This window comes from Stenotrophomonas sp. 05L413 (genome assembly GCF_056397945.1).
Genome location: NZ_JBFTOL010000005.1, coordinates 171245 through 228915, shown reverse-complemented (window position 1 = coordinate 228915; position 57671 = coordinate 171245). Strand labels below are relative to the sequence as shown.

Annotated in this window: 39 protein-coding genes (2 of these 39 running past the window's edge); 13 read left to right on the top strand and 26 right to left on the bottom strand. The window is 67.2% G+C overall.

Going from position 1 to position 57671, the window contains the following annotated elements; translation table 11 throughout:
• On the top strand, positions 1–373 hold the 3' portion of the coding sequence (locus AC1DIQ_RS12970; protein WP_461770848.1) for a heme biosynthesis protein HemY. The gene continues 950 nt to the left of window position 1, outside the view; 373 of the gene's 1323 nt are visible here — the last part of the coding sequence; its start codon lies beyond the left edge, outside the window; it ends in the stop codon at positions 371–373.
• A gap of 176 nt (positions 374–549) precedes the next feature.
• Here AC1DIQ_RS12970 and AC1DIQ_RS12965 read toward each other — a convergent pair whose 3' ends face one another.
• Entirely contained in the window at positions 550–1845 is a 1296-nt protein-coding gene (locus AC1DIQ_RS12965) for an acetyl-CoA C-acetyltransferase (protein ID WP_313219853.1), read from the bottom strand.
• Positions 1846–1937: 92 nt separating this feature from the next.
• Here AC1DIQ_RS12965 and AC1DIQ_RS12960 point away from each other — a divergent pair, with 92 nt between their 5' ends.
• Positions 1938–2825 (top strand): hypothetical protein, encoded by an 888-nt coding sequence (locus AC1DIQ_RS12960; RefSeq protein WP_478050178.1) that lies wholly within the window; start codon positions 1938–1940, stop codon positions 2823–2825.
• A gap of 103 nt (positions 2826–2928) precedes the next feature.
• Here AC1DIQ_RS12960 and AC1DIQ_RS12955 read toward each other — a convergent pair whose 3' ends face one another.
• The 6 genes from AC1DIQ_RS12955 to AC1DIQ_RS12930 all read right to left on the bottom strand — a co-directional run bounded on the left by AC1DIQ_RS12955 (position 2929) and on the right by AC1DIQ_RS12930 (position 8787).
• On the bottom strand, positions 2929–3564 hold the full coding sequence (locus AC1DIQ_RS12955; protein ID WP_121044480.1) for a superoxide dismutase family protein: 636 nt from the start codon (positions 3562–3564) through the stop codon (positions 2929–2931).
• A 53-nt stretch (positions 3565–3617) separates the two neighbouring features.
• On the bottom strand, positions 3618–4184 hold the full coding sequence (locus tag AC1DIQ_RS12950) for a superoxide dismutase family protein (RefSeq protein ID WP_259260601.1): 567 nt from the start codon (positions 4182–4184) through the stop codon (positions 3618–3620).
• Positions 4185–4277: 93 nt separating this feature from the next.
• Positions 4278–5729, bottom strand: coding sequence for a nitrogen regulation protein NR(I) (ntrC, locus tag AC1DIQ_RS12945; protein WP_121044485.1), 1452 nt, complete (start codon positions 5727–5729; stop codon positions 4278–4280).
• Positions 5722–6780 (bottom strand): two-component system sensor histidine kinase NtrB, encoded by a 1059-nt coding sequence (locus tag AC1DIQ_RS12940; RefSeq protein WP_293980974.1) that lies wholly within the window; start codon positions 6778–6780, stop codon positions 5722–5724. The genes ntrC and AC1DIQ_RS12940 overlap by 8 nt, the downstream gene beginning before the upstream one ends.
• A gap of 91 nt (positions 6781–6871) precedes the next feature.
• Positions 6872–7999 carry a murein transglycosylase A gene (mltA, locus tag AC1DIQ_RS12935; protein WP_478050241.1) on the bottom strand — a complete coding sequence of 376 codons (1128 nt, stop codon included), beginning with the start codon at positions 7997–7999 and terminating at the stop codon, positions 6872–6874.
• Between the two features lie 41 nt (positions 8000–8040).
• Positions 8041–8787 (bottom strand): N-acetylmuramoyl-L-alanine amidase, encoded by a 747-nt coding sequence (locus AC1DIQ_RS12930; RefSeq protein ID WP_121044537.1) that lies wholly within the window; start codon positions 8785–8787, stop codon positions 8041–8043.
• Between the two features lie 297 nt (positions 8788–9084).
• On the opposite strand from AC1DIQ_RS12930, the gene AC1DIQ_RS12925 reads away from it, so the two are divergent.
• Positions 9085–10536: a hypothetical protein gene (locus AC1DIQ_RS12925; protein WP_478050177.1), complete on the top strand. Its 1452-nt coding sequence runs from the start codon at positions 9085–9087 to the stop codon at positions 10534–10536.
• Positions 10537–11080: 544 nt separating this feature from the next.
• Here the strand turns inward: AC1DIQ_RS12925 and AC1DIQ_RS12920 are convergent.
• From AC1DIQ_RS12920 to glnA, 7 genes are all read right to left on the bottom strand, one after another.
• Positions 11081–11542: a PoNe immunity protein domain-containing protein gene (locus AC1DIQ_RS12920; protein WP_121044499.1), complete on the bottom strand. Its 462-nt coding sequence runs from the start codon at positions 11540–11542 to the stop codon at positions 11081–11083.
• An 877-nt stretch (positions 11543–12419) separates the two neighbouring features.
• Positions 12420–13250, bottom strand: a complete 831-nt coding sequence (locus AC1DIQ_RS12915) for a hypothetical protein (RefSeq protein WP_478050176.1) — start codon at positions 13248–13250, stop codon at positions 12420–12422.
• A 93-nt stretch (positions 13251–13343) separates the two neighbouring features.
• The gene (locus AC1DIQ_RS12910; RefSeq protein ID WP_478050175.1) at positions 13344–28796 is read right to left on the bottom strand and encodes a hemagglutinin repeat-containing protein; all 15453 of its coding nucleotides are present in this window, start codon (positions 28794–28796) and stop codon (positions 13344–13346) included.
• A gap of 69 nt (positions 28797–28865) precedes the next feature.
• Positions 28866–30524, bottom strand: coding sequence for a ShlB/FhaC/HecB family hemolysin secretion/activation protein (locus AC1DIQ_RS12905; RefSeq protein ID WP_478050240.1), 1659 nt, complete (start codon positions 30522–30524; stop codon positions 28866–28868).
• 327 nt (positions 30525–30851) lie between these two features.
• The gene (locus AC1DIQ_RS12900; RefSeq protein ID WP_121044007.1) at positions 30852–32282 is read right to left on the bottom strand and encodes an ammonium transporter; all 1431 of its coding nucleotides are present in this window, start codon (positions 32280–32282) and stop codon (positions 30852–30854) included.
• Between the two features lie 18 nt (positions 32283–32300).
• Positions 32301–32639: a P-II family nitrogen regulator gene (locus AC1DIQ_RS12895; protein ID WP_019184907.1), complete on the bottom strand. Its 339-nt coding sequence runs from the start codon at positions 32637–32639 to the stop codon at positions 32301–32303.
• A 313-nt stretch (positions 32640–32952) separates the two neighbouring features.
• Positions 32953–34362 (bottom strand): type I glutamate--ammonia ligase, encoded by a 1410-nt coding sequence (gene glnA / locus AC1DIQ_RS12890; protein ID WP_121044004.1) that lies wholly within the window; start codon positions 34360–34362, stop codon positions 32953–32955.
• Between the two features lie 277 nt (positions 34363–34639).
• On the opposite strand from glnA, the gene AC1DIQ_RS12885 reads away from it, so the two are divergent.
• Positions 34640–35434, top strand: coding sequence for an undecaprenyl-diphosphate phosphatase (locus AC1DIQ_RS12885; protein WP_121044001.1), 795 nt, complete (start codon positions 34640–34642; stop codon positions 35432–35434).
• A gap of 71 nt (positions 35435–35505) precedes the next feature.
• A complete protein-coding gene (locus tag AC1DIQ_RS12880) occupies positions 35506–36330 on the top strand; it encodes a DUF4377 domain-containing protein (RefSeq protein ID WP_461769775.1) in 825 nt (274 codons plus the stop codon).
• A 135-nt stretch (positions 36331–36465) separates the two neighbouring features.
• Here AC1DIQ_RS12880 and AC1DIQ_RS12875 read toward each other — a convergent pair whose 3' ends face one another.
• From AC1DIQ_RS12875 to AC1DIQ_RS12835, 9 genes are all read right to left on the bottom strand, one after another.
• Positions 36466–37077, bottom strand: coding sequence for a YbhB/YbcL family Raf kinase inhibitor-like protein (locus AC1DIQ_RS12875; RefSeq protein WP_478050174.1), 612 nt, complete (start codon positions 37075–37077; stop codon positions 36466–36468).
• Positions 37078–37087: 10 nt separating this feature from the next.
• Positions 37088–39157, bottom strand: a complete 2070-nt coding sequence (locus tag AC1DIQ_RS12870; protein WP_478050173.1) for a tetratricopeptide repeat protein — start codon at positions 39155–39157, stop codon at positions 37088–37090.
• A 61-nt stretch (positions 39158–39218) separates the two neighbouring features.
• Positions 39219–40214: a YheT family hydrolase gene (locus AC1DIQ_RS12865; protein ID WP_183073831.1), complete on the bottom strand. Its 996-nt coding sequence runs from the start codon at positions 40212–40214 to the stop codon at positions 39219–39221.
• A 56-nt stretch (positions 40215–40270) separates the two neighbouring features.
• Positions 40271–41062: a lysophospholipid acyltransferase family protein gene (locus AC1DIQ_RS12860; protein ID WP_478050172.1), complete on the bottom strand. Its 792-nt coding sequence runs from the start codon at positions 41060–41062 to the stop codon at positions 40271–40273.
• Between the two features lie 181 nt (positions 41063–41243).
• Positions 41244–41681, bottom strand: coding sequence for a hotdog fold thioesterase (locus tag AC1DIQ_RS12855; protein WP_121043984.1), 438 nt, complete (start codon positions 41679–41681; stop codon positions 41244–41246).
• A gap of 25 nt (positions 41682–41706) precedes the next feature.
• A complete protein-coding gene (locus AC1DIQ_RS12850) occupies positions 41707–43740 on the bottom strand; it encodes a phospholipase D family protein (protein ID WP_121043982.1) in 2034 nt (677 codons plus the stop codon).
• On the bottom strand, positions 43737–44294 hold the full coding sequence (locus tag AC1DIQ_RS12845) for a YceI family protein (RefSeq protein ID WP_259462215.1): 558 nt from the start codon (positions 44292–44294) through the stop codon (positions 43737–43739). The genes AC1DIQ_RS12850 and AC1DIQ_RS12845 overlap by 4 nt, the downstream gene beginning before the upstream one ends.
• A gap of 42 nt (positions 44295–44336) precedes the next feature.
• Positions 44337–44813 (bottom strand): SixA phosphatase family protein, encoded by a 477-nt coding sequence (locus AC1DIQ_RS12840; RefSeq protein ID WP_121043976.1) that lies wholly within the window; start codon positions 44811–44813, stop codon positions 44337–44339.
• 13 nt (positions 44814–44826) lie between these two features.
• Positions 44827–45459: a ParA family protein gene (locus AC1DIQ_RS12835; protein ID WP_121043973.1), complete on the bottom strand. Its 633-nt coding sequence runs from the start codon at positions 45457–45459 to the stop codon at positions 44827–44829.
• 132 nt (positions 45460–45591) lie between these two features.
• Here AC1DIQ_RS12835 and AC1DIQ_RS12830 point away from each other — a divergent pair, with 132 nt between their 5' ends.
• Positions 45592–47076 carry an AAA family ATPase gene (locus AC1DIQ_RS12830; RefSeq protein WP_152153833.1) on the top strand — a complete coding sequence of 495 codons (1485 nt, stop codon included), beginning with the start codon at positions 45592–45594 and terminating at the stop codon, positions 47074–47076.
• A gap of 10 nt (positions 47077–47086) precedes the next feature.
• Here AC1DIQ_RS12830 and AC1DIQ_RS12825 read toward each other — a convergent pair whose 3' ends face one another.
• The 3 genes from AC1DIQ_RS12825 to AC1DIQ_RS12815 all read right to left on the bottom strand — a co-directional run bounded on the left by AC1DIQ_RS12825 (position 47087) and on the right by AC1DIQ_RS12815 (position 49472).
• Positions 47087–48004 carry an AEC family transporter gene (locus AC1DIQ_RS12825; protein WP_461769772.1) on the bottom strand — a complete coding sequence of 306 codons (918 nt, stop codon included), beginning with the start codon at positions 48002–48004 and terminating at the stop codon, positions 47087–47089.
• 113 nt (positions 48005–48117) lie between these two features.
• Entirely contained in the window at positions 48118–48756 is a 639-nt protein-coding gene (locus AC1DIQ_RS12820; RefSeq protein WP_121043964.1) for a tetratricopeptide repeat protein, read from the bottom strand.
• Positions 48757–48848: 92 nt separating this feature from the next.
• On the bottom strand, positions 48849–49472 hold the full coding sequence (locus tag AC1DIQ_RS12815) for a DUF938 domain-containing protein (RefSeq protein WP_478050171.1): 624 nt from the start codon (positions 49470–49472) through the stop codon (positions 48849–48851).
• A 144-nt stretch (positions 49473–49616) separates the two neighbouring features.
• On the opposite strand from AC1DIQ_RS12815, the gene AC1DIQ_RS12810 reads away from it, so the two are divergent.
• The 7 genes from AC1DIQ_RS12810 to AC1DIQ_RS12780 form a co-directional block, all read left to right on the top strand.
• On the top strand, positions 49617–51245 hold the full coding sequence (locus AC1DIQ_RS12810; RefSeq protein WP_478050170.1) for a TldD/PmbA family protein: 1629 nt from the start codon (positions 49617–49619) through the stop codon (positions 51243–51245).
• Between the two features lie 132 nt (positions 51246–51377).
• Positions 51378–53012 (top strand): TldD/PmbA family protein, encoded by a 1635-nt coding sequence (locus AC1DIQ_RS12805; protein WP_121043958.1) that lies wholly within the window; start codon positions 51378–51380, stop codon positions 53010–53012.
• 20 nt (positions 53013–53032) lie between these two features.
• Positions 53033–54367 (top strand): TldD/PmbA family protein, encoded by a 1335-nt coding sequence (locus AC1DIQ_RS12800; protein ID WP_121043955.1) that lies wholly within the window; start codon positions 53033–53035, stop codon positions 54365–54367.
• 67 nt (positions 54368–54434) lie between these two features.
• Complete coding sequence (locus AC1DIQ_RS12795) at positions 54435–55136, top strand: DUF4159 domain-containing protein (RefSeq protein ID WP_121043952.1); 702 nt, start codon at positions 54435–54437, stop codon at positions 55134–55136.
• Positions 55137–55197: 61 nt separating this feature from the next.
• Complete coding sequence (locus tag AC1DIQ_RS12790) at positions 55198–56181, top strand: AAA family ATPase (protein WP_478050169.1); 984 nt, start codon at positions 55198–55200, stop codon at positions 56179–56181.
• Between the two features lie 10 nt (positions 56182–56191).
• Positions 56192–57088, top strand: a complete 897-nt coding sequence (locus AC1DIQ_RS12785) for a DUF58 domain-containing protein (RefSeq protein WP_478050168.1) — start codon at positions 56192–56194, stop codon at positions 57086–57088.
• Positions 57085–57671, top strand: partial view of a BatA domain-containing protein gene (locus AC1DIQ_RS12780; protein ID WP_478050167.1) — the 5' portion only. Its footprint extends 532 nt past the window's final position; only the first 587 of its 1119 coding nucleotides appear in the window; its start codon is at positions 57085–57087; its stop codon lies beyond the right edge, outside the window. The genes AC1DIQ_RS12785 and AC1DIQ_RS12780 overlap by 4 nt, the downstream gene beginning before the upstream one ends.

Here is a 57671-nt window from a genome sequence, read left to right as displayed (position 1 = left end):
GCCCGCCAGCCCCGCATTGCTGCTGGCGCTGGGCCGCATTGCCGCCCGTCAGCGCCAGCACACGCTGGCCGAGGATTACCTGCACCGCGCGATTGCCGCCGGCGCCGGCCCGGCCGCGTGGGAAGCGTTGGGCGAGGTGTTCCTGGATCGCGGCGAGACCGCGCTGGCCTCGCAGTGCTTCGCCAATGCCCTGCGCCAGCAGCGTGGGGATGACAGCGTGGCGCTGGCCCGTGCATCGACCACCACGCCACTGGACCCGATCGTGCCCGAACGCGCCACCATCGAAGAGCAATCGCTGATGGGCGAACCGGCCCCGGTGCAGGATCGCCTGCACGTGGAACGCGACGAGTTCGGCAATCCACGTCTGCCGTAACGTGCGACGCGGCACCCGGTAGTGCCGGCCGCTGGCCGGCAATGCGGAGTCCCGGAGAGGATTTGAGGAGCCGGCCAGCGGCCGGCACTACCAGAGCCGAAGGGTGCACACCTCCGCCAGATACAAAAAAGAAGGCCGCCCTTGGGCGGCCTTCTTCGTTCACTGCCGCAGGGCGATCAGCGCTCGACGATCGCCACCACGCCCATGCCACCGGCGGTGCAGATCGAGACCAGCGCGCGGCCGCCGCCGCGCTCGGCCAGCTGCTTGGCCGCCGTGGCGATCACGCGGGCACCGGTGGCGGCGAACGGGTGGCCGGTGGCCAGCGAGGAGCCCAGCGGATTGATCTTGGCCGGGTCGATCTTGCCCAGCGGCGCATCCAGGCCGAGGCGGTTGCGGCAGTAGTCTTCGCTTTCCCACGCGCGCAGCGTGCACAGCACCTGCGCGGCGAACGCTTCGTGGATTTCGTAGAGGTCGAAATCCTGCAGGGTCAGGCCGTTGCGCTTGAGCATCTCCGGCACGGCGATGGTCGGTGCCATCAGCAGGCCTTCGCCGTGCACGAAATCCACCGCGGCCACCTGCGAATCACGCAGGTAGGCCAGCGGCTCATGGCCGTGCGCGCGCGCCCATTCTTCGCTGGCCAGCAGCACCGCCGAGGCACCATCGGTGAGCGGGGTGGAGTTGGCGGCGGTCAGCGTGCCGCGCCCGGAGACCTTGTCGAAGGCCGGCTTCAGCGTGGCCAGCTTTTCCAGCGAAGTGTCGGCGCGCAGGATGTTGTCGCGCTCCACGCCGCGGAACGGCGCGATCAGATCGGTGAAGAACCCGCGCTCATAGGCGGCGGCCAGCTTCTTGTGCGAGGACACAGCCCACTCGTCCTGCGAGTCGCGGGAGATGTTCCACTCCTTGGCCATGTCTTCGCAGTGGTCGCCCATGCTTTTGCCGGTGCGCGGCTCGGCCACGCCCGGGAATTCCGGCTTGAGTTCGCTCAGCTTGAAGCCGCGGGTCAGCGCCTTGAGCTTGTCGCCGGTGCTCTTGGCGCGGTTGGCCGCCAGCAGACGCGCGCGCAGCTTCTTGCCGTAGACGATCGGCACATCGGAGGTGGTATCCGAGCCGCCGCCGATGCCCGAATCGATCTGGCCCAGCGCGATCTTGTTGGCCACCGCGATGATCGTATCCAGCGAGGTGCCGCAGGCGCGCTGCATGGTGATGCCCGGGGTCAGCGGGGACAGGCCCGAGGACAGCGTGGCTTCGCGGCCGAGGTTCCAGTCGCTGGAGTGCTTGATCACCGCGCCCATCGCCACTTCGCCCAACTGCTGGCCGTGCAGGCCGAAGCGTTCGACCAGCGCACCGAGGGTGCGCACCGACATGCCGAGGTTGCCGACGTCCGAATAAGCCGTGTTCTGGCGACAGAACGGAATGCGGACGCCGCCGAGGATGGCGACGGGACGGGCGTTGGGCATGGAGATACCTGGCATGGGAGGGGTGTCTGCAACATGGCCTGCACGAAGGAGCAGGCATAATGGGGTCAAGTGTAGCTGCCGCCCTGTGATGGGCCAACCGTGAAACCATGAGCAAACCCGACCACGGCATGAATGCCATTGGCGTACTGGCATTGGAACTGGCCGGCGGCGACGCCCCGCGCCATGCCGCGCTGTCCTCCGAACAGGCTGGTGAACTGGCCGAACGCGTCGGCCGCGATCTGGCCAAGCTGGTGCCCGGCGTCAGCGGGCTGGACTTCGTGTTCGCCGGCGCCCATTTCGATCCGGCGGAAATCCTGCGCCCGGGCTGGCCGGTGCACCGGCGCCTGGAAGAACTGCAGATGCGCGCCCCGGGCCGCAACCAGGGCCCGCGCGTGCTGGCCTTTGGTGCCGGCGCCGACGGCGATGTCCCGCTGCCGTTCCAGGCCGATGCCAGCCTCACCGGCGGCGGCCTGCGGGTCGTCCCGTTCCTGCTGACCGGCACCGAAGTCGTCCAGACCCAGGCCGTGGCCGAGGCGCTGGAAGAGCTGCTGCTGGCCCAGGGCATGGCGCAGGCCGATACCGCGCTGCAGGCGCAGAACGCCTTCGGCGCGCAGATCGAGCACGCCCGCTATTTCACGGTGAATGACCTCGCCGCGATGATGTCCATGCAGTACGACAACCAGGGCCTGGCGATTCTGTGGCCGCTGATCGAAACCGCGCTGATGGCACCGCACGTGGAAGAGTGGCTGGATGCCGCGCCGGAGCCGCTGCTTCGATACGCTGATGGCGAAGTGCGTATGGCGCTGTTCGATCCCGCCGGCTGGTGCGCGTACTACAGCCACGGCACCGGCGACTGTGATCGCCTGCAGGGCATCTACGACCAGTACCTGATCCGCCAGCGGCAGATGGCCGCCGTGCTGGAAGCGCACGGCCTGCCGGTGCTGTTCGTGCATTGCGAGGCCGGGCAGGACGCGCGCGAATTGCTGGCGCGTTAATAGGGACGGAGGTAGTTAAGCCGGCGGCTTAACTACCTCCGTCCCCGTTATTTAGAAAAAACGCCGGCGTTCGCCGGCGTTTTTTCGTCAAACACGGCCCGGATTACGGGGCCGCTTTGATCACCGCGCACGCCAGGCGTGCACCGGCATTGCCGGTCGGCTGGGTCTTGTAGTCATCCGCGTCGGCATGGACGATCAGCCCGCGGCCGATGATGTCGAAGCCATCGCCCTTGCCGATGTTGACGTTGGTCGAGACCGGGGCATCGACCACGGCGTTGCCCTGGGCGTCGGCCTTGATGTTGGGCATGTCGCCACCGTGATGCGGCTCGCTGGCGACGCTGCCATGGTCTTCCTGGCCCGGATTGAAGTGGCCACCGGCGCTGGCGCCGTCCGGCGCACTGCAGTCGCCCTTCTCATGGATGTGGAAGCCATGCTCGCTGTTTGGCTTCAGGCCGCTGACCTGGCCCTTCACGTGGACCTTGCCGTCGACGACGCTGAAGGTCACGGTGCCTTTGACGTCATTGCCCTGGGTGGCAGCAAGGTCGGCACTGGCGGTGTGGTTGGCATGGGCTTCGCTGGTCATTGCCGGCGGTGCCTCGGGGGTCGCTTCAGCGGTTGGCTGGGACGCCGTGGCTTCGGCAGCCGGGGTGGCTTCCGGGGTGGTGTCGGCCGGCTTGTTGCAGGCGGTCAGGCCGAGCGCGGCGATGGCAGCGAACAGCGTGGTGTGGATCAGGCGCATGTGGATCTCCTTGCGGGTAGCGTTGGAAGAAACGACGTCGTGGGACTGCGCGATCAGCGCACGACCCGGATGACGCCGCAGGCAATTCGGGCACCGGCGTTGCCGGCCGGCTGGCTGCGGTAATCGTCGGCGTTGGCGTGCACGATCAGCGCACGTCCGGCGATATCGGTGGCTGCGCCGCCGCCAAGGGTAACCGCTGGCAGGCGGATGTCCACGTTGACGCGGCCCTGCGCATCGGCGCGCAGGTTGTCCATGTCACCGGCGTGATGCGCACCGGCACTGTTGCGGCCATGCGGTTGCCCGGCAGGATTGAAATGCGCACCGGCGCTGCTGGCATCCACTGCACTGCAGTCGCCGCGCTCATGCACGTGGAACCCGGCCACCTGCAGCGGCTGCAGACCACCGATGACACCGGTGATGTGCACGCCACGGGCGTCCGGCACCAGCGCCAGGCGTCCACTGACCAGACTGGCCGAGGCCGGCGACAGATTGGATTCGGCCATCTGCGCGGTGCTGACCACCGGTACGACGGGGGCGACCGGGCGCGGCGGCGGTGTGCTGCCGCAGGCGGCCAGACCGACCGCGATCACCGCAGCGAGGACGACTTGGGAACTGCGCATGGGAAGACTCCTTGGTTGCAAACTAACCGCGTGCTCGTCCACGGGCCATGAAAGCGGCCCGGACATGGCGCACACGCGGTGTGGACATGCGGCTCATCCGCCGCGACGGCGGCCGGCGCCGAGCTTGCGGGTGAGGGTGTTGCGGCCCATGCCCAGCCGCGCGGCGGCCTCGGCACGGCGGCCATGGGTGATCTGCAGGGCCGCTTCGAGCAGCGCCTGGTCGACCCGGTCGCGCACCTGCGCGTGCAGGCCTTCGGCACCTTCGGCCAGACGCTGGCGCGCCCACGCCGAAAGCAGCGTTTCCCACTGCCCCGGATCACCGGCACTGCGCGAGCGCGGCGCACCCGCACCGCGGTGCAGTGCGCTGTCCACATCGGCCACGCCGATGCTGTCGGCCGCCGCCAGCGCGGCCATGCGCCAGCAGACGTTCTCCAGCTCGCGCACGTTGCCGGGCCAATCGTGTTCGCGCAGCGCCTGCAACGCAGCAGCAGTCAGTCGTTTGGGCGGCGTATCGAGTTTGTGTGCGGCCGCGGCCAGGAAGGTCTCGGCCAGCTGCGCGACATCGTCGCGACGCTCGCGCAGCGGCGGCAACCGCAGCCGCACCACATCCAGCCGGTGCAGCAGATCGGCGCGGAAGCGCCCCTGCGCCACCAGCGTTTCCAGATCCTGATGGGTCGCAGCGATCACGCGCACATCGACGCGGATCAGCTCGCGCCCGCCCACGCGGAAGAATTCGCCCTCGGCCAGCACGCGCAGCAGGCGCGTCTGCAGCGGCAACGGCATGTCGCCGATTTCATCCAGGAACAAGGTGCCGCCATTGGCCTGCTCGAAGCGGCCGATATGGCGACGCTGTGCACCGGTGAACGCGCCCGCCTCATGGCCGAACAGTTCGCTTTCCAGCAGTTCGGAGGGAATCGCCGCGGTATTGAGCGCGACGAACGGGCCCTGCACGCGCGGCGACTCGTGGTGCAGCGCATGCGCGACCAGTTCCTTGCCGGTGCCGGTTTCGCCGTTGATCAGCACCGACAGCGGTGCCTGCGCCAAGCGCCCGATGGCGCGGAACAGCGCGCGCATCGCCGGCGTATCGCCGACCAACTGCGGGCGCTGATCCGGCGGCGTCGCGCTGGCGGTCTCGCTCGGCTCGGCCAGGGTGACATCCGGGGCCGGCAGGACGCGCTGCGCCAGCGCGACCGCGTCATCCAGATCGAATGGCTTGGACAGGAACTCCTGTGCACCGCCGCGGAAGGCACCGGCCGTGCTCGCCACATCGGTATAGGCCGACATCACGATCACCGGCAACTGCGGATGCGCCGCCTTGAGCTTGTCCAGCAGGACCAGACCATCATCGCCGGGCATGCGGACATCGGTGAACAGCAGATCCGGCGGCGCCTGTTCGGCCAGCATCGCCAGCGCGGCAGCCGCTCCGTCGAACCCTTCGACGCGGTAGCCGGCCTCGCGCAGCGCGGTGCACAGCACGAAGCGCACCGCGCGGTCATCGTCGACCACCCAGACGCGCTGGGCGGTGGTGTCGACCTGGTCAGCCATGGGCGGCAGTGTCCTCGGCGGGGGTGCCCTGCCCGATCGGCAGCAGCACAGTGAATACGGTATGGCCCGGGCGGGAGCGGTAAGTCAGGGTGCCGCGGTGCTCGCGCGCGACCTGCTGGGCCAGCGCCAGGCCCAGCCCGGTGCCCTCGGCGCGGCCACTGACCAGCGGCAGGAACAGATGCTCGGCCAGGTCTTCGGGCACGCCACGGCCGTCATCGGCGATTTCCAGCCGCAGCGCCAGCGGATGCAGCTGATCGGTGATGCGTACGCCGTGCTCCACACGCGTGCGCAGGGTGACGGTGCCCGCACCTGCCTGGATCGCATTGCGGACCAGGTTCCACACCGCCTGGGTGAGCCGGTCCGCATCGCCATCGAACTCGGGAATGCTGGGGTCGTAATCGCGCTGGATCCGGACCGCCCAGCCACCCTCGCTCTCGGCCAGGCGCAGTACGCGTTCCAGCGAGGCATGAATGTTGAGCGGTGCATGTGGCGCGGCCGGCGCGGGTGACAGCAATTGCTCGAGCAGGCCGTTCAGGCGTTCGATCTCCGAGCCGATCAGCTCGATCAGTTCACGCTCGTCCGGATCGCGTTGCGCGTTGCGGCGTGCCAGCAGCTGGGCCGCACCCTTCAGGCCGGCCAGCGGATTGCGCAGCTCGTGGGCCAGGCCCTTGAGCGCGGCACTGAGCGCGCTGGGCAGCGCCTGGGTGGGGTCCAACCCCGGGAATTCATCGACCGGATGCGCCTCCAGCAGCCAGCCGCCCTCGTCCCAGCGGCTGAGCCACCCCTCGGCAAAACGGGGTGCATCGCCAGGCAGCGCCAAGGCCAGCCGGTGCAGGCGCAGGGTGTCGCGCTCATCGCGGGCCAGGAAGTGAGCCAAGGCGTCGCCCTGGGCCTCCAGCGAGGCCAGCGGCTGGCCCAGCAGGCGGCGCACGCTCACACCCAGCCAGCGGGCGAAGGCCGGATTGCAGCCCACCACACGGCCGCTGGCGTCGGCCCAGGCAACCGGAGTGCCGAGGGCGTCGAGGGCGGGGGGCAGGAGCGCGGTGGTCATTGCACCAATGTAGTGCAAAACGGCAGGCGTGTTGATCTTGTGCTGCGCGCAGCGGCGCGCTGGCAAACGCCCGGGCAGCGTGCACCCGCCGTCAGTTGGCGGGGTCGGGCGCCTTCGGCAACGCCACACCCTTCGGCCACAGCATCCAGATCGTGCCCTTCTGCTTCATGTGCCCGGCCAGCTCGCCGGCGACATCGCCAGTGCCCCAGAACAGGTCCGCGCGCACTTCGCCGGTGATGGCACCGCCGGTGTCCTGCGCGGCGACCGGGCGCACCAGCGCGGTACCGTCCGGCCGCGTGGTGGACAGCCACAACAGGCTGCCCAGCGGCACGACGTTGCGGTCCACGGCGACGCTGTAGCCGGGGGTCAGCGGCACGTTCAATGAGCCGCGCGGGCCGTCATCGCTGTCCGGGCCACGGGTGAAGAACACATAGCTGGGGTTGCTGGCCAGCAGCTCGGGCACGCGTGCGGGATGGGCATCGGCCCAGGCGCGGATGGCGGCCATGCTCACGTCGGCCTGCTTCAACTCACCCTGCTCCACCAGCCAGCGGCCGATCGGGCGGTAGGGATGGCCGTTCTGGTCGGCGTAGGCGATCCGCAGTTGACGACCATCGGCCAGCTGCACGCGACCGGAGCCCTGGATCTGCAGGAACTGCAGGTCCATCGGGCTGGTCAGCCAGGCCAATACGGGGGCTTTGACGCCGTTCGTGGCGATCCGCGCTGCATCGTCATACGGCTTGAGCACGCGCCCCTCCACGCGGCCGCGCAGGCGCTTGCCCTTGAGTTCGGGGTAAAGGCTGTCGAGCTGGACGCTGACCATGTCGTCGGGCACGCCGTACACCGGCACCGATGCCTTCGCGGTGCGGGTGAGGCTGCCGGCATAGATCGGCTCGTAGTAGCCGGTGATCAGGCCGTCGGCCCGGTTGCCGGCGGCACGCAGCGCATAGACGTCGAGATTGGCCTGCAAGAACTGGCGGATGCCGGCCGGTGTGGTGGCAACGTTGGCCGCCGCTGCGCAGGTGGGTGCCCAGTTGGCCTCCGTCTTCAGGCGCGGGCAGGCACTGCGCCAGGCCGCGAAGCCAGCCTGCAGATCGGCATCCGCGACGGCGGGCAATGCGTTCCAGTTTGCCTTCGCGTAGGTGCTGGTTTGCACCGGCGGTGATGCCGGGCGCTGCGGCGCGACCGCGCAGGCACTCAACAGCGCCAATCCCACGCCCATCAGCGCGGCGTGCTTGAGTACGGAGAGGACGGCCGTGAACTTCATGGGCGGCGTTCCTGTTGCAACAGCAGCGAGTGCAGGATGCGGGCGTCTTCGGCATCGAGATCTGCGGGCAGATCGTCGCGGCCGCGGAAGCGGCGATGGAAGGCGCCGACGGCCGCCGCCCGGTCGTCCATCGGGTAACCGAAGGTCTGAAGGGCCATCCAGGGATCGAAGCCCATCGGCGCCGGGCCATCGGTCGCGCGCGGCCATACGCCGAAACCGGCTTCGGCCAGCTGCTGCCACGGGAAGAAACGGCTGGGATCCTGCTTGCGCGACGGGGCCAGATCGGCATGCGCGATGATCTGGCTGCGCGGGATGCGCAGGCGCGTGCACAGGTCATCCAGCAGGCGGATCAAGGCCGCGATCTGTGCCGATGCGAACGGCGTGTCGCCGTCGTTGTCGATCTCGATGCCGATCGAGGCCGAGTTGAGATCGGTGATGGTGCCCCAGCGCCCGGGACCGGCATGCCAGGCGCGCCGGTCATCGCCCACCAGTTGGTAGATGTGGCCATCGGCCCCGACCAGATAGTGCGAGCTGACCTTGCCGCCGCTGTTGGCACTACGCAGCGTATCCAGGCTCTCCTGCACGGAATGCTGATCGGTGTGGTGCAGGACGATAACGACCGGCGCGCGCACGTTGTGGTTCGGCGACGGCACCCAGCTGGCGAGCGGGCTGCGGACGGTGGTACTGGCGCAGGCGGACAACACCAGCACCATCGCCGACACTAGGAATCGATTGAGGGTCATGGTCGCATTGCACGTCACCTTGCGCATCCTTGCAAGTGCGCCCGCCGTGAGGACAACCGGCCAACACCGCATCCAAGCTGTGGATTGACGACACCACTAGGCAGCGGATTTCTGATTGCGATCATCGAGATTCTCCCACCTCAATGTGGGATGTGTATCGCTATCTAGGGCCTTTCAGACTTTCCCGACTGTCGACCACAGGCATCAGCCCTCAGAGTCCGCTGGATCACCCGTTCCGCACGACCGCTGTCGGGTTCGAGGTCGTAACACGCGATGGACCAAATGAGGAGTCAATGCATGAAAGGATGGATGACAGACATGATGGTGTGCCTCGTCGGGATAGGCGTGCTTGTCACCTCGAACCCCACCGCGGCGAACGCATACGATCCGAGCAACATTGTGGACGAGGTGCAGGCAATGGTAGCCAGATCGTGGCCTCTTGCCCCCGATATCTGGCCGGGTGCGGACTTCGATGCGCAATCCGCAGTGCTGCTGTTCGAGAATCGGGCGGTCGAAGTGACGACTGACGGCCAACGCGAACTGGATCGCAGCGTGATTGACCCCTTGGCACCTGGGTTCCCCGATTGGGTGTTCTTCTTTGCCGATGTCGCGGGACGTCGCGCAGTGGTCATCCAGCTGGATGCGGCCGTGAGCGGCCCACCATCGCCCATCTTTCCCGGCGACACCGAGCCGGCACGTCGGATCTTTCGGCTGGCCACTCACGAGAAGTTCCATGACTTCCAGATGAGAAGCCGATGGGTCGCACCGCGCGCCAATGGTTTCGCCGAGTACCCCGTCACCGCGTCGTGGTCAAGGCAGCGAGCGCATCTGTACGATGCAATGCACCGGGCCCTGGCGCAGCCGGCCGAGCAGAGCCAGCACCTGCGCCACGCCTCCACGTGGTATCAGGCCTTTGCAGACGTCCATGGAAGCGTGACTGAGATGACGAGCCAGGAGATCATCGAAGGCATGGCGCAGTATGCCGAGCTGCAGCTGCTGGCCGCCGCTGACATCGCTGACCCAACCGATCGTGATGCACGGATTCGCCAGTCGCTGCGCTACGTCTTTCCGTGGCATGCTGGATTGCAGCCCAATTTCACCCGCGGCCATGGGTACCAGACGTATCTGCTGGGCAGCCTTGCAGGTGCGCTGCTCGAAACAACCCGACAGCACTGGCAGATGGATGTGGCTGCCGGGCGCAGTCCGCTTGATATGTTGCTTGCCCTGTATCCAGTCACTGGCGATATCCATCCGGTCCCTGAGATTGACGCCAGCAACCAGGCATTGGTCGAGGAATTGAACAGTGAGCGCGGCGCACATCTGCAGCCGCTGCTCGACCTCTACATGGGCTCCAGCGCCGCACGCCTTTTGATTCCCTCGCCCTATCGCCTGGTGGCTGACCCGCGCTTGGTGGATGCCGTCGAGGAGGCCCGCAAAGAAACGAATCCGCACCTCACCGGTGAGTTTCGCGGGGAAGGCGCCCCCCCCATGACGGGATCCATCGTGGGCGGCTATATCGTCGGCGACGGCTATCTACTGGTTCGCAACCGCGCGATGGTGGGCGGTGCGACCGACGGTGTGTTCACCATCGTGCTGCAGCCAGAGGAATTCCTGCTCGATGGCACGCGGCTGCTGCTGGCCAGTGACAGTCTGGAGGGTGAGTTCACGGTAGACGTGAGCGTCGATACGGAAGGCAGGTGGATACTTGAGCCGATCAGCGCCAGCGACGTCGACAGCCCGGGCCGCTGAGACTATTTATCCTGACCGCCCCCCGCGGTGTATCCCGCCCACAGGATTACGTGGCTGCTCACCTATGAAGATGGGAAGAACGTTGCACTTGCCGCGAACAGGAGCAGCGATCCCGTTGCAAGAAGCGTCTCCCACCGACGGAACCGACCGGACATAGCGACACGCACAATCAGGGCGAGAGTCAGTACAGGGAGCGATACAAAAGCGATGAGTAGAAAAGCATCCATGCAAGGGCGCAGAAAATGACATAGCGCGAGCGAGAACGAACCTCTGCCGTCGCAGCCAAGGAAGCTGTAGCTCATTACGTAGTTGGTCAGCACTGCCGCCAAGCTGGTCAAGCACACTATCCAGGAAAAAATGTAAGAACGTTGCATCATTTAGGACATCCTCATCGAGCCGACCACGGGCCGCAAGCCAAATCCGGCAACGCGATGCTCTAGTTCCGCAGGCAGTTCCGACTCATTGCAGCACTCAAAGGCGCAATTTGTCATCGATCCTCATCCATGTGCCCTCCTTGCGCCTTGCTTGGCGTTCTTCGATTGCGTCACTTTCTTTTTAGAATCCTGGAAAGCCAGCTCTTTCTCTGCGCGAGATCATCAGCTTCGACCGCCGGTTCAAATGGCGACGCAATGTCTACGTATCGAGGGCTGCGCCCGTCAGCAAGCAGGTCAACCGGATAGTTCACATGCGTCAGGCAAGCATCGTCATCAATCGCCAGCGCCTTCGCCACCACGGCAGCCTCGACAGACCAACAGCCGAAGTAACCACCCTTCATTACATGCGCTTCATCTGCACACAACTTCCACCAGTACGGGGTTCTGAACGCTCGATCCAGATCTCCACATCCAGCGCCCTCCAGTCCTTCGAACCAGCCTTCCAGATAGCTGAGCAGCAGTGCGGGCCTATCACATGGTTCAGCCAATAATACATCTTCGGCCTTGAGCGAGATGTTCTGGCCGGTGAGGGTGGTGTTCCCATAGCTGGACGCAGAGATCGCCGAGTTCAAATCACGCGGTGAACTTGCCTCTTAAGACCGCCCAACGATTTTCACTATGCTTGTCAGTTCCCCACTTGATCATCTAATGATTAGGCGGCCAACCGACTATCGCACGCCGAGGGTGCTCAGGCGCTCTATTTCTATTGGTTCACCCTAAAGGCTCTGCGCGCCCGTGGCCAGATGATGGTGTAGATGATTCCAGTCAGCAGGCCAATTGAAATCGCTACCGCCACCCGTCTGGGTGCCCAATCGATCCAGAAGCTGCCGCTAGTCCAGATTCGATGCCAGCCGTCCCGCGAAAATGCGCCTTCGATTACGAGCCAAGCAAGTACGCTACAGAACGGAGCAAGAATGATGTGACGAAACCTTGAGTCCGGACGTAGGTCCTGAATGCGGCGAGGTCGTACTGCTCTGCCCACTTCTCCGAGGAGGACTGCGGACAGCTACCGTGAACCGCGTGTCCTGAAATGCGTCACTAGCGAAATGCTCACAGTAAATAGCAATGCTGCAAGAAGCCCAATTAGTGAGAAAACCAGCACTCGCCTGGGTGCCCATTCAAGCCAGAAGCTCGAACTTGACCAAACTTTTTGCCAAGCGCCTCCTGCGAACGCACCCTCAAACAGTAGCCAGCCGCATAGGGCACAAACAGGGCCCATGAAGAAATACCTCAATCGCCATGATGAAGCCTTCCACTCAAGGAGCAGAACCAATGGAACTCCACATATTCCACCCATAACGGCGCCGATCACAAAGAATAGAGGGGCAATAGAGAGAACGCTAGACAACTCCCTTCCGGCCAAGATGGACGATAGGGCAAAAACAATTGAAGTCGCCACACCGCTACATAGCGGGGCGGCAACAACCTTGTGCACCACAGATTCCTGACTCATTGACACACCTCAACCGGTTTCCCCTGAATGCTCATACTTACAACGCAGCGACGCGGTTTTTGCGTCTCCTGCCAAGGCCATTTGAACCCTTGAACGTCCCCACCAATTTCGTTTGTATTTGGCCACCAAACCGGTCCGTCAGCCCAGCTATTGGAATTCGCCATCGGGCTGCTGCCAGTGCCCCAGCCTGTAGTCGATATCGAGAATCCACCTTTTCCATCTGGAACAACTTGTCGAAGGACGAATCCGGGATCGAGGGCATGAGCATTGGGGACCGTAATATTGATAAGGCTACTGGTGCTAGGGTCGATCAAGTGTGTCACGTACCCCAAGGACAGGCCAAGAATTGAAAGATAGCTAACCACCCCGTTGTTGGCGAGCCCCTTGCCGTCCGTCCCTGGCCCCGCATACCTCCGGAGGGCATCGAACTGAGAAGCAGCGTTTCCGCAGGTTGAGACAGCACTGGTTACGCACCCCACTGATGTCGTCGCGTATTCATGAGGCTGCCTTGTTGATCCAAATGCTTCCTCGTAGGTAGCAAACAAGTCTTGGAACCTTGTTCCGGGGACGCCGACAGTATAGCCAGAGGCATCCACTTTTCTTAAAAATTCATCTTTGCTAAGCCCGGAGTCCGAATAAATAGGAATTCCCGCTGCCATGTTTGCTGCGACTAGCAGGGCTTTTGTTTCGATGTCGGATATTGCGCCGAACGCAAGCTTATCCTTGTCACCCTTAGCAGCGTCGCCGGAATAGAGCGCGCCAAAGTTGCGCACACCCTCAAAAATCTCAGGCATAAAACCATTTACACATTCAAGAGTTGAACACATTTTTATTCTTTCATTATTCGCATCACTCCTTCTCTGCGCATCCGCAACCACTGCATCCCTGCACGAATTATCATTCGCTGAGCACAGCTTGAGCTACTCACTGAGCTGCTTTACATCGCTCTTTGATAGAAAGTTATTTTCGGTAGCATTCAAGGCGATGAAGTTACCCAAACCAGCACCGGCCAGCCCATCCCCACCAAGCCCACCAGCCACCGCGCCCACCGCTTGCGACAGCGCCAGAATCGTCTGCTTCTGCTGATCATTCAGCTCGCCGGTGTAGCCAGGATACAGCGCCTCGGTCAGCAGCTTCGCCGCCAGTTCACCGCCGGTCGCTGCGCCCGCACCGTTTGCTGCGTTACCACCATTGGCCTCAGCCAGCAGCGCACCCAACAGCGCATGAGAGAGCAGCTGCAGTGCAGCGTTCGGATCACTGCCATGGTTCGTATCGAACTTGTCGCCGATCAGGTTCGCCGCATACGGCGCCAGGGCGTTGGCCACCATTTGGCCGCCGCCCTGCCCGGAGGCAGCACCCACCAGCAGCGTGGTAACAGCCTCAAGCGCGCGGCTGTTGTCGCCACCGATGCCCCAGTTCTGCTGCTGTGCCACGGCGTCGCTGTAGCTGTACGGGAACCTGGCTGCGAGCTCATTGGACTTGCCTTCCGCGCTCTGGCTCTTGAAGCGATCCTTCTCCTCATCGGACAGGGTAGAGAGATAGGAATTCTCCAGGTCCCGCATTGCCTGGTTGCCGATATCCCCAGCAATCTGCTTGCTGGTGGCCATCACCGTGCCCATCGCATTSGCCATCGCCTGCTGATTGGCCAGCTGCAGCTCGGCATTGGGCATCGCCTCAATCGCGCGGTGCGCCGTGGCRGCATCGGTGTTCACGCCCAGCTCGGCGGCGGTCACCTTCTGGCCGCCGATGACGATGTTGCCCTCGGTCAGCGTGGCGTAGGTGGTACTGCTGTCGCCGCCCTTCTCGTTCATCGGCACGCCACCACCGAAGTTCGGGGTGGCACCMTCCGTGGTCGGCTTCCAGTTCTCTGCCCGCCCGCCGTAGCCACCGCTGATGCCGCCCGAGCTGGTGCTGTGCTGCATCTGGTTCTGCAGGTCGCTGAAGGTCAGCGTCTGCGCGGTCAGTTCACTGTGGGTGGCGTTGGTGCTGGCAATCGCACCGCCCACCAGGTTCACGTGGCCGGCATCGACGTGGTASCCRCCATCACCGGCGAACAGGCCCGACTGCTGGCCCACGCCCTGATAGCTGCCGTTGGACTTGCCCGCGCTGGCGTAGCCGTCGGCGCTCCAGGCGGTGCCGAACGACACCTGCACCCGGCCGCCCACCTGGCTGTTCTTGGACATGCTTTCCGCCACGTCCAGCAGTGACTCGATGGTCAGCGTGCCGCCGGTCTTTACATCGATGCGGTCGGCCGTCGCGGTGGCACCGCGCAAGGTGGTGTCACCCTCGGCCTTGAGCGAGATGTTCTGGCCGGTGAGGGTGGCGTTCTGCCAGGTGGTGCTGTTCGCGTTGGACTTGCTGCTGCCCACGCTCGCTTCGGCGTACACGTACACGCCGGTCTGCGCGCCTACCGCGACACCCACGCCCACTTCAGCACCCGCGTTACTGCTCTTGCTGCGGTCGGCAAGCTGCGCTTTACCGGCTTCCAGCAGGATGTCGCGCGCCGAATCCAGGCTCACCGTGTTGCCCGCGCTCAGGTTGCCCTGCACCACATGGATGTCACCGCTGGTGCTGGTCAGGTTGAGGTTGCCACCTGCCTGAAGCGTGGAGCCCTGCGAGACCACGCTGCTGCTGTCCGCACTGCTGTTGGCGGTCTTGAAGCCGATACCGGCTTCGGCATTGAACAATGCACCGCTGCCACCGGCACCGGTCGCGTTGGCGATCGCGCTGGCCGCCTGGTACGCATTGGCGGCCGCTGCCATGTTCTGCATGGACGACAGGCGACCGTCGGACTGTCTGGCCGCATCCACGTTGTTGATGAGGTCGATGAAAGGCGACTTCACCCGCGCGAACACGCCGATCTTCAGATCGTCATCGCGCTGCGAGGAGTGCCCGACCTCGTCGGCGGTGAGCAGTTCGATCTGCGCGGCGGTGATGTTGATGTCCTTGGCCGACACCACGTTGCTGGCAATCTGGCTGTAGGTGCCGCCAGCGCTCAGGTTGACGTTGCCGCCCAGGCTGCCGATATTGCTGGCCACCTGCGATACCTGCGCACTGTCATCGTCATGCTCCTGACGGTGCCAGCCGGAGAACTTCTCGGTGTCGGAGATCTGCACCGTGCCGATCGCCTTGCTCTGCGAGGTGTTGGTGTTGCCCACCGTGTCCTGGCCACTGCGGATGGTCAGGTCGCCCGCGGCGTGGATGTTCACGTCCTTCTCGGCCACGATGTTGGCGGCTGTGAGACGGATATCCCCCTCACTGGTCGCCATGCGCACCCCACCGCCCACCGACAGCTGGGTACCGGTGATGGTGTCGCTGCTGCCGCTGCCTTCACTGCGCGAATTGTTGGTGCCGAACGGCAGGCCACTGGTGTTGTTGGCGATGCCCCAGCCCTTGCCGCTGCTCTGGCTGGTGCTGGATTCGGTGTTGTGGGCGACATCGAACACGATGTCCTTGGTGGCCAGCAGCAGGGCATCGCCCTCGGCCGCCATCTGCGCGCCCTGGCTGTAGATCGAGCCGCCGTTGGCGATCAGGGTGAGGTCGCCGCCCGCACTGAGCTGGCTTACCCGTGCATCACTGCTGGAGTGACTCTCGTTGCTGTTGGAGCGCTGGCTGCCCGCGGTGATCACCGTGGAGGTGGTGGCCGCCCGCAGGCCGGAGGCGGCGCCTTCGGCATTGCGGGTGATCTTGCCCATGGTGGAGCCACTGTCGGCCATGCCGTCGGTGGTGGAATCGCGGGCGCTGCGGTAGGCCTTGGTGGGATCGTAGGTCACCCCCACCGAGAGGCCACTGGATTTGCTGGAGGCGCTGCTCTGCGTCTCCAGCGTGTCCTGCCGCGCGATCAGGTTGATGTCCCTGCCGGCCAGGGTGAGGTTGTTGCCGGCGGCGACATCGGAGGCCGCGATGGTCAGCTGGTTGCCGGCATTGATCAGCACGTTGCCGTCCATCGAGCCCACGGCCGAGGCCACCTGGGTGGTGGACTGGGTGGCGCTGTCATTGTTGCTGCGCGAGCTGCTGTACCCCACCGAGGCCACGCCATTGCCGAAGCCGCCGGTGATGCCGGATTTCTTCTGGCTGAAGCTGCTGGCCTCGCTGTAGGTGTCCTGCGCCGATTCGATGGTGATGTTGTTGGCCGCGGCGATGCGCAGGTCGTTGTCGGCCAGCACGGTGGAGCCGGTGATGGTCACATCGTTGCCGGCGATCATGTCCACCGTCTTGCCACCGATGGTGCTGCCCACCGCATAGCTGGCCGAGCTCTGGTCATGGGTGGTGGTGGTGGTGCTGGACAGCGTCTTCTTCTTGCGGGTGGTTTCGTCCACCACCAGATCGTGGGTTTCCTGCGCGGTGGTCAGCGCCAGGTTGCGCCCGGCCGAGAGCAGCACGCCGCCGTCGCTGCTGTCCACCGTGGTGGCCTGCAGGGTGAGGTCGCGGCCGGCCTGCAGGGCAATGCCTTCGCCACCGGTGAGCTGGTTGCCCAGCACCCAGCCATCGGCGGCACTGACCTCGCGCGAGCCGTTCCTGCTCTTGGCACCGCTGTCGAACGTGCGCGTGTCCACCACGGCAACGCTGTTGATATCGCGCCCTGCCTGGGCCACCAGTGCGTTGGCCGCCGAGACGTTGGCAGCGGTCAGGTTCAGATCGTTGCCGGCCTTGAGCACCACATCACCGGCACCGCTGATGGTGGTGCCGATGTTGATCGACTGGCTCTGGCTGTTGAAGTTGCGGGCGTCATGGGTGAGCGAAACGCTGCTCTGCTCGGCCACCGAGGTAAGGCTGAGGTCGCCACCGGCCACGATGGCGGTCAGGCCGTCGGTCCCGGCGTTGGCCAGCTGCGCGGCCCGCAGCTCCACGTTGCCACCGGCGTTGACGCTGAGCACGCCGGCGCCGTCCTTGTTGGTCACGTACAGGCCGGCCACGCGATCCAGCGTGGTGGTCTGCTGCACCAGCAGGTCGCCGTTGTCGCGCCACTCGCGCGTGGTCGAGGCGACGGTGATGTTGCCACCGGCCTTGAGCCCCAGTGCATCGGTGGCGGTGACCGTGCTGCCGATGATGTCGATGTCGTGGGTGGCCTGCAGGCCGACCTGCTGGCCGCTGATCTGCCCACCGCTGACGTTGCGGATGTTGCCGGCATCGATGCTCACCAGCTGGCGCCCGGCGATGGCGCCGCTGTTGACCAGGTCGCCGCGCAGCTTGATGTCGATGTCGGCACCGGCCAGCAGCGCACCGTTGGTATCCAGATCGCCCGGCATCACCCGCAGGTACACCTGCGGCACCAGCGCGCGCACGGTGGTGCCGTCGGCCAGGGTGACGTCCTGCTCCACCAGCCAGACGATGTCGCTGGTGAGACGGGCCATCTGCTCGGCGGTCAGCGCCACGCCGGGGCGCAGGCTCCACGCACTGGCGACGGTGGCACCGGCCTCCAGCAGCGCGCGGTACTGGTCTTCGTCGCTGGCATGGCCATCGAGGAAGCGGCGGCCGGTGAGTTCGCCGATCTGTTCGCGCACCAGCTTCTGTTCGTAGAAACCGTCACCCAGGCGCTTCTGCGTCTGCGAGGGCTCATAGCCGGCGCGCTGCAGCAGGTAGTCCGAGCTGAGCCAGCTGCGGTAGCTGGCAAAGCGCGGGTCGGTTTCCACAAGGTAGCTGCCGCGGTTGGCATCCACGTTGAACAGGCTGGCGCTGGGTGCACTGGCATTGGGCGTGGTGGTGACCACCACGTGCGGGTCATTGCCGGCGGCGGCGACGACCTGCTTGTTGGCCAGTGCGGCATTGCCACCGCTGCCGGCGTGGCTACCGGCCTGCACGGCCCCCGGGCCGGTGGCCGTGGCCTGTGCTGCCTGCCCGGCCACGATGTCCTGCACGGTGCCCGTGCCCGGGCCCGCCGAGCCAACCTGGCTTGGCCCCTGCGCGTTGGCGGCATCGGCCAGCTGGCCGCTGGTACGGTCGGCACCCTGCAGGCCCTGGCCTGCCGCGCCCTGTGCGGCACCGGCCGCAGATGGTCCTTGGGCGTGCGCGCCATCGGCGATGTGGCCACCGGCGTGCCCCGGCCCCTGTACCGCACTGCCGGTTTGACCGTGTGCTGCGCCGGCCGCCGTCGGCCCCTGTGCGTTCACCGGGCCGGCGCCCTGGCCGCTGCTCTGCCCCGGTCCCTGCACCGCGCCTGCGCCCGGGCCGACCGAGCCTGCGCCCGGCCCACCGGTGTTGAGGTTGGCCATGCTGTCGCCATCGCGCACGTTCGGCGCGTCGCGGCCGGTGTTCTCGTTGCGCAGGTTGCCGACATCGATGCTCAGCTTGCCGCCGGCGGTGATGCCCGCACCGAGCACGCCGATCTGCTCGGAGATCGGCGCGGCATTCCACTGGCTGCGCGAGCCGCCATAGGTGATGGAGACATTGCTGAAGCTATGTGTACGGAACAGCGTCTTGGCGGTGTTGATGATCGAGGATTCACCCACGTTCAACCCGACCACGGCCAGGTTGCCACCGGCGGCGATGCTGGCGTACTCGTTGCGCAATGCATCGGTGGCGATGCGCATGTGGCCACCGGCATTGATCACCGCATCGGCACCGGCGGAGACCACCACGTCTTCGGTGGTGGTACGGGTGGCGACGCGGGTCTTCTCGTTGCCACTGGTGTTGCTGGTGTGGCGCTGCATGTTGATCAGCATCGCCTCCGGATTGTCGTAGTCCGGGTAGGTGATCAACTGCACGCAGGTGGTGGTGCAGGTGCCGTAGGCGTTGTTGTAGGCCAGGGTGTCCGAGTCGTAACGGAACTGCCGGTTTCCCGGCGGCATCAAGGAGAGATCGCGGAACGGATCTTCGGCCCCGGCGCCCAGCTGGTCCGGATTGTTGCGGCTGTCCGCACGGCTGACGTAGTAGATGACCACCGTGCCATCCTGCGCGGGCAGGCGCGAGCGCTCGCCGCGCTCGCCGTCCAGGCCACCGCGCGCGAAGTAGTAGGCGCTGGTGCTGGCCGTCAGCCGGACCACCGCGCGGCGGATCTGCTGGCCGTCGGGCGTGATGTACGCGGTGTCTTCCAGGATGTCGGCCGGATTGAGGTAATAGACCTCGTAGGGCTGGAAGTTGGAGGTGTCGCGCAGATTCCCGGCGGTGTTGTTGCCGTTCTTGAACCAACCCGGCTGGGTGAGCGTGACCGGCCCATGCTGGATGGTCTGCTGCTGCACCACCACGTTTTCGCGGATGTTGTTCACCGCCAGCGCGGACATGTCCAGGTTGCCGGCGATCTCGATGGTGGAGCTGAGGTTGTCGATGCGCTGCGCGCTGCCCACGGCCGTCAGCCCGTTGAGCGCCCCGCCGATGGCCGCATCGCCATCGCTGAAGATGAGGCTTTGGCCGCGGTTGTTCAGCACGCCCACGCCGAGGTCCAGACGCTGGCGTGCGGCGATGGTGGCCGAACGCTGGGCGCCGCCCACGTTTTCGGCCAGGTTGTTGAGGGTGCCGGCCTGGATGGCGATGTGGTCGCCGTAGATGCGGCCGGTGCCGATGTTGTTCAGCGTGCCGGCGTCGATGTGGGTGATGCGCCCGTCCAACAGGCCGCGGTTGAGCAGCTCACCGCTGGCCACCAGCCGGGTCAGGCCGACGCTGCTGATCTCGCCGGAAGCGGCGTTGTGGATGTTGCCGGCGCTGATGTTCACCCCGGCGCCCTGCAGCTTGCCCAGGTTGTCCAGGTTGCCCTGGATGGCGAGGGTGAGCGTGCCGTTGGCGGCGAGTTCGCCGGTGTTGGTGTGGCTCTGGCCCAGCTCCAGGGTCATGTCACCTTGCGAGAGCAGCTTGCCGTCACCGGTGATCTCACGCGTGCGCACGATCTGGTTGCTGCCGGCCACCAGTGAACCGCCGGCGTTGGCGATGCTGTCGGCGCGGATGTCAGAGGTTTCAGACGCGGATATCTGGCCGCCGGTGTTGTTCAGCTGCCCGGCCACCTGCACCACCAGGGTGTCGGCCAGGATCTGGCCCTGCTGGTTGTCCAGGCTGCCGGTGCCCAGCTGCAGGTGCTTGCCCTGCAAGCCCAGTGCCGGGCCAGTGGGCGCACTCAGGGTGTATCGGTTATCGATGTTGCCCGCCTGCAGGGCGAGCGTGCCACCGGCGGCCACCAAGCCCCCGCGGTTGTCCAGCGCGCCGGGCAGGACGATGTCCGCATTGCGACCCACCGTGATCTTGCCGCCGGCGTTGGCCACCGATTGCGCACGCAGGGTCAGGTCGGTTGCGCCCACCAGCGCGCCGCCGGCCGTGTTGTCGACGCTGCTGGCATTGACGGTGATCGCGCCCTGGCCGAATACCGCACCGGCGCGGTTGTCGAACGCACCGCTGTGGATCTCCAGCGTACCGCTGCTGTTGATGCCGTTGCCGTTGGCGTTCGTATTGATCAGCGCCTGGCCGGCCGTGTTGATGTGCAGGTTGCCGGCGGACTGCAGCAGCCCACCACTGTTGTCCAGCAGGCCGGTGCGCAGCGCGGCGCCGCCGGTGAGGCTGGCCACGGTGCCTGCGCGGTTATCCAGGGTGTAGCCGCGCGTATCCAGATCCACCGTGCCGGCGATGATCCGGCCGCTGTGGTTGTCGATGCCGTTGCTGGTCGCGCGCAGATCGGTACCGGCCTGGATCAGGCCGGCGGTGTTGCGTACCTGCGTGGCCGAATCGAGCTGCAACGCGGCGCCGGCGGCCAGTGTGCCCGCTTCATTGTTGAGGGACTGCGTGGTGATGTGCGCGTTGCCACCCGACGACACCGTACCCTGCGCGCTGTTGTCGAGCAGGCCATCGACGGTGACCGTCAGGGTGGAGCTGCCATCGCTGTGCAGGGTGCCACCGCGGTTGTCCACGCTGGCCGCGGTGACCGTGGCGTTGCCGGTGGTCAGGATGCGACCGCTGCGGTTCTCCAGTGCACCGCCGAGGGACAGCTGATTGCTCCCCGCCCCGGCCGCCTGCACGGTGCCCTGGTTGTTGAGCAGCTGCGCGGCGCGCAGATCCAGCGTGCCATTGCTGGCGAGGGTGCCGGCGGTGTTGTCCAGCCGGCCGCGCACGTTCAGCGCCAGCACGTCGGTGCCGGTGGCGGTGAGCGTGCCGCCTGCGGTGACCAGTTCCCCGGTCTCGATACGGATGCGCTGCGCGGCGGTAGTGCCATCGCGCAGGTCGGTGTTCTCACCGATCAGCGCCAGGCTGCCATTGCTGAGCAGCTTGCCGCCTTGGCCGTTGAGGGTGTGAGCGTTGATCGCCAGCGTGCCGGTGCCCGCCTGCTGCACGGTGCCGCCGGCATTGCCGAGGGTGGCCGCGGTGATCTGCAGGTCGCCATTGCTGGCCAACGTGCCGCCGTTGCCATTGTCGAGCACGCCGCTGACGTCCAGGCTGCTGGCCTGCCCGCCCGTGGCCAGCACGGTGCCGCCCTGGTTGTTGAAGGACTCGGCCTGGACGGTCAGCTGGGTTGCGTTGAGGGTGGCACCGCGGTGGTCCACCGCACCGGCCTGCAGCGCCAGTGCGCCTGCGCTGACGATGGTGCCCTTCGCGCCGTCGAGCTGGCCGACCGTCAGGGTCAGCGACTGGGTGCCGCCGTGGCTGAGGGTGCCTTCCTCATTGATCAGGCGCGCGGCATCGATCTGCAGCTGGCGGCCATTGCTGGCCACATCGCCGCGGGTGTTGTCGAACGTGCCGAGCACGTTGATGCGGGTATCGCCGGCGCCGGCCGCGCTCAGCGTGCCGTCGATATTGGACAGCGAACCGGCCGTGATCTGCTGGGCGCCATTGGCGGCGATGGTGCCGCCGTTGTTGGTGAGCGCCCTGTCCACCTGCAGGGTCATGGCCTGCGTGCCAGTGGAGGTGAGCGTGCCCTTGCTGGTGTCCAGGCTGCCCGCGGTCACCGTGACCTGACGCGCGCCGGTGGTGGCGCCACTGAGATCGAGCGTATCGCCCTTCAGTTGCAGTGCCCCGTTGCCGACGATGCGGCCACCCGCACCGTGCAGGTCGGTCACCTCGATGGCGAGCGTGCCTTCACCGGCGTGCTCGATGCTGCCGGTCTGGTTGTCCAGGGTGGCGGCGGTGAGGTGCGCATCGCCGCCGCTGGCGATGACACCCTGGCCGCTGTTGTCCAGCCGCCCGTCCACGCCGATGGTCAACGCCCCGCCGGTCTGCAGGGTGCCGCCGCGGTTGTCTACGCTGGCCGCACCGATGACGGTCGCGCCGGTGGCGAGAATGCGCCCGCCGCGGTTCTCCAGCGCCTGGCCAAGCTGCAGCTGGTTGCTGCCCGCGCCAGCCGCCTGCAGCGTGCCCTGGTTGTTGATGAGAGTGGCCGCGCGCAGATCCACCGTGCCATTGCTGGCCAAGGTGCCGCCGGTGTTGTCCAGGCGGTTGCGCACGTTCAGCGCCAGCGGCCCCGTGCCGGTGGCGACGAGGTTGCCGCCGGCGGTGGTCAGGTCACCGGTGTCGATGCGGATCTGCTGCGCCGAGGTGGTGCCGTTGCGCAGATCGGTGGTGTCGCCGCTGAGCGCCAGCGCGCCATTGCTGACCAGCGTACCGCCGTGGCCATTGAGGGTCGCCGCGGTGATGCTCAGCGTGCCGGTGCCGGCCTGCTGCACGGTGCCGCCGGCGTTGCCGAGGGTGGCTGCGGTGATCTGCAGGTCGCCATTGCTGGCCAGGGTACCGTCGTCGCCGTTGTCCAACGTGCCATCCACCCGCACCGTGTTGGCCTGGGTGCCGGTGGAGAGCACGGTGCCGCCGCGGTTGTCGAGGGCGGTCGCGATGATGTCCAGCTGGCCGGCGCTGAGGGTGGCGTCGCGGTGATCGATCGCGTCCGCGCGCAGGGTCAGTGTGCCGGCGGTGGCGATGCTGCCCTTCTGGCCCTGCAGGCTGCCGGTCTGCAGGGTGAGGCCATTCCGGCCCGCATGGTGGATGCGGCCGGTGTCATTGACCAGGCTGCCGGTCTGCACCGTCAGGGCGCCGCCGTTGCTGGCCAACGTGCCGCGGGTGTTGTCGAACTGGCCGACCACCTCGATGTGGGTATCTGCGGTCCCGGCCGAACTCAGCGTACCGGCAACGTTGGACAGCGTACCGGTGTTGATCTGCTGCGCACCGTTGGCGGCGATGGTGCCGCCATCGTTGCCCAACGCGTCGCGCACCTGCAGGACCATGGTCTGCTCGCCGGTGCTGCTGAGCGTGCCACCGGCGTTGTCCAGGCGGCCGGCGGTCACCGTGACCTGGCGTGCTGCGGTGGTACCACCGCGGATATCCAGTGCTTCGCCCTGCAGGGTCAACGCGCCGTTGCTGATGATGCGGCCACCGGCGCCCTGCAGCGTGCCGGTATCGATCTGCAGCTGGCCCTCGCCGGCCTGTTCGATGCTGCCGCTGCGGTTGTCCAGCGTGCCCGCGCGCAGCTGCGCATCGCCGCCACTGGCGATCAGGCCGGTGTTGCTGTTGTCCAGCAGGCCATCCACGCCCACGCTCAGGTCGGTGGCGCTGTGGACCGTGCCGCCCTGGTTGTCCAGGCTGGCCGCGGTGACGTCGAGATCGCCGCTGGTGAGGATCTTGCCACCGCGGTTCTGCAGCGCCTGGCCGATGCTCAGCTGGCTCGCGGCGGCCCCTGCGGCCTGCAGGTTGCCACCGGTGTTGAGCAGCGTGGAGGCATGCAGATCCAGCGCACCATTGGTCGCCACGGTGCCGCCGGTGTTGTCCAGCCGGTCGCGGGCCTGCAGTACCAGTGCATCGGTGCTGGTGGCGGTGAGCGTGCCGCCAGCAGTGGTGAGATCGCCGGTCTCGATGCGGATGCGCTGGGCCGAGGTGGTGCCAGCGCGCAGGTCGGTGGTATCGCCCTGCACGTGCAGCGTGCCGTTGCTGAGCAGGGTGCCGCCCGCACCGTTGAGGGTGGCGGCGTTGATCGCCAGAAGGCCATTGCCGGCCTGCTGCACGGTACCGCCGGCATTGCCGAGCAGGGCTGCGTTGAGGGTCAGGTCGCCATTGCTGGCGATCAGGCCGTCGTCACCGTTGTCCAGGGCGCCGGCCACGTCGATGTGGTTGGCCTGGGTGCCCGTGGCCACGAGTTGCCCGCCGCGGTTGTCGAACGCCTGTGCCGCCAGCGCGATCTGCGTGGCCTGCAGGGTCGCGCCGCGGTGGTCCACCTCGCCCGCGGTGAGCGTGAGGCCGCCGGCGGTGACGATGTGGCCGTCCTGGCCCAGCAACTGCCCGGTGCTCAGGGTCAGCCCCTGGGTGCCGGCATGGCTGAGGGTGCCGTCGATGTTGCGCAGGCTGCCCGATGCCACCTCCAGTGCAGCGGCGTTGCTGGCGATCACGCCCTTGCTGTTGTCCAGCTGACCGGTCACGTGGATCTGGCTGTTGCCGGTGCCAGCCGAGCTCAACGTGCCACCCCGGTTGGACAGCGCGCCGGCCTCGATGCGCTGGGCACCGTTGGCGGCGATCGTGCCGGTATCGTTGGTCAGCTGCTCGCGCACCTGCAGGTGCATGTCCGCCGTGCCGGTGGCGCTGAGCGTGCCACCGGTGTTGTCCAGGCTGCCGGCCTGCACGGTGATCTGCGTGGCGCCCACCGCACCATCGCGCAGGTCCAGCGTTTCGCCCTGCAGGTGCAGCGCATCGGCCGCGACCAGGGTGCCATCGGCATTGCGCAGCACCTCGGCCTCGATCCGCAGATCGCCATTGCCGGAGATCGCGCCGCCGGTATTGTCCAGCAGCTGGGCCACGTGCACCTGCGAGGCGGCCTCGCCAGTGGCGATGAGCTTGCCGTGGTCATTGATGAAGCGGCCGGCGTTGATGTCCACCGCGCCGTTGCTGCCGAGGGTGCCGCCACTGTTGTCCAGCAGGGTGCGTGCCTGCACCTGCAGTGCCTGGGTGCCCAGTGCGCTGAGCTGACCACCGGCGGTGATCAGGCGCTCGCTGTCGATGCGGATCTGCTGTGCCGAGGTGGTGCCATTGCGCAGATCCAGCGTGTCGCCCTGCAGGTCGAGCGCGCCGTTGCTGAGCAGCGTGCCGGCGTGGCCGTTGAGCGTGTCCACCTTGATGGCCAGGGTGCCGGTGCCGGCCTGCTGGATCGTGCCGCCGGCGTTGCCGAGGGTGTTGGCGCTGATGGATAGATCGCCATTGCTGGCCAGGGTGCCGCCATCGCCGTTGTCCAGCGTGCCGGTGACCTGCAGCGTGTTGACGGCGGTGCCGGTGGCGATGATGCTGCCACCGCGGTTGTCCAGCGACTGCGCGGTGATGTCCAGCTGCTCGGCGGCCACGGACGCGCCGCGATGGTCGACGGCTCCGGCGCTGAGCTCCAGCGCACCGGCGGTGCCGATGCGGCCACGCTGACCGTCCAGCCGGCCGGTGGTGATGGACAGCCCGTTCTGACCGGCATGGCTGATCGTGCCATCGGCATTGACCAGGGCACCTGCCTGCAGCTGCAGTGCGCCTGCATTGCTGGCCACGGTGCCACCGGTGTTGTCCAGCGTGCCGGCCACGATCAGGCGGGTATCGGCGGTGCCGGCCGCGTTCAGCGCGCCGGCCCGGTTGGACAGCGCGCCCGCCTCGATCTGCTGCGCGCCGTTGGCGGTCAGGGTGCCGCCGTCATTGACCAGGCTGCCACGGATGCGCAGCTGCATGGCCTGCTCGCCCAGCGAGAGCAGGGTGCCGCCGGTGTTGTCCAGCGCGCCGGCACGGATGTCGACCTCGCGGCCGCGGGTCGTGGCCTTGTGCAGGTCCACTGTCTGCGCCTGCAACTGCAGCAGGCCGTTGCTGGCGATGTTGCCTTCGCCGCCGCTCAGGGTGGCCGTGGTGATCTGCAGCGCGCCGTTGCCGGCATGATCGATGCTGCCGCCGCCATTGAGCAGACGGCCGGCATCAATGCGCAGGTCGCCATTGCTGGAGAGCGTGCCGCCCTGGTTGTGCAGGGCCTCGCTGGCGTGCAGCGTGGTCTGCCCGGTGCCCGCGGCGATCAGCTTGCCGCCGGTGTTGATCAAGGTGGTGCTGTCGATGGCCAGCGCGCCGTTGCTGCCCAGCGTGCCCCCGGTGTTGTCCAGGGTGCGGCCCACCTGCAGGTCCAGTACCTCGGTGCCGGCCGAGGTGAGCGTGCCACCGGCAGTGATCAGATCGCCGGTGGTGATCACGATGCGCTGCGCGGAGGTGGTGCCATCGCGCAGGTTGGTGGTGTCGCCCTGTACCACCAGGCTGCCATTGCTGAGCACGGTGCCGCCCTGGCCCTGCAGGTTGACCGCATCGATACGCAGGCTGCCGGTGCCGGCCTGCTGCACGGTGCCGCCGGCATTGCCCAACTGCGCTGCGGTGATCTGCAGATCGCCATTGCTGGCCAGGGTGCCGCCATCGCCGTTGTCCAGCGTGCCCTGCACGGTGAGCGTGCTGGCCCGCTGCCCGGTGGACAGCACCCGCCCGCCGCGGTTGTCGACGTCGCCGGCGGTCAGGCTCACCTGGTTGGCGATCAACTGCGCCTTGCGGTGGTCGGCACTGCCCAGCTGCAGGGCGATGTCGCCGGCGGTGGCGATGGTGCCCTGCACACCGTCCAGGCGATCAGCGCGCAGCTGCAGCCCGTGGCTGCCCGCATGGCTGAGGCTGCCGCGGGTGTTGATCAGATGGCCCAGGTCCAGGCCGAAGGTGGTGGCGTTGCTGGCCAGGCTGCCGTCGCTGTTGTCCAGCGTGCCGATGGACCAGGTGGTGGCCGCGCTGCCACCGTGCGCGAGGGTGCCGCCGCGGTTGAACAGCGACTGTGCCTGCAGCTGGAAGGTCTGCGCCAGCGCCAGGTGGCCGCCGCTGTTGTCCAGCGTCTGCACCTGGGCCGAGGCCGCTCCCTGCACCTCCAGCCGGCCGTCGACATTGCGCAGCGCTTCGCCCTGCACCTGCAGGGTCTGTACCCCCAGCGTGCCGCGGCTGTTGTCCAGGCTGTTGCGGGCGCTCAGCTGGAGGATGCCGGTGGCATCGATGGCACCGCCATCGTTGTCCAGCAAGGTGGCGATGTTGAGCGCGCCTGCCGCCAGCGGGGCGGTGGGGGTGGGCGGCGTGGTACCGCCGGTGCCGCCCTGGCCCGGCGTGGGCGTGCCGGTGCCGGGCGTACCGCCGCTGCCGGGCTGTCCGGTAGTGCCGCCGCCGGTTTCCTGCCCCGGCGAGGTGCTGGCCACCGTGCCGATCCGGCCCTGCTCGTTGCTGATGTCCGCGCCGCTCAACTGCAGCGTCTGGCTGCCCACCTGCTCGATACTGCCGCCGCGGTTGCGCAGCGCATCGGCGTTCACCTCGATGCGGCGGGCATTGAGGGTGCCGCCGCTGTTGTCCAGATCGGCGGGCGTCTGCACGCGCAGTTCGCGCTCGGCGCTGAGCGTGCCCGCATTGGCCACGCCGCCGGCGGCGGTGATCCGGGTGTCCTGCTGCGCGTGCAGCGCACCGGTGTTCTCCAGCCGGCCATCGGCGGTGACCACCAGTTCGCCGGCCTGCGCGCCGATCTTGCCGGCGTTGCTCATGCCGACGCCATGCTCGTTGCCGACCAGCCAGATGCGGTTGGCATACATGCCCCCGAGCGCGCCGACATCCAGCGCGAAGGCCGGCGCACCGCCGGTGGGGGTCTGGGCGGTCACGCTGCTGTGGTCGGCACTGACCACGTTGGTGCCCAGGCTGGCCTGCAGCTGGTTGGCCCAGATACCGGCGTTGACCTGCAGCGAGCGGGTGATGATGTCGGTGTAGTCGGTCAGGCTGGCATCCAGGCCCGCACCGGACACGCGGATCGCGCCGCCCTGGACCCGGTAGCCTTCCAGCGCGCCGTTGTTGAGGATGGGCGTGCCGGTGGTCAGGGTGACCCGGCTCGCATTGAGGAAGCCGGCGCCATCGATCTGGATGCCGGCCGGGTTGGCGATGACCACCTGGGCCCGGGCCCCGGCCACTTCGACATACCCGTTGAGATGGCTGGGGTTGCTGCCGTTGACCTCATTGAGGATGACGCGCGCGGTGCCGGTGGCCAGCCAGGGATTGCCCTGCACCCAGCCACCGATCTGCGTCTGCACGTCCGTGCGCGAATTGTTGAGGATGACGCCCTGGCGGCCGACATCGAGCTGCTGGTACTGGTTGCGCGAGACACCGGCCGCGCTGGGCGTGGTGATGTTGACCTGCGGCGTGCCGTTGGCCGAGGTCACCACCGTGGGCCGCTGCTGGGCCGGTGCGCCGGGGTCGGCGATGATGCGGCCGGCATCGGGCACCTGCTGCGCCGACAGCGGCTGCACCAGGCCCACCCAGCCGAGCACCAGCCACAGCGCGAAGCTCATCGGCCGCAGCGTGGCCATCGTGTTGCCGCCGCGCGCATCGCAGCCCCCGCGGGGTGCGGTCACCAGTTCGGAGGCGACCTGCATGACACCCAGGGTACGGTTGAAAACCAGGCGATAGACTCGATTCACGGCGTTGCTTCCTTTCAATGCGGTGTGGGGTCGCGCGCCGCAGCGGCGCGCAGGGCCGTACAGCTGGCGTCAGAACGAGACGCCGAGGTTCATGCCAAACGTGGTGTAGGCGGTCTGGAAGCCATCGGGCTTGTGCAGCGGGCTGCCGACGAAGCCTTCCCATTGCACGTGTCGCGAGCCGCCACGCAGGCCCAGCGCCATGCCGGTGAGGCGGTCGCCGAGCAGCCACTCGGTCGAGGGGCCGCCCACCTGGCCATGGTCCACGGCCACGAAGCTTTCGACACCGCCGCCCATGGCGACGGCCAGCTCGTTGCGCAGCAGCCAGCCGCGCTCACCGGTGAGCGAGAGCTCCCCGTCGAAGCCGCGCACGGTGTAGCGGCCGCCGATGGAGAAGCGGTCCTGCGGCACCAGCCGCGAACGGTTCCACTGCGCACGCCAGCTGCCGGTGTAGCGCAGTGCCTGGCGGCCCCATTGCATCGGCACGGTGAGCTGCGCATCGGCGGTCACCACCTTGCCGCGCGCGGTGCCTTCGCCAAAGCCCTCTTCTGGTGCCTGCAGCGCGTTGAACGCCCCGGTGCCGCGGCGGTAGGCCAGGTTCGCATCCAGCGTGGCCTTGCCGATGAAGTGGCGGTGCGCGATCCCCAGCTCCCACCCGGCCATGCGCCGGCGCTGCACGAGGATCTCGGTGTCGTCGATGAAGTTGTCCGATTCGCGGTACCAGCCGCGCGCATGCATGCTGGTCTTGGCATGCGCATTGCGGAACAGCATGCGGGTCAGGCGCAGCTCGGCATTGCGGCTGGAGCCGCTGTACTCATAGCTCTCGTAGGCACCGGCCACGGTCTGCTGGTAGTCGTATTCGCTGGCGTTGGCACCCAGCAGCCACCCACCCAGCGGCACGCTGTAGTGCGTGGACCAGCTGTCGGTGCCGCGGTCGCTGCCGTTGAACACGGATTTGCCCGCATTGAAGTAAAACAGGTCGCTCAGCCCGGCCAGGTTGTCCAGCGACAGCGTGGCGCCGGCCTGAAGCTTGCCGGTGGACTGGCTGCCGGCGTCATCCAGGGTCAGGCTCACGCGCACCGGTGTGCGCTGCGCCCAGCTGATGACCAGGTCGCTTTCACCGGGCTTGTCCTGTGCGCCCTCCTGCGGTGGGGCGATCTGGATGTCGACTGCGGCGGTCGGCACGCGCTGCAGGTTCTCCAGCGCCTGTTCGATATCGCGCAGGTTGAGCACATCGCCCGGGCCCACCGCCAACGCATTCCACAGGGCGGGCGTACGCCCTTCCTCGCTGGCGAAGCGGACGGCGTTGATGCGACCCGGCACCACGGTGAGGGTCAGCGTGCCGGTCTTCAGGTCCTGCGGTGCGGCCAGGATGCGGGTGGTCACATAGCCCCGCGCGATGATCGCGTTCTGCATGCGCTTGATCACGATGTCCACGCCGCCGGTGCCCAGGCAACGGCCGGTGGCCGGATCGTCGCTCGGATCAGCCGCGCGCAGTGACCAGCGGAAGCGATCGGCCAGCTCCCCCTCCAGCACGATGCGCTGGATCGGGAAGCACGGCGATTCGGCAGCCGGCAGGCGACCCACCGCCTCTTCCGGCGCGGCCTGGAGGCGCACGTCCGGTGTGGTCTCCTGCTGTTCACGCAGGGCCCGCTCGCGTTCCTGCTGGCGCAGCAGTTCCTGATCCGGTGGGGCAACCTGCGCGCACACGGCGGCCGGCAGGCAGCCCATGGCCACTGCAACACCCACAGTCAGTCGCCAGCGCAGCGCACGGCTGCGTTCATTACGTCCCTGTTGCACGATTACGCTCTTCCTTGGAAAGAATCCGGGCCAGCCGACGCGATGGCCACTGGCGCGCGCACTGTAAGCCAATCGGGCCGCCGGAAACAGGGTTGGAAATGACCGTTGGTCGGATCGTGTGTGAAAACGCGCGTGTGAAAGCGTGACGCCGGTCAGGGCATGTGGGCTTATGGGCCGCCCACAAAAAAGCCGGCGACCCGAAGGCCGCCGGCGAAGGTGAAGCAGCTCTCTCTCGTTTCTAATGCGGCATCGCGCGGCTCAGGCCTCGTAGGCCGATTCGCCGTGCGAGGTGACGTCCAGGCCGGTGCGCTCGGCTTCTTCGGTGACGCGCAGGCCGAACACCATGCGCACCACCAGCAGGATCAGCACGGTGGCCACGGCACACCAGACGATGGTGAAGCCGACGCTGACCAGCTGCACCCAGACCTGGTGGCCGATGTCCAGATCGGCCTTGGTGCCGCCCAGCGATTGCGCACTGAACACGCCGGTGAGCAGTGCCCCGACGATGCCGCCGATGCCGTGCACACCGAACACGTCGGCGGTGTCATCGACCTTGAGCAGGCGCTTGAGACCGGTGACGCCCCAGACGCAGACCACGCCGGCGACCAGGCCGATCACGATCGCGCCCAGCGGGCCCACGGTGCCGCAGGCCGGGGTGATGCCGACCAGGCCGGCCACGGCGCCGGAGGCAGCGCCCAGCGCGGACGGCTTGCCCTTGCTGACTGCTTCGACCAGGGTCCAGCCCAGCACCGCAGCAGCGGTGGCGAGGATGGTGTTGATGAAGGCCAGCGAGGCGACGGTGTCGGCGGCGGCGGCCGAGCCGGCGTTGAAGCCGAACCAGCCCACCCACAGCAGCATCGCGCCGATGTAGGTGAACGGCACGTTGTGCGGCTTCAGTGCGGTCTGGCCGTAGCCGATGCGCTTGCCGACGAAGTACGCGCCCACCAGGCCCGCCACGCCGGCATTGATGTGGACCACGGTGCCACCGGCGAAATCGATCGCGCCCATCTCACCGAGATAGCCGCCGCCCCACACGATGTGCGCCATCGGGATGTAGCTCAGGGTGAACCACAGGGCCGAGAACAGCAGCACGGCCTTGAACTTGATGCGCTCGGCGAACGCACCGACGATCAGGGCGGTGGTGATGCCGGCGAAGGTCGACTGGAAGGCGACGAACAGATAATCCGGCAGGCCGGCGATCGGCGTGTTGCCGACGGTGTCCGGGCCGAAGCCCTTGAGGAAGGCGAACTGGGTGAACGAGCCGAAGAAGGCGTTGCCTTCACTGAACACCGCGCTGTAGCCATAGGCCACCCACAGCATCAGCACCAGCGAGAACACCACCAGGATCTGGCTGAGGATGGACAGCACGTTCTTGGAGCGGACCAGGCCGCCGTAGAACAGGGCCAGGCCCGGCACCACCATCAGCAGCACCAGCAGGGTGGAGGTGAGCATCCAGGCGACATCGCCGTGATCGAACGTGGCGGCAGCCGCTTCTGCAACCGGTGCGGCGGTGGCCCCGGGCGTGGCCGGCAGCGGCTCGACCGCGACCGTCTCCGAGGGTACCGGCGTGACCTGCGCCTGGGCGTGCGCGCTGCTGGAGAAGGCACCAACGGCCAACGCGCTGAGCAACATCATCAGGCACACGGCATGGAACCGGGCTTGCCACCCGGTGAACAAAGAGGTCTTCATTGTGGGCTCCGAGTGGGGTTAGAGCGCGTCAGCGCCGATTTCGCCGGTGCGGATGCGGACGACCTGTTCGACCGCGGTGACAAAGATCTTGCCGTCGCCGATCTTGCCGGTGCCGGCTGCGGTCTGGATGGCCTCGACCACGGCCTCCAGGCGATCGTCGGTCACGACGGTCTCGATCTTGATCTTCGGCAGGAAATCCACGACGTACTCCGCGCCGCGATACAACTCGGTGTGGCCCTTCTGGCGCCCGAAGCCTTTGACTTCGGTCACGGTGATGCCCGACACGCCAGCGTCGGAGAGGGCCTCGCGGACCTCGTCGAGCTTGAACGGCCGGATGATGGCGGAGATCAATTTCATGCGCATATCCCGATGGTGGATGGAACCGGCCCGCGTGGGGCCGATGTCAGGTCAACCGGCGGCCACTTGCACATGGCCGCCGGTCGTTGCGCCGAACGTTGCATGGGCCACGCCGATGCCGACGCCCGAAGGGCGACGCCAGCGGTGACGCGGGAGGGAGGAAGGGCCCATGACGCGTCCGGTCTCTCTTGCCCCTGGTGGTGCAGCGGACCAACGGTCCGCTCTACGACGTGCTTTGCCGGCTCCCCAGCCGCCAAGGCGGCGACGATGACGAAGGGTGGGAGGGAAATCCTTCGTCATCGTCACCTGTTGCTCAGTTCGCGTAGTACATCTGGTACTCAAGCGGATGGGTCGCCGCGCGGAACTTGGTGACTTCCTGCATCTTCAGCGCGATGTAGCCATCGATGAAGTCGTCGCTCATCACGCCACCTGCCTTGAGGAACTCGCGGTCCTTGTCCAGCGCTTCCAGGGCCTGGTCCAGCGAGGAGCAGACCTGCGGGATCAGCTTCTCTTCTTCCGGCGGCAGGTCGTACAGATCCTTGTCGCTCGGGGCGCCCGGGTCGATCTGGTTCTTGATGCCGTCCAGGCCGGCCATCATCAGCACGGTGAAGGTCAGGTAGCCGGACTGGATCGGATCGGGGAAGCGCATTTCGATGCGGCGCGCCTTCGGGTTGGACACCCACGGAATGCGGCACGAGGCGGAGCGGTTGCGGGCCGAGTAGGCCAGCATCACCGGGGCTTCAAAGCCCGGCACCAGGCGCTTGTAGCTGTTGGTGCCGGAGTTGGCGAAGGCATTGATCGCCTTGGCGTGCTTGAAGATGCCGCCGATGTACCACAGCGCCAGCTGGCTCAGGCCGCCGTAGCCGTCACCGGAGAACAGGTTGGTGCCGCCCTTGGAGAGCGACTGGTGCACGTGCATGCCGCTGCCGTTGTCGCCGACCAGCGGCTTGGGCATGAAGGTGGCGGTCTTGCCGTTGCGGTGGGCGACGTTCTTGATGACGTGCTTCATGCGCAGCAGTTCATCGGCCTTCTGCACCAAGGTGCTGAACTTGGTGCCGATCTCGCACTGGCCGGCAGTGGCCACTTCATGATGCTGCACTTCCACTTCGATGCCGACCTGTTCCAGCGTCTTGCACATTTCCGCACGCAGGTCGTGCAGCGAATCGGTCGGCGGGACCGGGAAGTAGCCGCCCTTCACGGCAGGACGGTAGCCGCTGTTGGCGCCATCGTACTTGTCACCGGTGCTCCAGGCCGCTTCTTCGGAATCGATCTTGAAGAAGGTGTGGCCCATGTCGTTGGCGAAGCGGACCGAATCGAAGATGAAGAACTCCGGCTCCGGGCCGAAGAAGGCCTGCTCGGCGATGCCGGAGGACTTCAGGTAGGCCTCGGCGCGCTTGGCGATGCCGCGCGGGCAGCGGCCGTACGGCTGCATGGTGGCCGGATCGAGGATGTCGCAGCTGATGACCAGGGTCGGGTCGGCGTAGAACGGGTCGATGTAGGCGCTGGACGGATCCGGCAGCAGCACCATGTCCGACTCGTTGATGCCCTTCCAGCCGGCGATCGAACTGCCATCGAACATCTTGCCTTCTTCAAACAGCGACGGCTCCACGATGCTGACCGGGAAGGTGACGTGCTGCTCGATACCACGCATATCGACGAAACGCAGGTCGATGAACTCGATCTGGTTGTCCTTGATCAGCTTCTCAACATTTTCCACGGACATCGGTGAAACCTCAGATGGGTGATTGCGTATGTAGATACAGCAAACCCCGTGCCAACTTTTCCGCGTTCACAAATCCTTGATTTCACTGGGCGGGCGCGCCTCGCGGCGCGTGCGCGAACGCACCAAAGCAGTGCAAACGCTGCACCATGCACACCTTTGGTGCGATGCGGGATGCACTATGCTTTACGCCCACGGGCCGTCGACAGGCGACGTTGGCCACAGCGTCCGGCTGTCGCCGCTGCCCGATTCCACCCCTGCGCGAGCTCCAGTACCGCCGATGTCCGACCTGCTCTCCGCCCTCCTACTGGGCATTCTTGAAGGCCTCACCGAATTCCTGCCGATCTCCAGCACCGGCCACCTGCTGATCGCCCAGCACTGGCTGGGCGCACGCTCGGACTTCTTCAACATCATCATCCAGGCCGGCGCGATCCTGGCGATCACGCTGGTGTTCCGGCAGCGGCTGTGGACCCTGGCCACCGGCCTGCATGAACGCGCCAACCGCGATTACGTGCTCAAGCTGGGGACTGCCTTCCTGGTGACCGCCGTGGTCGGCCTGCCGGTCCGCCTGGCCGGCTGGGAGCTGCCGGAGACGGTCACGCCGGTGGCCTGGGCGCTGATCATCGGTGGCCTCTGGATGCTCCTGGTGGAGGCCTACACCGCGCGCCTGCCCGAGCGCGATGAGGTGACCTGGAAGGTCGCCATCCTGGTGGGCGTGGCGCAGGTGGTGGCCGGTGTGTTCCCGGGCACCTCGCGTTCGGCGGCGGCGATCTTCATCGCGATGCTGTTCGGGCTGAGCCGCCGCGCGAAGGCCACCGAGTTCGTGTTCCTGGTGGGCATCCCGACCATGTTCGCCGCCAGCGGCTATGCCTTCCTGGAACTGGCCAAGGACGGCAAGCTTGCCAGCGAGAACTGGACCGATGTGGGCGTGGCCTTCCTTGCCGCGGTCGTCACCGGCTTCATCGTAGTGAAGTGGTTGCTGGGCTACATCAAGTCGCACCGGTTCACGGCGTTCGCGGTTTACCGCATCGCGCTGGGCGCGGCATTGCTGCTCTGGTTGCCGGCTGGCAACTGAACGGCCCGGCGCCGGCACAACCCCGTTGTGGATGCGCCGGCGTTTTTCCCCAGGTTCCCAAGGAGATGTACATGAAACGCACCCTGATGCTGATGCTGCCGCTGGCCCTGATGGCCGCCTGCAGCAACCCCTCCACCGCCCCGGCCGGCCGCGATGACCTCGCCCCGGCACCGACCGCCGCCGCCGACCAGGCCGCCGTGGCCCGTCTGGACGTGCAGCGCCTGCAGGGCAGCCATTGGCGCCTGGATTCGGCCACCGATGCCAGCGGCAAGCGCATCGATGCGCTGTTCGCCCGCGCCGACACGCCGGTCACGCTGGATTTCAAGGATGACCGCATCGCGATCAGCAACACCTGCAACCGCATGGGCGGCGGCTACACGCTGGCCGATGGTTCGCTGACCCTCTCGCCGATGGCCTCGACCATGATGGCCTGCACGGACAAGAACCTGATGGCGCTGGACCAGGCCGTCGGCAGCCGCCTGGAAGGCACGCTCAAGACCGAACTGGGCGATGCCGGCCAGCTGACCCTGCGCACCACCAAGGGCGATGTGCTGGTGTTCACCCCGGAGCCGACCGCGGAAACCCGCTACGGCGGCGAAGGCGAAACGGTGTTCCTGGAAGTGGCCGCGCAGACCAAGCCGTGCCCGCACCCGATGATCCGCGACAAGCAGTGCCTGCAGACCCGCGAGATCCGCTACGACGCCAACGGCATCAAGCAGGGCGAGCCGGGGGAGTGGCAGAACTTCTACGACGTCATCGAGGGCTACACCCACGAAGACGGCGTGCGCAACGTGGTGCGCGTGAAGCGCTACAAAATCGCCAACCCGCCGGCCGATGCCTCGTCCAACGCCTACGTGCTGGACATGGTGGTCGAGTCCGCGAACGAGAAGAAATAAGAAAGCAGAAGGGCAGCCACCGGCCGCCCTTCTTCATCCTGTAGTGCCGGCCGCTGGCCGGTTCCCGATCACGTCGTACCGGTCAGCGGTCGGAATCTACCGGGGCGCGCGCCGACCCATGGTCGGCACCTCACCTCAGGCCAGCGCCGGATTCAACGTGTAGGTGCCATGCAGCGAGGCTTCGGCCAGCACGTGCCCGTGCATCGCATGCAGCACATCCGCGGCGGTGAACGGCGTGGGCAGCGCCAACTGCGCCACGTCCAGCGCGAACACACGGAAGAAATAGCGGTGCACGCGCTCGTCGTTGAACGGCGGGTAGGGGCCGTCATAACCCAGGTACTGGCCGGCCATGTCCGGAGTGCCGGCAAACCAGCCGGTGAAATCGTTCAGGCCCTGACGGCTGCCTGCCGGGCCCGCCGGCTGGGTCTTGCCCCCCACGGTGAATCCATCGCTGCAGCTGCCCGCGGCGAGCTCGCGCACGTCGGCCGGGATATCGGCCATCGCCCAGTGCGCGAAGTGCGCACGCGGCTGATCGCGTGGCACCGTGCGATCCTGGCGGCCGACCGTCTCCGGCACGGTCGGCACATCCGGGTCCATGCACAACAGCGCGAACGAACGGGTACCGGCCGGCACGTCGTGCCAGGCCAGCTGCGGGTTGCGGTTGGGCGCGAAGCCCTCGGCAGTGCCGGCCGCGAACGTGGCGGCGATCGGCTGGCCGTTGGTGATGCTGTCACTGCTCAGATGCATACCGGTCTCCTCACGCTTCCGGGTAGCCCAGGCGCACTGCGACCGAGGTCAGCAGCGCGAAGGCCGGGCCCATTTCATCGCGGTAATCGCGCCAGTGGCCCGGGGCCATGCGGGCCGGGCCAAGCGTGGGTGCCGGCGGGAAACGCATGCCGAACTGGGCGCCGAGGTACTCGGCCATCGCCTGCGGATCGTTGCCGATGTCGTCGATCTTCAACAGCGCGTGCGGGTACAGGTTCTGCTCGTGCAGGGTGGCAACCTGGGCCAGCGAACGCGCCAGCCATTCGGCCGCTTCGTGCACCGAGGTCACCGCGAGCGGTGCCGGGGCGCTGAAGGCGATCCACTCCAGCAGCATGTCGCGCGGGTCACGCAGCACGATGATCAGGCGGCCCTCCGGCAGCTGCGGGCGCAGCGCCCACAGCAGTGCGTTGTCCCACCACAGCAGCCAGTCGATCACCGCGCCGTCGGCGATGCCTCGGGCCGGCAACTGACTGCGCCATTGCTCCACCAGCGCTTCCGGGGTGAGCTTGCCGGTCGAGAGTTCCTGCAGCGTGTGGTAGCGCTGGAAGGGATCATTGGGCGGCGTGGGCCCGAAACGGTCACCGCGCATCACCGGGCTGGCGGCTGCCATCGCGGCGACCACCCGCTCCACCCCGGCGCCCGGTGCCCCCCAGATGAACAGCGGGGCGACGGCATTGTCCTCAGCCACCGGCGCCAGCTCCGGCCAGCTCAGCGGGGCTTTGGCCTGCGGCGGCAGCGGCAGGCGCTGGGGTGCCTCGGCCGCATGCAGATCCACCCACGTCCGCAGCGCATCGTGGTACTGGCCGGCACGGTCCTGGACGGACCCCAGCCACGGGCGCAGCCCGGCCTTCGCTTCTTCAGGTGCGTTGTCATGCAGCGCCTGCACGCGCGCAATGGCGGCGGCCGGGTCGCGTGCGAGCAGGCCATCGACCAGTCGCACTTCGCCCGATGCCCGGCCCGGCTCCAGCGCGACGATGCGCTCGGCCACGGCTTCGGCCGCGTCTTCTTCGTTGTTCATGTCGTGCAGGCGCAGGCGCGTCTCCAGCGCCGGCAGATGCTCGGGCATGGCCTGCAGCCAGCGCTCGCCGATGGCGACCGCTTCCGGGCCCCCCACGGGCTCGACCGTGAGGCGCGCCATCCACAGATCATGGATGGCCGGGTGATCAGCCAAGGCCGCATCCAGCGTCTCCCGTGCCTGCTGTTCGCGGCCCAGGCGCTGCCAGGCCATCAGCAGCATCTGCAGCGTGTGGCGATCGGACGGCCACTGCGCCAGCACCGGCAACAGGTGCTCAAGCGCCTGCAACGGCTGACCGGCCTGCAGTTCGAGCTCCCCGGCCAGACGGCGCATGGCCGGGGTGTCGCCACCGGGCGCAGCCAGCACCTGGTGCATCATGTCCGACGCGCTTTCCAGGTTGCCTTGGCGCAGCGCGAGCTGGACCACCAGCCCCTGCAGGGCGGTGGTCGCCGGATTCAGGGCAAGCACACGGCGGAAGGCCTGTTCGGCGAAGGCCAACATGTCTTTGCCAAGGTAGGCGAAGCCGAGCGCATACAACACACGCGCGTCGTCGGGCAGCGCCTGGCTGGCTGCCGAGAGCTGGGCCAGCGCGCGATCCACCTCGCCACGGCGCAGCGCGACCATGCCCGACAGCGCGGCCAGTTCCGGATGATCGTCGTCCACGCGCAGCGCCAGCCGGGTCAGGCGATCGGCTTCATCCACGTCGTTGCGGGCCAGCGCCAGATGCGCCTGCATCACGTACGCGGACAGTTCATTGGGGTTGAGTTCGGCCGTGCGGTCCAGCGCCGAGCCGGCCGCATCGAACTGGCGCAGGGCCAGCAGCAGGCCTGCCTGCTGCAGATGCAGGTCGGCATTGTCCGGCGCCAGCGTCAGCGCCTGCTGCAGGCTGGCCAGTGCGTCATCGAACTGGCCCTGCTGCTGCAGCGACAGCGACAACCAGCGGTGCGCCTGCGGCTGCTCCGGCTCGGCCGTGGTCCATTCGCGCGCCAGCTGCACGGCATCGTCCACCGCATTGCGGCGCAGGGCTTGGAGAATCTGGTCTTGCATGACGGTCCGAACTCGAGGGCAAACCCCGATTGTAGCGGGGCCGGACGGCCAGAACGCCCGGTCAGGCGGGCGTATTGGCCTCGATCCGCAACCGCTGGGCTACCCAGCGCTCGGAGAAGCCATCGCCGCGCCAGTTCTCCAGGAAGCCGCAGTGGCCGCCCCACGGGGCGATTTCCAGGTGGGCATGGGCCGGCAGGCGCCAGCCGTTGAAGGTGGCGAACGGGATCACCGGATCGTCCTGGGCCATCAGGATGTCGGCCGGCACCTGCAAGCCGGCCAGGCGATCACCCGCGATGGAGTAGCCATCGAAGTAGGCCTGCAGCGAGCCGAACTCGGTGTGGTGCTCGACCAGCCAGGCGGTCAGCGCGCGGATGTCCAGCTTGAGCACACGGTCGTCCCAGTCGCTCAGCTCGGGAAACAGATCGCGCTTGCGGCGCAGCGAGCCAGCCCATTTACGCCGGAAGTACCAGTCGTACATTGCCGGGCCGTTCTCGATGCTCTCCATCGTGATCGCCGGGTCCAGCACCGGGCAGACCGAGGCCACGCGGCGCAGCGGCACGCCGGCCGAGGGCGCACGCAGTGCCAGGCGGAGCACGAAGTTGCCGCCCAGCGAGTAGCCGGCCGCGACCAGGGGCAGCTCGGGCCAGCGCCGGGCGATATCCCCGGCAGCCTGCACCACTTCATCGATGCGGTTGGAGTGGAAGATGCCGGGGTTGAGATGGTGGGTGTTGCCGTGGTCGCGGAAGTTCAGCCGCACCACGTCGTAGCCCTCTTCCAGCAGCCGCGCGGCGGTCATGCGCATGTAGCTGGATTCGGCACTGCCTTCCCAGCCATGCAGCAGCAACGCCATGCCGATCGGCTGGCGCCCCTGGATATAGCTGTGCCAGCCCTGCAGGCGGACGCCTTCGCCGCCATCGAGAATGAGTTCGTCGGTGTGCGCGCCGGTGGCCGCAAGCAGTGCAAGGCCGCGCTGCATGCGCATCCGGCTGGAGCTGAGCATCGACTGCAGGTGCGGATTGCGCAGCCAACGCGGGGGATGATAGTCGGCAGCAGTCAACATGGGCGCGAGCCTGCTCCCGGCCGCGACGCTGGCGTGTGAAGGAACACCACCGCTTACTCGGCGGACATGGCCGCCAGGATGCGCGCACGCGAGGTTTCTGCGATGCGGCGACGGCCTTCCAGATCGTGGGTATCAATGGGCGCGAGGAAGTGGACCTCGGCCCGCCGTGCCGGCTCTCCCAGCAGACGCAGGAAGTTGGCGAAGAAACTCTCTTTCGGGCCGAACGCAACAATGGTCTGCGCGTCACCGCGCCAGCCATAGCGCAGCGCGACCGGCTGGATCGGGACCTGGGTCTCGACCGCGGCCTGGAAGATGCGCGCATGGAACGGGCCGACTTCATGGCCACCGCGGGTGCGCCCTTCGGGGAACACGCCGACCGCCTTGCCTTCGCGCAGGCGCACGACCATTTCCTGCATCACGCCACCCAGCGATTCGGTGCTGCCACGCTGGTGGAAAATGGTCTGCCCGCGCGCGGCCAGCCGACCGACCACCGGCCAGCCGGCGATCTCCTGCTTGGCCACGAAGCCCATCATCCGCTGGCTGTGCAGCATCGAGATATCGACCCAGCTGACATGGTTGGCCACGAACAGCACCGCACCCGGCAGCGGCGTGCCGATCCGGTGCAGGCGAAAGCCGAAGATCCACATCAGGCCGGCCGACCAGGCGTTCACCGCCGCATGTTCGAAAGTGCGCTCGCCCACGCGCACGCGCCCCCACGGCGGCAGCATGGCGATCAGCAGCATCGGCAGGAACAGCAACAGGTGGACCAGCAGCAGCGGTACGCGGTACAGGTAACGGCACACACGCGCCACGCCGCCACGTGAGGCCGGAGTGGGGGAATTCATCCGCGAACGATACCCGAGCGCCGCAGGCTCTGCCAGCGGAATCCGGACAAATCGATGGCGTGCGCAAGCCAGCCGCCGCAAGCCGTCAAGCCAACGGCCACCGGCGGCACAACGGCCGTCCCCACATGCGCCGGCGCACTGTGGTGGGCCACGCAACACAGCATCCGTGCCATGCGCGCGATCAGCCCGGGCGCACGGCGGGCACCACCGCCAGGGTCAACCGCGAGGTGCAGACCAGCTTGCCGGCCTCGTCCTCGATGCGGATGTCCCAGACCTGGGTGCTGCGCCCGACATGCACCGCACGCGCGGTGCCGGTGACGGTGCCGGCGCGCACGGCGCGGATGTGGTTGGCGTTGATTTCCAGCCCCACGCAGACCTGCTGCGTGGTATCCACGCACAGATTGCCGGCGCTGCTGCCCAGGGTTTCCGCCAGCACCACCGAGGCGCCACCGTGCAGGATGCCGTACGGCTGGCGGGTGCGTTCGTCGACCGGCATGGTCGCGCTGATCCAGTCCTCGCCGGCGGCGGTGAACGCGATGCCCAGGTGCTCGATGAGCGTGTTGCGGCTGAGCGCGTTGAGCGCTTCGATGGACACCGCGTCGCGGAATACCTGGGACATGCAGCTTCTCCGTGGGGTTGCAGACTTACAGGATCGGGACCAGCCCGGCGCCGAAGGCGGTGAGCATGCGCACCAGCAGCCACTTCGGCCCGACATTCACTTCGGGGAAGTCACCGACGGCGACATAACAGGTGTGGAAGGCCGGGTCCTGCCGCTTGAGCGGAGCCGGGCACGCGGGCCCGGGCTGGAATTCGTAATCAGTGGCGTAGCGCCACGGCCAGAAATCGAGCACCGGCAACGCCTCGGAGGCCTTGCCGACGCTGTAGTTCAGGCCGGACAGCACCGGCGGCTTGGCACGCGGCGCGACCACCCAGGAGTTCTGCGGGTGGATGTCGCGCAGGATGCTCTGCGCCAGCGCCTCGGCGAACACCGGGTCATCGATGATCACCGCCCCTTCGGTGTTGTAGTTCTCACTGCGCGGATCGAAGTTGTGCGTGCCGACCACGCCGATGCGGCGGTCCACCACCATCGACTTGGCGTGCAGGCCCATGCGCGCGCCCTTGCGGGTGACCGGCAGCGGCTTGTTGACCGCCTTGGTGCCCAGGAACGAGGGCCGGGTTTCGGCACGCAGCACGCGGCGCTCGACTTCGCTGCCATCGGTACTGCGGCGGCGACCGCTGGCGCTGTTGCGATCGGCACTCCCTCGACGCGGGCCGCTGCTGGCACGGTTGTCGGCGCTGCCGCGCGCATTGCTGCCGGCCGCGCTGCCACCGAGCAGGCTGCTGCGCTTGCCCTGCGACGGCGGCACCTCGCTCCCCAGCGGTGCGGGCAGCAGATTGCGGTAATCCACCGGCGCATCCAGCGGGAATGGCTTGAACTCGTAGATGTTGAAGCCGAGCTCGCGCAGGTTGCGGCGTTTGTACTTGTAGGACAGCGCGTAGACGATCGGGTTGTCGGTGGCGGCCAGGCTGTTGGTCGAGACCACCACCCGCGGCGCCTGCTCGCGCTTGCGCAGGGTGCGGAACAGCTGCTGCGCCGGCTTGGACAGGACCAGATAGGGGGTCTGCAGCAGCACTTCGGACTGCGCGCTGGCGATCAACGCATCCAGTTGCGGCTCGGTCACGTGCTGGCCGTTGGCCGGCTGGCTGGCGCGTTCGCGGCGATGTTTGCGTGGCAGGTCCGCGACGTACTGCACCGAGGCCACCGGCAGGGCGGTGTCCACGAAGGTACGCCGCACGAACTCCGGATCGTTGGCTTCTTCGCTGACCCGCTCGACCCGCTCCGGCCGCCGGAAGTCGGCCGGCGGCATGGCCGGTACGCCCTGGCGGAGCAATGTTCGCCCCACATCGTTGAGACGCTCGGCCGGCACGCTGCGCGGCGCGCGCCAGAAGGCATCGAAGTTGGCGGCCATCTCGCGCACCTCCGGGCCGGCCACGATCACGTCGCGGTCGCGGAAGTTGTATTCACTGTCCCAGTCGTAATAGTCGTCCTGGTAATTGCGCCCACCGACCACGCCCAACGCATCGTCGACCACCAGCAGCTTGTTGTGCATGCGCTGGTTGAAGCGGCGGAAGCAGCAGACCACGCTGGCGGCGTAGTCGAAGTAGTTCAGGCGTGCCTTGCCGAAGGTCGGGTTGTAGACCCGCAGCGAAAAATTCGCATGGCTGCCGGACAGGGCGCCGAGAATCTCCAGATCGGAGATCGCCGAGAGCTGGTCGATCAGCACGCGCACCTTGACCCCGCGGCGGGCGGCCGCCTGCAGTTCGTCCAGCACCAGCCGGGCGCTGTCGTCCTTGTCGAAGATGTAGGTCTGCAGGTCGATGCTGCGGGTGGCGCTGCGGATCAGGTTCAACCGCGCGACCAGCGAGACCTCGCCTTCGTCCAGGAGAGTCGCATAGTGGCGCGGCTGGCCGGCGTGGGATTCGGCGAACGCACGGCCACCGAGGGCGCGCAGCGGCGAATCCAGCGCACAGCGATCCGGTTGGTCGCAGTCGACCACGGTCGAGCGCGCCTGCACGGCGATGCCGGCCGCGCGGTCACGCTCGGCATTGGACAGCGAGGCACAGCCGCTGCCCAGCAACAGCGTTGCCAGCACCAACAGACGCAGCAATGGGTTCACGGTTTCGGCGCCTCGCTCAGACGCGCACGCAATACAAAGGTCACTCGATCACTCAGGGCTAACTGCCAGCTGTCCATTCCATACCGGCCACGTTGGACGGTACCGCGGCTGACCACATCGCAATCATACCCGGCCCGGGCACAGGCCGGCGGCTCGACCCGCAGGGTCTCCGGATGGCTGACCCCGCGCAGGATCAGCCGGCCCTGGATGCTGCCGCCCTTGTCCACCACCTCCGGCCAGTAGGGTAGCGAATCGAACTCGACCACCGGGTAGCGCGCCGAGTCGAAGAACTCCTCGCCGCGCATCCAGCCGGTGTAGCGGGGTTTGCCGGGGATTTCCACGTAACGGGTGAACATCCGCAGGTGCACCTGGTGGCGACCGTCGGAGAGCACCTCGATGTTGCCTTCAAAGCGCGGGAACACGCCTTCGATGCGCTGTCCCAGCCGCGTGCGGATCTCAAACCCGAAGCGCGAGCTGGCCGTATCGAAGGCCAGGGCATGGCTGGTCGGAGCCGGTACCGACGACGGCGGGGCGGCATGCACCGCCCCTGCCATCAACAGCAGCCCGAACCACGTCGCACGGACTGCCCACACTGCTTACGGCCACCAGAAGGCGGTCAGGCTGGCCACGCCAGGCTCGATGGCGGCCTCACGGTCGAAGGCCAGTACCGCGATCCCGCCCGGCGGCATGCCGCGGTAGTCGCTGCTGGTGCCCTCGCTCATCAGGGCCACCAGTTGCTCCAGGCCGGGGTTATGGCCCACCACCAGCAGGCGGTCCACATCGCGGCGGGCATCGATCAACCCCATCAGGGTGCCGGGAGTGGCCTCGTAGACGGCGTCCTCCAGCCGCTTCTCGACGAAGCCGGTGATGCCCAGGACGGCTTCCAGGGTTTCGCGGGTCCGCCGCGACGGCGAGCAGAGCACGCAGTCCGGCAGCAGATTGTTTTCCTTGAGCCAGCGGCCGGCGGCCTCGGCTTCGGCCAGACCGACCGGCGACAGCGGGCGGTCCAGATCGGCCTGGCCGGTGCTGGCGGTTTCAGCATGGGCGTGACGCAGCAGTATCAGTTCTCGCATGGGATCTCTCGTGTCAGGCTTTCTTCAGCCACTTCAACAGCGGCTCCCAGTCATTCTGGTGCTCGCGCACCTGGGCCGAGCGGTAGTCGAACAGACTCCGTCCGAGCCCGACCATCACCACATAGCTTTGGCTGTCGCGCAACTGCGCGACGACCTCATACGGCCAATCGGCCAACATCTGTATCGCCTGTTGCGAGGTCTGCGTCCAGGGTTTGGTGCGGTTGAGCACCAACCCGACCGGCAGGCTGCGGTTGTGGACGCGGGGCACGCGCGACAGGCTGTTGAGGAAGCCGACGATGGCTTCGATATCCAGCGCGGAAGGCAGCACGGGGACCACCACCGCATCGGCAACATCAAGGAAATGCGGAATATCGTCGGCCATCGCACCGGCCGGAGCATCGATGATGACCTCGTCGGTGCCCTCGGGAACCAGTCGTTCCCAGCTCTTTTTGCGATACACGTCGATCGGCAGCACGGCGCTTTCCAGAACCGAGCGGCGTTGCGCCCAGCGGGTGCTGGAGCCCTGGGGATCGGCATCGGCCAGGACGGTCCGTTTGCCTTCCAATGCCGAATGCGCCGCCAGGTGGGTGGCGACGGTGGTCTTGCCCACCCCGCCCTTGGAACCGGCCACCAGGATCGTCTTCATGCAAGCCTCGCTTCCGGGGAACGTTCCCGCAGCCTACACCGGCGCCTGTGACGGAGATAGTCGCAGCGCTGAACCAGAACCGACGGCCACGGCTTTGCTATCGTGGATGGTTCCAATGGACTGACCGCCAGCATGAGCGAACTACAGGACCTGAGCGCGCTGATCCGCGCCAACACCCCGCTGATCATCATCGAGACCCAGGATGAGGGCCGGGTGGTGGAGCTGTTCCGCCAGACCCTGATGCATGTCTGGCGGGCCCTGCACCGCTGGTCGATCACCGAGGGCCTGCGCCGGATCGACATGGACCGCGAGGACGACCCGGTCGGCCCGCCCGATGCCAGTTCGGCCCTGCAGATGATCCGCCAGGCAGAGCAGCGCGGTATCTATCTGCTGCTCGATTTCCACCCCTACCTGGGCTATGCCAGCCACCAGCGCGCCCTGCGCGACCTGATCCAGCGGCGGCACTGCGAGGCCCACGTGCTGGTGCTGGTCGGGGCCAAGGTCGAGCTGCCGGCCGAGCTGGAAGCGCTGGCCACCCGCTTCAATCCGCGCCTGCCCGACCTCAACGCGCTGCTGAAGATGCTGCGCGAGGAAGCCGAAGCCTATGCCCGCGAGAACGGCGGGCGGCGCGTGGAGGTGGACAACGAGGCGGTCCAGAAGATCCTGCACAACCTGCGCGGGCTGAGCCTGGTCGACGCGCGCCGGATCGCCCGGCAGCTGATCTTCGCCGATGGCGCGCTCAGCCAGGACGACCTGCCACAGCTGGCCCGGCTCAAGTTCGAGTTGCTCAACCGCGCCGGCCACCTGCACTACGAGTACGACACCACCCGCTTTGCCGATGTGGCGGGCGCCAACCGGCTCAAGCGCTGGGTCAACCAGCGCCGGCCGGTGTTCCTGGGCGGCGCGGGCCCGGCCGGCCTGGACCCGCCCAAGGGCATGCTGCTGCTCGGCGTGCAGGGCTGCGGCAAATCAATGCTGGCCAAGGCAACGGCGGCCGGTTTCGGCGTACCGCTGCTGCGGTTGGACTTCGGCAGCCTGTACGACAAGTACCACGGCGAGACCGAGAAGAACCTGCGCGACGCGCTCGCCTCGGCCGAGCAGCTGGCCCCCTGCGTGCTGTGGATCGACGAGATCGAGAAAGGCCTGGCCAGTGGCGGCGAAGATGGCGGCGTGTCGCGCCGGGTGCTCGGCCACCTGCTGACCTGGCTGGCCGAGCGCAAGAGCACGGTGTTCATCGTCGCCACCGCCAACCAGGTGCATGAACTGCCGGCCGAGCTGCTGCGCAAGGGCCGTTTCGACGAGATCTTCTTCGTCGATCTGCCCGACGCCAACACCCGGGTCGAACTGCTGCGCCTGCATCTGGGCAAGCGCCAGCTCAATGCCGACGACTTCGCGCTGCCCGCGCTGGCGGCCGCGGCGGATGGCTTCTCCGGTGCGGAGATCGAACAGGCGGTGGTGTCGGGGCTGTACGCCGCGCATGCCGAATCGCGTGTGCTGGATACCGAACTGTTGATGCAGGAGATCCGCGGCAGCCGGCCGCTATCGGTGCTGATGGCCGAACAGGTCACCGCGCTGCGCGAGTGGGCACGGGGGCGCACCGTCAGCGCGGACGTGTGACGCCGGGGCGCTACGCCGGCAGGTGCTGCAAGACCCACACCCACGCCGGCAGCGTCACCAGCGACAGCAGGATGCCGTAGCCAACCAGCGCGGCGGCCAGGCGCGGGGCCAGGCGATGGGACATCGCCAGTGCGGCGGCGGTGATCATGGTCGGCATCGCCGACTCCAGCACATTGGCCTGCAGCATCGTGCCGTGCAGGCCGAACGCCCAGGAGATCGGCAGCGCCAGTGCCGGCATCACCAGCAGCTTCAGCAGCAACCCGATGCCCAGTGGCCTGAGCTCATCCAGTGGCAGGCGCAGCTGGATGGAGAAACCCACCGCCAGCATCACCAGCGGCAGCATCGCATCGGCCAGCTGCTTCAGCCCGGTGCCGATCCAGCCCGGTGGCTGCTCAGGCATCAGGGTCAACGCGAACAGCAACGCCCACAGCGGCGGGAACTTCGCGATCCGCAGCAGGATCTGTGCGGCGGTAGGCGGGGTGTCGCCGCTGTAGCGCGCGATCACATACAGGCCGAACGTGGACAGCAGCACAAAGGTGCCGAACTGGTCATAGACCACCGCATAGGGCAGCGCGTGATCACCGAGCAGCGCGCGCACCATCGGGTAGCCGATGAAACTGGAATTGGCCAGCGCCACGCAGATCAACAGCACCGCATGCACGTCGCGGGCGAAGCCGAAGACGCGCGTAGCCAGGCTCACCGCGGCGAGCGTACACAGCATCAACAGCCACGGCGTGGCGACCAGCCCGATCAGGCTGATATCCAGATGCAGCCGTGGGACGTAGATCAGCACCGCCGCCGGCAGGCAGACGTACAGCACGATGCGGTTGAGCACATCGGCAGTGTTGTCCGGCAGCGCGCGCAGACGCGAGAACAGCATGCCCAGGCCGAGCATGGTCAGGATGAGAGCGAATGCATCGAACGCCATCGCGACAGCCTAGCCGATCCGGCAGTGGCCGCCGCCCCGACCATGGTCGAAACGGGAGGGTACGGCGGCCCCGCCAAGGGGCAGGCCCGTATGTGCGGGCCCGCCCGACCCGATCACGGCCAGGCGGGCGGCTTCTCCGCCCACGCCCGCTGGATCTCGGCCAGCGTACTGCGTTCGCTGTCGCGCCAGCCCGGCAGCAGTTCGGCATAGCGATCCGTTCCGCTCCACTGCTGAGGCTCGGTGCGCACGGCTGCGGCATACCACTGCACGGCTTCGGCCTTGCGGCCCAGCGTCCACAGGGCCAGTGCGAAGGTGGGCGGCACCCACCCGGGATTCCCACGCAGCGTGTTCTGGGCCGCCGTCCACTGGGCCAGTGCAGCGTCGGTCTCGCCGAGGCGGAACAGGTCCCAGCCATAGTTCCAACGCACGGAACGGCCCAGCACCGAACTGGCCGACGCGGTCGTGGCGGCCTGTTCGTAAAGACTGCGCCCCAGTTCCGGCCGGCCCTGCGCGATCGCTACGCCCGCCAGCTGCACGGTGGCCTCCAGCGTCTTGCGGCCGCGCTCGCGGTGTTTCATCAATTGGTCAACGAGATCCCCACCCTCTCCCTGCACCACCACCATCGGGGCGGCGGCCAGATCATTGTCGAAGTAGAACTCCTGCACCGCCGGCAGCGACTGCGCCGACACGTTGAACACACAAGCCCCCATGGCCAGCATCACGCCGGCCAGCATCTGTCTTGCAACTGCCATGCAAACTCCCCCAGGTTGTCACAACAACCTCCCCTCCTGATCCTAACCGCAGCGCACGCCCGGCACCAAGCGCGGCCGACCAACGGTCGGATCTACCCGGCGCGCCGCCAGACCCGCAGGCGGTTGTTGGCCGGCATCGCCACGTCCTCGGCCAGCTGCAGGCCCACCCCGGCCGCCAGTGCATCCACCGCTTCGGCATCGCGGATGCCCGAGGCCGGATCGCGCGCCTTCAGCCACGCATCGAACTGGCGATTGCTGTCGCTGCTGTAGGCACCGTGGGCGTTGAACGGGCCGTAGACGCACAGCACGGCGTCCGCGGCCATCACGGCAGGCAACCCGGCGAACAACGCCTGCACGTGCGCCCAGCTCATGATGTGCAGGGTATTGGCAGTGAACACCGCATCGAACGCCAGCGGCGCGTCCGGCAGCGGCCCCAGCCCGGGCGCGGGCGACAGCGCCGCCTGCAGCGGCCACGGCGCCGGTGTATTGGGCAGGCCGGCGGCCTGGAGCCGGGCGGCGATGCCGGGCAGGTGCTCGGGACGATCACTGGCCTGCCACTGCAGGTGGGGCAATGCCGCAGCGAAGTGTTCGGCATGCTGGCCGGTGCCGCTGCCGATCTCCAGCACCCGGTGGCGGGCGGCGAGGTGGCGCTGCAGCACCGCCAGGATCGGCGCGCGGTTGCGGTCGCAGGCCTCGGACCAGCGTATCTGGCTCATCGGAATGTCACATCGGCAGGGAATCGATGTCCATCCAACCATGACCGCAGTCACTTGTGCCACTACGCGATGCCACCGAAAGTCGAAGACTTGTCCAATGTCGGCGGCCTGCGTGCCGTCGGCCGTCCTTGGGGGATGTGAGCTGTGCAACGTCGTGAGTTTCTAGCGCTGTCTGGAATGGGCCTGGCGGGCCTGGTACTGCCGCATGGCCGGCTGATCGCCGCCGAGCAGCTGCTCGAGCCGGGTGATGTGGGCCGCCGCAAGGCGCTGGCCGAGGCCGCGCTCGCCGCCGCCAAGCGCGCCGGTGCCAGCTACTGCGACGTGCGTATCGGCCGTTACCTCAACCAGGCGGTCATCACCCGCGAGGCCAACGTCCAGAACGTCACCAACAGCGAATCCTCGGGCATCGGCATCCGGGTGATCGTCAACGGTGCCTGGGGCTTTGCCGCCACCCACCAGCAGACCCCGGCCGCGGTGCTGGCCACGGTCGAGCAGGCCGCAGCGATCGCCCGCGCCAACGCCGGCATCCAGACCCGTCCGGTGCAGCTGGCGCCGGTCACTGGCGTGGGTGACGTGAGCTGGAAGACCCCTATCCGCAAGAACGCGATGGCGGTGCCGCTCAAGGACAAGGTCGACATGCTGCTGTCACTGAACGCGGCTGCGCTCAATGCCGGGGCCGACTTCATCAACTCCACCCTGTTCCTGGTCAACGAGCAGAAGTTCTTCGCCTCCAGCGATGGCTCCTTCATCGACCAGGACGTGCACCGCATCTGGCTGCCCTTCACCGCGACCGCCATCGACAAGACCAGCGGCAAGTTCCGCACCCGCGCCGGGCTGTCCTCGCCGATGGGCATGGGCTACGAGTTCCTCGATGGCGACGCGCGCGGCAAGATCGCGTTGCCGGGCGGCGTGGTCGCCTACCGTGATTCCTACGATCCGGTGGAGGATGCGATCGCCGCGGCCCGCCAGGCGCGGGAGAAGCTCAAAGCGCCGTCGGTCAAGCCGGGCAAGTACGACCTGGTGCTGGATCCATCCAACCTGTTCCTCACCATCCACGAGAACGTCGGCCACCCGCTGGAGCTGGACCGCGTGCTCGGCTACGAGGCCAACTACGCCGGTACCAGCTTCGCCACGCTGGACAAGCGCGATGCGCGCTTCCGCTGGGGCAGCGACATCGTCAACTTCTTCGCCGACAAGACCGCCCCGGGCAGCCTGGGTGCGGTGGGCTACGACGATGAAGGCGTGAAAACCAAGCGCTGGGACCTGGTCAAGGACGGCATCCTGGTGAACTACCAGGCCACCCGCGACGAGGTGCATATTCTTGGCGAGAAGGAGAGCCACGGCTGCAGCTACGCCGATTCGTGGTCGAGCGTGCAGTTCCAGCGCATGGCCAACGTGTCGCTGGCGCCGGGCAAGGCGCCGCTGAGCGTGGCCGACATGATCAAGAACGTGGAGAACGGCATCTACATCCACGGCCGTGGCTCCTATTCGATCGACCAGCAGCGCTTCAACGCGCAGTTCGGTGGCCAGCTGTACTACCAGATCAAGAACGGTGAGATCACCGGCATGGTCGAGGACGCCGCCTACCAGATCCGCACGCCGGAGTTCTGGAACGCCTGCAGCGCGATCTGCGACGAGCGCGATTTCCGCTTCGGTGGTTCGTTCTTCGATGGCAAGGGTCAGCCGGGCCAGGTCTCGGCGGTCTCGCATGGCTCATCGACCACGCGCTTCGATGGCATCAACATCATCAATACCGCACGCAGCCTGGGATGAGCCTGTCCCCGCTCCATGCCGAATGTCACTACCGCGGCGCCCGTACGGCCGCAAGAATCGGCTGTGCCGCCGCGGCGGTCGCCCTGATGTCGCTGTTTCCCTGCCACCCCCACACCGACGTGGAGAGCTGCCTTGCAAAGACGTGACTTTCTCGCCCTGACCGGGCTTACCGCTGGCGGACTGATCGTGCCGTCGTTCTTCGGCAAGGTCATTGCCGCCGAGCAACTGCAGAGCGCACTCGATCCGGCGCTGAAAAAGCGCCTGGCCGATGCCGCCCTGGCCGCCGCGCGGCAGGCCGGTGCGACCTACTGCGATGTGCGTATCGGCCGCTACCTGCGCCAGTACGTGATCACCCGAGAGGACAAGGTCCAGAACGTGGTGAACACCGAATCGACCGGTGTGGGCATCCGCGTGATCGTCAACGGCGCCTGGGGCTTTGCCGCCACCAACCAGCTCGGCACCACCGATGTGGCGCGTGCCGCGCAGCAGGCCGCTGCGATCGCCAAGGCCAACGCCGGCGTGCAGACCGCCCCGGTGCAGCTGGCGGCCGCGCCCGGCGTGGGCGAAGTGTCCTGGCGCACCCCGATCCGCAAGAACGCGATGGACGTGCCGATCAAGGAGAAGGTCGAGCTGCTGCTGGACGTCAATGCAGGCGCGATGGGCGCCGGCGCCAGCTTCGTCAACTCGATGCTGTTCCTGGTCAACGAGCAGAAGTACTTCGCCTCCACCGATGGCTCCTACATCGACCAGGATGTGCACCGCATCTGGGCACCGATGACGGTCACCGCGATCGACAAGAGCACCGGCAAGTTCCGCACCCGCTCCGGGCTGTCCTCGCCGATGGGCCTGGGCTACGAGTACCTTGATGGCGTCGGCACCGGCAAGGCGGTCTCGCCCAACGGCGTGGTCAACTACCGCAACTCCTATGACATGAAGGCCGATGCGATCGCCGCGGCCAAGCAGGCGCAGGAAAAGCTCAAGGCACCGTCGGTGAAGCCGGGCAAGTACGACCTGATCCTGGATCCGTCGCACACCTGGCTGACCATCCACGAGTCGGTCGGCCACCCGCTGGAGCTGGACCGCGTGCTCGGCTACGAAGCCAACTACGCCGGCACCAGCTTCGCCACGCTGGACAAGCGCGAGCAGCATTTCCAGTACGGCAGCGACAAGGTCAACATCTTCGCCGACAAGACCCAGCCGGGCAGCCTCGGTGCGGTCGGCTACGACGATGAGGGCGTCAAGACCAAGCGCTGGGATCTGATCAGCGAAGGCAAGCTGGTGGATTACCAGACCATCCGCGACCAGGCCCATATCCTGGGCAAGACCGAGTCCGACGGCTGCTGCTACGCCGATTCCTGGTCCAGCGTGCAGTTCCAGCGCATGGCCAATGTCTCGATGGCGCCGGGCAAGACCAAACTGAGCGTGGCCGACATGATCAAGGACGTCGAGAACGGCATCTACATCATCGGCGACGGCTCGTTCTCCATCGATCAGCAGCGCTACAACGCGCAGTTCGGTGGCCAGCTGTTCTATGAAATCAAGAACGGCCAGATCACCCGCATGCTCGAGGACGTGGCCTACCAGATCCGCACGCCGGAGTTCTGGAACGCCTGCACCGCCGTGGCCGATGAAAGCGACTACCGCCTGGGCGGTTCGTTCTTCGACGGCAAGGGCCAGCCCGGCCAGGTCTCGGCGGTCTCGCACGGTTCGTCCACCGCGCGCTTCAACGGCATCAACGTCATCAACACCGCGCGCAGCCTCGGCTGACCGGTCAGGAGCCCCAATCCATGAGTATCTTCACCGAAGCCCAGGCCAAGGCCATCCTCGACAAGGTCATCGCGCTCTCCAAGGCCGATGAGTGCACCGCCGTGCTGGCCGGCTCGATCGACGGCAACATCCGTTTCGCACTGAACAATGTCTCCACCAGCGGCATCGTCGACAACACCGAGCTGGCCGTGACGGTCGCCTTCGGCAAGCGCGTCGGCACCGCCTCGATCAACGAGTTCGACGACGCCGCGCTGGAACGCGTGGTGCGCCGTGCCGAAGATCTGGCCCGCCTGGCCCCGGAGAACCCCGAGTTCATGCCGGCCATCGGCAAGCAGACCTACACTGCCAGCCCGACCTTCAGCGAATCGACCGCGGCCATCGACCCGGCCTTCCGCGCCAAGGTCGCCGCCGACTCGATCGCGCCCTGCCGGGGCAACGGCCTGATCGCCGCCGGCTTCCTGGAAGATGGCCAGAGCTTCTATGCAACGGCCAACAGCAACCGCAACTTCGGCTACCAGCGCGGCACCAATTTCAACTACACCTGCACGGTGCGTACCGAAGACGGGCGTGGCTCGGGCTGGGTGGGGCGCAGTGTGAAGGACGCGGCCGATTTCAAGGCCGACCAGGACATCCGCATCGCCATGCGCAAGGCTACCGAATCGGCCGAAGCCAAGGCCCTGGAGCCGGGCAAGTACACGGTGATCCTGGAGCCGGCGGCGGCGGCCGGCCTGATCAGCTTCATGATGAACTTCTTCGATGCGCGCTCGGCCGATGAAGGCCGCAGCTTCCTCTCCAAGAAGGGCGGCGGCAACAAGCTCGGCGAACAGGTCTACGACCCGCGTGTGACGATGGTGGCCGACCCGTGGCACCCGGACGCGGCCGTGCTGCCGTGGGACAACGAAGGCCAGCCGCGCGAAAAGCTGGACATCATCAAGGACGGCAGGATCGCCAACCTCAACTACTCGCGTTTCTGGGCGCAGAAGCAGGGCAAGACCGCCAACGCGCGGCCGGGCAACCTGCTGATGGCCGGTGGCGACAAGAGCACCGCCGAACTGGTGCGTGGCACCCAGAAGGGCATCCTGGTCACCCGCACCTGGTACATCCGCATGGTCGATCCGCAGACCGTGCTGCTGACCGGCCTGACCCGCGATGGCACCTTCTACATCGAGAACGGCCAGATCAAGCACCCGGTGAAGAACTTCCGCTTCAATGAGTCGCCGGTGATCATGCTCAACAACATCGAAGAGCTGGGCAAGCCGGTGCGTGTGGCCGGTGACGAGTCCAGCCTGGTGATGATGATTCCGCCGATGAAGCTGCGCGATTTCACCTTCACCTCGTTGTCCGACGCGGTCTGATGAACGGTCGTGACGGCCACTGGCCGTCTCTTTGTCTGGCCGGTGACACCCGGGAACGTGCGTGGCGATGAACCGCGCACAGTTCCTGCGCCTGATGCTGGGCAGTGCCGCCTTCGCGGCATTGCCAGCGCCGGCACGCGCCCAGGCCGGGCGTTACGACTTCTGGTTCACCCGCCTCAAGTACGACTCCGGCGACTGGGACGTGGATGCGCGCATGCCATCCAACGTGATCACCTCGCTGATCGATTACACCTCCCTGCGCGTGGACCCGACCGAGCACGTGATCGCGCTGTCCGATCCGCGCATGCTGGAGGCGCCGTTCTGCTACCTGGCCGGCCACAAGCTGGTCGAGTTCAATGCAGCCGAACGGCAGAACTTCGTACGCTACGTGCGCAATGGCGGCTTCGTGTTCGTCGATGACTGCAACCACGACATCGACGGCCTGTTCGCCACCTCCTTCGAAGCGCAGATGGCCAAGCTGTTCGGGCCCAGGGCGCTGGGCAAGCTCCCGAACAATCATGCGCTGTACCGCAGCTTCTTCCGCTTCCCCGAGGGCCCACCGGCCACCGGGTTCGAGCTCAATGGCTGGGGCGATGATCTGGTCCACGATTACCTCAAAGGCATCCAGATCGATGGTCGATTGGGTGTGCTCTACAGCAACAAGGATTACGGGTGCGAGTGGGACTACGACTGGCGCAACAAGCGCTTCCTGGCCGAAGACAACACCCGCTTCGCCGTCAACATCGTGATGTATGCGTTGAACAGCTGAGCTTCTTCCTGCTTTTTCAGCCACGCATGGCGTGGCTCTACGCCGATCCTGCGAGTGCCTTATGACGACCGACCGCCTTGATGCCCTTCTTCCCAAACTGCAGCAGCTGCGCGGCGCGCTGGCCCAGGCCGTGGTCGGCCAGCACGCGGTGGTCGAGCAGCTGCTGATCGGCCTGCTGGCCGGCGGCCACTGCCTGCTCGAAGGCGCGCCCGGGCTGGGCAAGACCCTGCTGGTGCGCTCGCTCGGGCAGGCGCTGGAGCTGCAGTTCCGGCGCGTGCAGTTCACGCCCGATCTGATGCCCAGCGACATCCTCGGCACCGAGCTGCTGGAAGAAGACCACGGCACCGGGCACCGGCACTTTCGCTTCCAGAAGGGCCCGATCTTCACGAACCTGCTGCTGGCCGACGAGCTCAACCGCACCCCGCCCAAGACCCAGGCCGCGCTGCTGGAGGCGATGCAGGAGCGCACCGTCAGCTACGCCGGCACCACCTATACGCTGCCCGCACCGTTCTTCGTGCTGGCCACGCAGAACCCGATCGAACAGGCGGGCACCTACCCGCTGCCCGAAGCCCAGCTCGACCGCTTCCTGCTGCACGTACGGGTGGACTACCCCACCGAGCAGGAAGAGCGCGACATCCTGCTGCAGACCACCGGCAGCGCCAGTGGCAGCGTGCCCAAGGTGATGGACGCCGAGGAGGTACTGGCGCTGCAGGCCGCGGTGCGCCAGGTCCACATCAGCGAAGACGTCCTCACCTGGATCACGCGCCTGGTGCGTGCCAGCCGTCCTGGCCGCGATGCGCCGGCGGCGGTGAACCAGTGGATCAAGTGGGGCGCCGGCCCGCGTGCCGGGCAGTCGCTGGTGCTGGCGGCCAAGGCGCGTGCGTTGCTGCAGGGCCGCTTTGCCGCGACCCGCGAGGACGTGCAGGCGCTGGCCGCGCCGGTGATGCGTCACCGGCTGTTGCTGTCGTTTGCCGCCGAAGCCGAGCAGAAGAGCGCTGACGATGTGGTCGCCGCGCTGCTGCAGGCCGTGCCGTTCCCGGGGTGATCCACACGCCGTGAGCCGCAACGCACCGATCGCGATCCCCGCCGATGTCCGCAGCCGCCTCAAGGCGCTGCGGCTGCTGCCACGCCGTGCGCGCGGTGCGCACGGAATCGGGCAGCACGCCAGCCGCAGCCGCGGTGCCGGGCTGGAGTTCGCGCAGTACCGTGCCTACGAACCCGGTGATGAGCTGCGCCAGATCGACTGGAAGCTCTACGCGCGCTCGGACCGGTTCTTCGTACGCGAATCCGAGCGCGAGAGCCCGATCACGGCTTGGGTGCTGATCGATGCGACCGCCTCGGCGCGGCAGCGCGATCGTGCACGGCCGGAGTGGTCGCGGCTGGACCACGCCTGCGCGACCGCCGCCTGCCTGGTGGAACTGGCCCTGCAGCAGGGCGACCGCTTCGGCGCGATCGTGGTCAGCGGCGGCGGCGTGCAGCTGGTGCCCGCCGGGCACGGCCCGCGCCAACGTGACCGCGTGCACCTGCTGCTGCGCCAGCTGCAGGCCAGTGACCGCTGGCCGCCGGTGACCTCGCTGGCGCCGATCTGGGAGCGCGTGCAGGCCGGCGATCTGCTGGTCGCACTGGGCGATGGTTTCGACGAGGCCGGCATCGTGCTGCTGGAACGGCTGGCGGCCGCCCGTCGCGAAGTGCTGCACCTGCAGCTGCTGACCGCCGAAGAGCGCGATTTCCCGTTCACCCAGGGCCACCGCTTCCGCGATCCGGAGACCGGCGAAGAACTGCTGGGGGACGGCCGTGCGATCCGAGACGACTACCTGGCCCGCTTCGACGCTGCGCAGCGTGCGTTGCAGGCGCGTCTTCAGAGCAGCGGCATCGTGCACGCCAGCGGCTATCTCGACGAGCCGCTGGATCAGCCCCTGCGTGTGCTGCTCGGCGCCGGAGGTGGCGCGTGAGCCTGCTGTTCCCGCTCGGCCTGCTCGCACTGGCGGCCTGGCTGGTGCCGCTGTTGATCCACTTGGCGCGGCGCGACCAATATGCGCCGCTGGATTTCGCCGCGTTGCGCTGGCTGCGGGCCCGGATCCGGCCGCGCCAGAACGTCCGTTTCGATGAGTGGCCGCTGCTGTTGGTGCGGTTGCTGTTGCTTGCCGCGCTGGCCCTGCTGCTGGCGCGGCCGGCGCTGCACGGGGGCGCGGCCGATACCCACGCGGTCACGGTGGTCGCCCCCGGTCTGGACGGGGCGGCGCTGCGTGGCCAGGATGCCGAAGGGGACTGGCGATGGCTCGCGCCTGGCTTCCCTGCGCTGGCCGACGGCGCGCCGGCGCCCCATCAACCGCTGGCCAGCCTGCTGCGCGAGCTGGATCAGCGCCTGCCCGCCGGCGCATCGCTGACGGTATACGTGCCTGACCCGATGCCCGGGCTGGATGGCGAGCGCCCGCGCCTGTCGCGTGCCGTGAACTGGCGGCCGATCCTCATGGCACCGACCCGCGCGCGCACGGCGGCACTGCCTGTGCTGCAGGTCGGTGGCGAGATCGCGGA

Bases quoted from the DNA above. Each gene is read 5' to 3' on its own strand.
- AC1DIQ_RS12800 (WP_121043955.1), top strand. From the start codon at position 53,033: ATGAGTATCTTCACCGAAGCCCAGGCCAAGGCCATCCTCGACAAGGTC.
- AC1DIQ_RS12870 (WP_478050173.1), bottom strand. From the start codon at position 39,157: ATGCAAGACCAGATTCTCCAAGCCCTGCGCCGCAATGCGGTGGACGAT.
- AC1DIQ_RS12790 (WP_478050169.1), top strand. From the start codon at position 55,198: ATGACGACCGACCGCCTTGATGCCCTTCTTCCCAAACTGCAGCAGCTG.
- AC1DIQ_RS12840 (WP_121043976.1), bottom strand. From the start codon at position 44,813: ATGCGAGAACTGATACTGCTGCGTCACGCCCATGCTGAAACCGCCAGC.
- AC1DIQ_RS12825 (WP_461769772.1), bottom strand. From the start codon at position 48,004: ATGGCGTTCGATGCATTCGCTCTCATCCTGACCATGCTCGGCCTGGGC.
- AC1DIQ_RS12960 (WP_478050178.1), top strand. From the start codon at position 1,938: ATGAGCAAACCCGACCACGGCATGAATGCCATTGGCGTACTGGCATTG.
- AC1DIQ_RS12925 (WP_478050177.1), top strand. From the start codon at position 9,085: ATGAAAGGATGGATGACAGACATGATGGTGTGCCTCGTCGGGATAGGC.
- AC1DIQ_RS12875 (WP_478050174.1), bottom strand. From the start codon at position 37,077: ATGCATCTGAGCAGTGACAGCATCACCAACGGCCAGCCGATCGCCGCC.
- AC1DIQ_RS12915 (WP_478050176.1), bottom strand. From the start codon at position 13,250: ATGTGTTCAACTCTTGAATGTGTAAATGGTTTTATGCCTGAGATTTTT.
- AC1DIQ_RS12795 (WP_121043952.1), top strand. From the start codon at position 54,435: ATGAACCGCGCACAGTTCCTGCGCCTGATGCTGGGCAGTGCCGCCTTC.
- AC1DIQ_RS12860 (WP_478050172.1), bottom strand. From the start codon at position 41,062: ATGAATTCCCCCACTCCGGCCTCACGTGGCGGCGTGGCGCGTGTGTGC.
- AC1DIQ_RS12950 (WP_259260601.1), bottom strand. From the start codon at position 4,184: ATGCGCAGTTCCCAAGTCGTCCTCGCTGCGGTGATCGCGGTCGGTCTG.
- AC1DIQ_RS12895 (WP_019184907.1), bottom strand. From the start codon at position 32,639: ATGAAATTGATCTCCGCCATCATCCGGCCGTTCAAGCTCGACGAGGTC.
- AC1DIQ_RS12930 (WP_121044537.1), bottom strand. From the start codon at position 8,787: ATGACCCTCAATCGATTCCTAGTGTCGGCGATGGTGCTGGTGTTGTCC.
- AC1DIQ_RS12955 (WP_121044480.1), bottom strand. From the start codon at position 3,564: ATGCGCCTGATCCACACCACGCTGTTCGCTGCCATCGCCGCGCTCGGC.
- AC1DIQ_RS12830 (WP_152153833.1), top strand. From the start codon at position 45,592: ATGAGCGAACTACAGGACCTGAGCGCGCTGATCCGCGCCAACACCCCG.
- AC1DIQ_RS12940 (WP_293980974.1), bottom strand. From the start codon at position 6,780: ATGACCACCGCGCTCCTGCCCCCCGCCCTCGACGCCCTCGGCACTCCG.
- AC1DIQ_RS12965 (WP_313219853.1), bottom strand. From the start codon at position 1,845: ATGCCAGGTATCTCCATGCCCAACGCCCGTCCCGTCGCCATCCTCGGC.
- AC1DIQ_RS12885 (WP_121044001.1), top strand. From the start codon at position 34,640: ATGTCCGACCTGCTCTCCGCCCTCCTACTGGGCATTCTTGAAGGCCTC.
- AC1DIQ_RS12855 (WP_121043984.1), bottom strand. From the start codon at position 41,681: ATGTCCCAGGTATTCCGCGACGCGGTGTCCATCGAAGCGCTCAACGCG.
- AC1DIQ_RS12880 (WP_461769775.1), top strand. From the start codon at position 35,506: ATGAAACGCACCCTGATGCTGATGCTGCCGCTGGCCCTGATGGCCGCC.
- AC1DIQ_RS12835 (WP_121043973.1), bottom strand. From the start codon at position 45,459: ATGAAGACGATCCTGGTGGCCGGTTCCAAGGGCGGGGTGGGCAAGACC.
- mltA (WP_478050241.1), bottom strand. From the start codon at position 7,999: ATGGGCGTGGGATTGGCGCTGTTGAGTGCCTGCGCGGTCGCGCCGCAG.
- AC1DIQ_RS12845 (WP_259462215.1), bottom strand. From the start codon at position 44,294: ATGGCAGGGGCGGTGCATGCCGCCCCGCCGTCGTCGGTACCGGCTCCG.
- AC1DIQ_RS12815 (WP_478050171.1), bottom strand. From the start codon at position 49,472: ATGAGCCAGATACGCTGGTCCGAGGCCTGCGACCGCAACCGCGCGCCG.
- glnA (WP_121044004.1), bottom strand. From the start codon at position 34,362: ATGTCCGTGGAAAATGTTGAGAAGCTGATCAAGGACAACCAGATCGAG.
- AC1DIQ_RS12820 (WP_121043964.1), bottom strand. From the start codon at position 48,756: ATGGCAGTTGCAAGACAGATGCTGGCCGGCGTGATGCTGGCCATGGGG.
- ntrC (WP_121044485.1), bottom strand. From the start codon at position 5,729: ATGGCTGACCAGGTCGACACCACCGCCCAGCGCGTCTGGGTGGTCGAC.
- AC1DIQ_RS12905 (WP_478050240.1), bottom strand. From the start codon at position 30,524: ATGGGCTGCCTGCCGGCCGCCGTGTGCGCGCAGGTTGCCCCACCGGAT.
- AC1DIQ_RS12900 (WP_121044007.1), bottom strand. From the start codon at position 32,282: ATGAAGACCTCTTTGTTCACCGGGTGGCAAGCCCGGTTCCATGCCGTG.